This is a genomic window from Viridibacillus arenosi (assembly GCF_001955655.1).
GTDB lineage: Bacteria > Bacillota > Bacilli > Bacillales_A > Planococcaceae > Viridibacillus > Viridibacillus arenosi.
In genome coordinates this window covers 115,344-173,014 of the sequence record NZ_MSPW01000003.1, presented here as the reverse complement: position 1 = coordinate 173,014, position 57,671 = coordinate 115,344, and the positions used below count along the sequence as shown (strand labels likewise).

Below are 57,671 nucleotides of genomic sequence, written 5' to 3'. Positions count from 1 at the left end.
TCCAATAGACTCCTTTTATATCTATTTAGATAAGGTTCTTCATGCGGCTGACCATTAATGTATAATTGATCGCTCTTATACTCAATATGATCTCCAGGTAAGCCAATTACGCGTTTAATATAATCCTTGTCCTCAGTTGCATGAAACACAATGATATCAAAACGATCAGGGTGACCTATTTTATTAACAATCATTCGTTCCCCACTTTCTAGAGTAGGCATCATTGATTCGCCTTCTACTATAATGGGAGTAAATAGAAAGAAGCGAAATATAAACGCTAGTCCAACTGCAATGAATAAGGCTTTTGTCCATTCCCAAAGCGAATTCTTTTCTGCTTTCACATTTGTCATTTATTTCTCTCCTTTAACTATCACAATTAAGTATGTCTATAATGGAGAATTTCATTAGTTTCACTCTTTGCCTTTGTTTAATATATGAATATAAAAAAACTTCATTCAATGATCATGCTATTTATTATTGGAGTTCTCTACTTTTTAATATGAACCATTTCAATCAATGTTTATATACAACAAATATATTTAGAAAATGTTCTAATAATATCGTTCTTTTAAAGTAATATTTCGTTCCATGATTGCTGCCTTTTACAAAACAATTAACATACATGATATGATATTAATGGTATCTTATCCGTTTTCGTTGTAATTAGACAACTTTTTAAAAGATGGAGAATTTTTGTGGAGAGTTACCTTAACAAAAAACAACTTAGAGAGGTTTTTAAATTGAAAAAAACAAACATTCTAGTAGCTAGTACGATGAGTTTTTCTTTATTATTAAGCGGCTTGTCAGCAACTAGCTCAACAACATCAGAAACAACATCAATTACTGCTGGGTCTGAAATGCATAGACATATTACTAAGGTTAGTGCACCTGTTAAGAAGATTCAAACTTTGTACATATCAAACGTTCGTGCAAATGCAGGAACTAAATATAAAGTGATTGCTTCAGCGAAAAAAGGAAAAGTTTTTACTTCGTATGCTACAAAAAAAGTAGGTTCTACAACTTGGCATAAGGTAAAGGTAAATAACAAAATAGGTTGGATTTCAAGTACTGTCGTCAAAAACTATTCTAGTAAAACGTTGAAAGTACCTTTTGTAAGTCAATTATCACCTGTGAATGCTCCATTTGGCTGTGAAGGAGCAAGTTTATTGATGGCTTTAAAATACAAAGGGTATTCAAAAGTCGGCTTACGTACATTTTTAGATGATATGCCAAAAGACAAGGGTGGTAATCCGTATAAAGGTTTTGCTGGTGGCAATCCTTATGCAAACCAAAATGGCGTATTCCAATCCATCTTCCCAAAACCATTAACTACTTATGGTAAAGAATATAACAGTAAAGTTGCAAATGTATCAGGCTACTCTACTTCTCAAATCAAAAAAGAATTAGATAAAGGAAATCCAGTTGTTGTCTACGTAACATTGGATTTTAAAAAGCCAGTTTGGGCCAAATGGAAAATGGGCAGTGCAGGTACAAAGAAAATCGTTGATAATATGCATGTTGTTACTGTCATCGGATACAACAGCAACGGCTCATACTATGTAGCAGATCCAAATAGTAAAAAGGAAAAATATTGGGTAAGCAAGTCAAACTTTGAACGTGCGTACAATGCACTTCAATGGGGCGTTGTAGTTCGATAAAATATTAAACAAAGTACACTATTAGGCTATTTAAATAGTGTACTTTTTTAATGCGCATTAATCATTAGTGAATTAGTGAATATTTTTACTGTTAATTTGGAAGTTTTACCGAGTTTCGTCCCAAATCATTAACTTAAAGGAGATTTTTGCTACTCTCTACTCTTCAAAGAGAGCATTCATAATCTAGTCATTATGATCACCCTTCATAAATTCATGGCTGAATTCATATTAACTTATAGACAGACAATCAGTTAGTCTGAGTGAGGATGATATAGTGAGTTTAATTTATGTTATTGGTTATGTGTACACTGTAGGTGGCTTTAGCGTAGGTGGCATAATTGCGTGGATATTAAAAGGTGTTCAAAAGAAAATTGATATCATTTACGGTATTTGTGCAGGTTTAACTCTCGGTTTACTAAGTTTTGAAATTGCACCTGAAGCGATCTTTCTTGGCAACTGGATCACTTTCATTCTCGGTTTCTTTGCAGGAGTGGTATTGTTTCAATTTGCTCATAAAGTTTTGCATATTCTATTTGGGGCAACCAAAAATCATGTGAAAAAGGGTGCTCTACAAACTGGAATAATGTTAATGCTTAGCATTACATTTCACAATTTACCTATAGGAATTGTGCTAGGAGCAAATCAAAACTCAGCAGTCAAGGAATCGCTGTTACACACTATCCTACTTCATAATATACCTGAGGGCATTATTGTATTTACTCCTTTATTTATAGCTGGTCTTGGAGTATGGACCTTGTTCTTTTTAACTTTGATTATTTCTCTTCCAGTTGGCATTGGCGTTTACATAGGAAATTCAATTGGTATTGGCAATCCAATGATTTGGTCCTTTGCTATTAGTTTAGCCGCGGGCACAATATATATGGTCACTATCAAAGAAGTATTACTTGAGTCTATTAAAGATTCTTCTGGTGTTTTACTATTAGCTGTCATAAGTTTTTTAGTAATTGGTGGATTTCTTTTTCTTATTTAGTTTTTAACGAAAACAAATGCTTGTTTGTGTAGAAGTGATATCCACAAAGTTAATAGTTCTTAGAAAAAAAGCTGGTCAATTTATATGACCAGCTTACTGAAATTATTTAACAATAACCATAATAATTAAAAATACAGGAATAAGAAGTAGCTGTAAAATATTTCTTAACAACACTCCATTTTCTTTATATAAACGCCATCCAAATAATAGATCTATACTAGACAATAATGCAATAAAAGCACCAAAATATAGATAGTTGATCGTCTTACTTTGCTAATGGCTGCGGTAGATTAATAAAGGGTATCCCTTTTTTCTGTCGAATTATAGAACTAGGAAAGTTACATTAGTTTAATTGGGGTCTCGTTTTTACCATCGTAAAATTAGAGAAGTACTATTTGTTCAATTAACTTACTCGATATTAGTACTATCTCACATAATGTAGGGAGGATTTCTTATGATATTTGATAATCTAAATAAAAAAATAACCACTAAAAGGCTTGTACTAAGACTATTCCAAAAATCTGATGCAGTAGCTGTTACTAAACTTTGTAATAATTATAATATTTATAAAAATACATTGTACCTACCTTATCCATATGCTATAAAGGATGCTTTATCGTGGATCGAACACCATCATGATAATTTTAATGCTAATAAATCATATGAATTTGCTATAACAGATAAGAAGACAGGAGAATTATATGGAGCTATTGCACTATCTAACAATCAACAGTTTAATAATGGTGAAATAGCCTATTGGATTGGTGAAGAATTTTGGGGAAATGGATATGCTACAGAAGCGGCGCAAGCTATATTACAATTCGCATTTGATGAAAAACAATACCATAAACTTTTTGCTCGGTACTTCAGTTCAAATCCAGCTTCCGGAAGAGTTTTGCAGAAATTAGGAATGAACCAAGAAGGGATATTAATAGACCATGTGAGGAAAGAAAATCGATATGAAGATCTAATATATTATGGAATTATTAACTCAAGAGGATAATAATCGTATATTACAAATGGCTATTTTATAGATGTAAAAGAAAACTCAATTACATTGACAGATATTATTAAACACTTTCTAATTTGAGGTGTTTTTTTATTTTTCTAATTAGTGCCTACTCTTATGGAATAATAATTCCTATCACCTTTAGATCAGTTAATACTTAGGTGATCTCTTCTTATAAGCTTAGGGTTACTTTTTCACTTTCTTAATCATTTAATAATTGTAATTCTCCAATCTAGACACACCTCCGAATATTTCTTTCCAATCTTTCACATAATAATTTCAAAATTGATCTTGATTATACTTACAGATTTATTTCAAAAATGTTAATTATCGTTGAAATTCTATAAGTAAAAAAGGAAATATTATAACATACGTCGAAACAGCATTAATAAGAAAAGTTTGAGGAGGTAATTTATGCGAAAAAAGATTTGGGTATTATTGGTTTGTGGTTTAATGTTACTTACAGCTTGTTCAAATACAAATGGTTTTGTAGAAGTTCAACACGCTAAAGCTAATACTGATACACCAAAGGAAAATGAAAACAAAGTAGAAAATTCAACTCAAACAATAAAAAAACTAAAAAAAGAGATTAATGTTTATAAGATAGAAAAAGAAAACTTCGCAATTATAAGTAACTTATCTAGAGACTTTGTTCAAGCGCAAAAAACAGGCAATCAAAAGCAACTACAAGCATTATTGGCAAAGGAATTAACGTTAAAAAGTAAAGCTGATGGGTTATATGTCATCATTGATAATGTAGATTGGCTATTATATACACTTGACGGTAAGAACTATTTAGATGATTGGGTAATTCAAGGTTACGATTATAATAATGATAATCAAACATTTAACATTTTCATTAGAGAATTTTATAAAAGTAATAATGTAGAGCTTGTTAGCCCTCCGACATTCCTACATTTAGTGTTTAAAAAGGTTAAGGATGAGTGGAAAATCATTAATTTAGAATTCGACGTATAGATTCGAACCTAGATAATGACATAGGGCTGTCCTAAAAGTTGGTTTTCACCTACTTTTAGGACAGCCCTTTTTATATCTATTAATTTATTTTAATACTTAGCTTTATAAATAAATATTCTGCTAGTAATTACCATGATGACAACGAGCGCAAGGAAATACAATGGCATTATTATTAGAGAACCTGTATGCAGTTGACTCATTCCCCAAATAATCAGTGTAACCAATAAATAATATCCTAAGCTAAATAATGCTCCTGCCGTTCCAACGACATCTTGAAAATTCACAAGTGCCAAACTGAGGCAATTTGGTAGAGCAATTCCTATCCCTAATAAGAGTATGAAAATTGCTACCAGAATTGCTGCTGCGTAGAATACAGTAGGATTCGTTCCAGTCAGTACAATAGCTGATAAGATCATTGCCCCTACTACCATTACTAAACATCCAATATATATAATTTTTTCAGGTATATAAACAGCTAGTAAACGTTTTGATAAGTTGGCTCCTATTATTGAAGACAAGGCTACGACTATCCCTAAAAAACCAAATAAACCTGGCGACATTTTAAAATACTCAATAAAGATAAATGGTGCTTCAGCATAATAGCTGAACAATATGCCATTTGTACCTCCTATGAGCAATCCAAATGCAATTATCTTTGGATCAGTAATAATCCTCTTTAATACAAGAAAAATACTTATTTTATTATTAGTATCAGAAGACGCTTTTGTTTCAGGCAATGCTGTAAATGTATATACAAAAATCCCGATACTCATTACAACCAATGTGAAAAATACTGCCTTAAATCCAAAAGTTTGATCAACCCAACCTCCAACTAATGGTCCTACTGCTGGCGTAAATGCAATGACAGCAGAAATTTGTGCAAACATTACATGACGTTTATGACCATCAACGCTTTCACGAAGAATCGTTTGTGTGACGACTGAACCTGTACTTGCTCCAAATGCTTGAAGAAAGCGGCTTATGAATAATAATTCTATGGAGTTAGCCATAAAACATAAAAGACTACCTACACCATATGTTACAATTCCCCACAGCATAGCAGGACGACGCCCTATTATATCAGACAACCATCCCCAACAAAACACACCTAAAGCAAATCCTGCAAAGTATATACTGAGTGTAAGTTGAGTAGCATTGCTGCTAACGTTTAAAGCTTTAGAAATATCGGGTAACGATGGTGTATAAATTGTTTCACTTATTTGTGGAAATGCCACAAGAATAATCATTAACATTAACGATGGTACTGAGACTTTTTTCATTTCTAATAACCCTCCTATAACTTAGAAAATCTCAGGTATTACAATCTTTTGTAGCTATGGAATAGGAGGAACCATCATTTTAATTCGTTCAAAAAATAACATGAGCTTACACCTCTTTTAATGATTATGAATACGTATACCTATAGGAGGGTATAAACACGTATAGAAATAAGGGTTTTCAGACGTATAATCTATTATATGTGCCTATTTTTAGTATAACAATATTAATAGGTAATTTGTAGGCCAATGAATTTAATCTGATTAATCACTTTCTTTTACCTTCTCGTATGTTATTTAAATGAGTAGATTTAAATCTAATCCGTTTACAAAAAAAAATACCTCAGCATTAAATGCTGAGGTATTTTAATTTACTCATTATTTACGATAAGAATTGATTAAACTTTGCTGCCATGATTGGAATTTATCCTTATAATGAATAGACTTTTCTTTAAAGCCTTGCCATCTACTAGCTGTTTTTTGCTTCATATGAGCAAATCTTAATTTGAAATTAGGTTTGAATTGAGGTTTCTTAAAGAGTTTTAACTTACCTGTTTCAAGTTCATCCTCAAGTATTTCAATCGCACGATCTATATTCGCCTCTTTCATTCCTATTCGTGAATCCAAAAGAAGCAAAGGGATCATGCATAGAATCACGAGCACAAGTAATAATAGAATTACCATTTCTTAATCCCCCTCCATCATAAATTTCTTGATTAACATGTATTTCCCTTTTTTGTATGTCTAAAAACATCATTGGGAAGTTCATCATTATTTATTCGTCGAATTTTAGATTATTAGGGCGATTTAGAGTATGGTTAGTGGATGATGACGATTAACATACAAATCATTAATAAGTAAATAATAATTTGTATACTTAAATACAACTTATATTTTTGTTGTAACTTTATATCATGATGTTCACGAATGAATATCCAATCGAAATAAAATTTGCTCAAAATAGCTAATGTTAGGATGGATAATAGTACTAGTATATTTATTGGATGATAGTAAAGAGCAAGAAATATAATGGTGAATAAGCTAATAATCCAAATGACCAATTGAATTATACGATCTCGATTTTTTCTTTGAAGTTTAGGAATGGCAGGAATATAAGTGTTTCTGATTGCTATATATTGTATTAAAAATACTAATGATGGAATAACGTTCACAATTAGACTCAAATAGAACTCTTTTATATTTTTTTGTACAAAGACTGCATTTAGTAATTTTTCGTCAAAGTTGCCAGTTTCGTCTTTGACTTGAAAATACCTGTTGGTTTGCATGTCTCTTAAAATTGATGACTCACCTGGTATTTTATAAATTTTGATGCGCCATTCTCGTCTGTCTTTTGCTGTCAAAACGAAGTCATTAAAAGGTTCAAGTTCACTCTTATTTATATGCTGAACTTCTTTTAGGTGACTAAAATAATAACTAAATGTTGAAAGTTGTTGTTTATCCTCAATTATATTCATATCCAAGTAAAGTTTTGAAGCTCTTGCTAGAAAGCTGTCAAAACTTATATTATTAGGCCAATCAACATAATATATGCGTTTTAGTTCCACTGTAGAAGTAAAATTGGTTATTGGTTCAGTAGCTGTTGTTAATGATGGCTTTTGTAAAGGGCTATTAAGAGTCGTCAGGAGTACAATGATACAGATAACAACAGTAGATGCAAGTACTACAGGAACTTGCCAATTTATTTTCCTTGTGGGTAGCCTGTCAATCCGATCCGATAGTTTTTCAAACGTATGTAACTTCTCCTGTTGTGAACGCTTTATTGTATTTAATTTCTGTAATTTGTCATCTAAACGCTCCATCATCATGACCCCCTTCTTGTAAAACCTTTTTTAGTGCAGCGATTGCACGAACTGTGTTGTTTTTAACCTTCGCTTCAGTGCATTCGAGGAATTGGGCTGTTTCTTTCACTGATAGGCCTTCAATTTTTCGTAATACAATCGTTTCTCTATGATTTAATTTTAACTTTCTTAATGCCCCATAAAGAACCGCCATTTCCTCAGCTGTTTCAAGTAATTCAACCGGCGTTTGTGTATCGTCTTGATACTCCATCTTAAATGTAAGTGGTAAGAATTGAATTAATCGCTTCTTGCGATAATAATCATAGACAAGGTTTCTTGCAATTCGCTTTAGCCAAGTAATGATTGCAGCTTCGTTCCGGAAGGTTTGAAATTGCTTAAATGCTTTAAAAAACGTTTCTTGCGTCAAATCTTCGGCAAGTTCCTTATTATTAACCATGAAAAATATGTATTTATAAATGCCATCACTATGTAAAATATAGAGTTGTTTAAACGGTTCCTGCATCATCAAATCCCCCCTTTCATTAAAAGACGAACGACATTGCATTCGGAATCAATTAATCATGAAAATGCGATTTTTTTGTTTGAATTAAGGCGTACCACATTATTAAATTCATTTTGAATTAGAATTTTTATTTCATAGCAAATAAAAAGAAACTATTTTGAACAAAAATCGTTCAGAAATGTTTCTTCTACAATGAAATGTTAAATTGGTTTTACAAAAAATTATTTGATAATAATACAATAATGTACTATGTATGCCTTTATTAAATGGATTTAGACATTGATATATTCGTAATTTCATAGCCTAACTTTTCATATAATCCACGAGCAATCTTGTTATGGCCAAATACGTGTAGTCCAATTTTATTAATACCTAGCTTTTTAGCAATAATTTCGGTTTCTTTCATAGCTTGCTTACCATAACCCCGCCCTTGATGTTGCTCATAAATGATAAAGTCGTAAATAAAGCCTTCATTTAGATTTGTAGTTGATGTTTGAGCAATCCAAATCATTCCTACTAACTGTTGGTTGTGAAAGATTGAGAATAAATGATTATGCTCTGATTTCTCATCTTTTGGTAATAGACGAGAAAATTCTTTTTTAGAGAGATCAATTGCTTCATCTTCACTCCAATTGCCTGAAGTCACTTTGTCTTTTGCAAAGTCTTCAATAGCAAAAAACAGATACTGATTAAACTCTTCTTGATTCATCGGTTTTAATGTAATCAATTTAAAGCCCCCTAATATTTTGATAATTATACTTTTTATCATAGCATATTAAAATACTGTAAAAAGTAAACCGTATAAAATTTATTAGAAAGGCAGCTTAAATGAAGGTTGAACAAAAATATACATTGAAATACTTTTCCAAAATAATCTTTGCCCTATGATGAATAAGTTTTACTTTAAGATCAATGGAATCTTTTAGTATGTTACATTTAAAAAAATGAATAATGTCAACTTTCTTGAACTAAGATTCTACTTTTAATAGGTTCATATTCAAATAGCATTCCTTCAAATACCACTTCAAATCCTGGTAAATTTCTAAAATCATTTGGTGTAACTAATGATGTGCGTTTATCCCAATAAATAACACCAGCTCTATTTAAAACTTCTCCCACAAACTGTGAACAAAAAAAGGAATTCCGGGGTTCAATAGGTTCATTAAATGCTACACCAACTATACCTAGTAGATTATAATAATATAATTCTTTATTTTTCTCGAATTTATCTATTATGCTCTTCATTTTTTCTATTTTTTCTTCATCCACTTCAAATTTATATAGAACACATTTTGTTTGTGGGAATGCCCTATATATACCTTCTAATACATCTTCTTTTACAAACCCACTATTTATAGGGTTTCTTGGATTCCTTCTTCCGAAACTGTACATTTCATTTAAATTTAAATCAAAAGCGATAGATGCGTGATTGTAAGGAGCTTTTGTATATTGTTTTATGGTTTTCGAAAAAAGAGTACCCGTATCAGTTAATAGAATATAAATATATTTCTTTTTCAAATTGAATTTCCTCCACTACAAATTTTACCATATTACTCAATAAGAGGTGCTTTTTTGACTTCATTAAGTTTTTACCAAACCTACTTCGAAGGAGGGGTGTTTTTGTTTAATGTTTTGTTGATATGAGAAATGATTCTCCTGTTTTAGATACAATTAACCTAAACAAAAAAAATTAGGTTACTTCTCATTTTTGTAATTTCTTTGTTCTTTTCTTTCATATGAAAAAACTTACTTAATTCCACTATTCATCAATTACAATTAGAGAATAAACTTCTGTATAAGTGCGAGATACCGAAACAAGCATTCAATATTAATTTTAATTCTGTTTATACCCTTTAGTGTATTAGTAACTTTATTATAAATACGAAATCTTAAAAATACCTTAAGTCAAATTAAAGATTTCTTAATTTGAACTTGTAAAATTTTGTTTGAGATATATTCTAATTTATATTTATGTTAGGTAAGTGGGAGAACAAAGAACTGAATTTCTAGAATTTTTCTCTTATAATTTTTAAATTTAGAAATTATCTGTGGCTTGTTGAATTTGTAAGGCTTCAGTTAAGTTATTCCATTATTGAGCCAAATGGAGTAATTTACGTGTAGATTTGATAGGATTTGTTAGAGATTTGAAACTAAATCGTACCGTTTTGAATAAAATTTAACCGTATTTTTAAAGTTGAACTAGAATTATCACTGGTGCTTTGGAATAAATATTGAATAATTTTTCAAACATTAATTTAGCTGCATATGAAAAGAACCTAATTTGAACAAAGATTGCTCAAATTAGGTTCTGATTTTGAGTATTTCTATTTCTAAATCTATTAAAAAACAATATGATCATTTTGATAATCGAAGTATACCCATTATGCTTTCACAATATGAATTGGTCTCCCTATAATTACCTCAGCTGCTTCCATTGTAATCTCACCTAAAGTTGGGTGAGCGTGTATTGTTAATGCGATATCTTCGGCAGTCATACCCGCTTCAATCGCAACAGCCATTTCTGCAATCATATCAGATGCACCAGTACCAACGATTTGAGCTCCAATTAATAAATTATCTTCTTTACGTGCAACAAGTTTCACAAAACCTTCAGTTGCATTTAAAGCTAATGCACGGCCGTTTGCAGCGAATGGGAATTTTGCTGTTTTCACTTCGATATCTTCTGCCTTTGCTTGCTCCTCATTGAAACCAACAGTTGCAAGCTCTGGATCTGTAAAGCATACGGCAGGTATTGCTAAATAATCTACGATCGAATTTTCGCCAGCGATTGCTTCGGCAGCCACTTTACCTTCATAAGATGCTTTATGTGCAAGTTGTAGACCAGATACGATATCTCCAATTGCATAAATGTTAGGTACTGAAGTACGACATTGTTTATCTACTTTTAGTAAACCGCGTTCAGCGAATTCGATACCTGCTGCTTCAAGACCTAATTGATCCGTATTTGGACGTCGACCTACAGTTACTAATACATAGTTAGCCTCAACTGTTTTTTCTTCTCCATCAGCTTCATATGTTACAACTACGCCGTTTTCATTTTCTTCTACGCCTTTAGCTGATGCGCCAACCACAACTTCTACGCCTTTTTTCTTTAAACCTTTTTTCACAACTTGTGTCATTTGCTTTTCGAAACCAGCTAAGATGTCTTTCCCCCCTTCAATGATTGTTACTTGAGAACCTAAATTCGCATAAGCAGAACCTAGTTCAGTACCGATGTAACCCCCACCAATGACAACTAATTTTTCCGGTACTTCTGGTAAAGTAAGAGCATCAGTTGAATTAATTACTCGTTTAGTGAATTTAAATGTTGGAATTTCAACCGGTCGAGAACCTGTTGCAATGATTGCATTTTTGAATGTGTACGTTTGTTCACTGCCACCATCAATTACACGTACTGTATTTGCATTTACGAAGTATGCTTCACCGTTCACGATGTCGATTTTGTTGCCTTTTAATAGACCTTTAACGCCGCCTACTAATTTAGAAACTACGCCGCTTTTGAATTCTTGCACTTTTGCCCAGTTAAGTTTTACTTCTTCTGCAACAACACCCATATCACCAGAATGCTTTGCTTGCTCAAAACGGTGACCTACTGAAATCAGCACTTTTGATGGGATACAACCGACATTCGAACAAACTCCTCCTAAATACTCTCTCTCTACAATAGTAACATTTTGCCCCTTTTGAGTAGCGCGAATGGCTGCCACATATCCTCCTGGACCTGCACCAATTACAAGTGTATCAATATACTTCATCTACTGTATCCCCCTCATGATTTGCTATAAAATGAAAAACGTTATCCCAAAAATTTTTATCTTTTACACAATTGTGATGGCCTTTTGTTGCAACTTTAATTACTTGTTTAAAGTTGCTATCATTTAATAGGACATCCACATTTGAAATCGTTACTTTTTTATCCTGAATAGAGTGTACGGCAAGAGATGGAGCCTGTTGGTTTTTTAATATTCTTTCTAAACACCATTCTCTTCTAGCTTTTAAAAAAACACCTCCCCGTAAAAGAAACCAGCTGACAAATAGCCATCCAAACGGAATATATGGAAGTGATACTTTCTCAGCCATTGAATTGCTAATACTTTTTAATGATGTAGGCATTGAATCTGTAATAAGTGCTTTAATCCTCGAATCTGTAGAATTCACAATACTTGCAGCTACCCCACCCATTGAATGCCCTAAAATATAGATTTTTTTACTATTAATATCTGGCCTCTTCGATAAATAATCAATCGTTGCTGTTATACTTTGGACAAACGATTCAATACTCACTTGTTTTTCTGATGACTCACTTTGCCCATGACCAAGAACATCTACAGTTATCACGTCAAAACCGTTAGCTAATAAGGGATCGACATATCGTAACATGTCTGATTTATTAGAACTCCATCCATGTACCAATAGAAAGCAACCTCTTGCCCGCTCACTTTTAATAAGCCATCCTCGCATTGTTCCAATACTCAGCTCAATTTTAATGTCTTCATAAGTTGAATTCGGGTATTTTTTATCCACCTTTACTTTCGGTGTGAAAATATGCTGTATGATATATCTCCTCAAAAATAAAATAATTACTACGAAAGAAATGAATACTATATATTTCATAATAATCCCCCTTAAAAAAGATACCTTTCAGTCTCTTTTTAGTTATAAAAAAGACGGCTTTATTGCCGCTCAGTCGCAATCATTGAAATATATTGTTTCAAATTATTGCTTATGATCTTTGTTAATTGTTCATCATTCTTTAATCGGTCTAATACGAGCCCACCTTCTAATGTTGAAACAATATATATCGCCGTATCGTATGGCTTTACAGACTGCTTCAACTCCTGATTACTAATACCATCCTCTATAATTTTAACTATCCAATTGATCATCATATCCATTGCTTCATTAATAGATGGCAGTAACGCATTCCCTTCTAAATCATCCATTTCTATGGCTGCGTTAAAAATAGGACACCCACCTACTATCGGTTCTCCTTCACTTAATTCTAAAAAGGCCTCCACAAATGCCATTAATCTGTCCGTTGCATTCTCGTGTTGTAAAACACTCGTCTTTAAATGATTTTGCATTATTTCAGTAGAAAAATGAAAAGATTCTGCCATAAGCTGCTCTTTATCCTTAAAGTGTCGATATATCCCCCCTTTTTGAATATTCGTTTCCTGAATAATGTCATTCATCGATGTTGTCATGTAACCTTTTTTGTTAAAAATTGTAGCAGATTTCCGAATAATATTACGTCTTGTTAATTCACCTTTTCTCATTTGAACCTCCAAAAAAGATACCCTTCAGTCTCTTTCAATATAAAGGAAGTCATATACAATTTCAAGCACTTTTTTACAGAAGTTAAATATAAGTTGTATCTGGAGCGATGATTCTTCTTTACAAACATTATCGAATACTGCATAATGCCTTGATAAAATATGTAATTTATTCACATAAATAAATGTGTATATTAGAATGAAAAGTAGAACGCGTTATGGTATTCCCAAAAAGGAAGATTTCAAGTTATCACCTACCGTTACAAAGGACTTGATTGAATTACATACTAACCATCATAAAAATTTTGACCAATTTAATGATAACCCGGATTCATTGTACATACCTATTCGTTGGATACCGCATTGCACTATAGCGAATAGGTTGTCTCCAGTAAAATTATCTAAAGCATTCGATTACTGTTCACAAAGAAATGCTACTATATCTGGTCAAATAAAAGAAGTTGCTCTTATTGATGTATATTCTAAAAATAAAGCACCAATTATATACTCAAAGATATTTGCGGAATAGTAATATTCTCATTTCACAATAGCCTGAATTTAAAAAGCATCACTTGAAATTCAAGGGATGCTCAGTTCAAGTTAAACACAATTCAATTATTTGAGGTAATGCTAACATGTAATAAAATTGGCAGATTACTCTATAGGTAGTGACCGATGACATTATAGAATTGAAGTTAACAATTAATTCCCGTTCATATTCTGCAGCCTTTGAGGTATTTAATACTCCTGAATAGTATTAGAAACACTCGTTAAATTGAGCAAGCGTCAGGAGAACACTAAGTTGTTTTATTTTAAAGCCGATTGCCTAATATAAATCTTGAGAAAGTCGGACCATATCTATACATTGAATACCATTTTCAAAAATTGGCTCTGAATAATGACGTATAAAGAAGTCTCTATCTACATGTGTGATACGGAATCCACATTTTTGGTAAAGTGCAATTTGTGAAATGCTCGAATTGCCTGTTCCAACTTCTATTGTTTTATATTTTTTTGACTTGGCAGTAGCAATGGAATGCTGAATTAGCATTTTACCTAAGCCTTTTCCTTGTTGGTCTTCGTGAATAGAAACATTCACTAACTCCGCAGTTTCGGGACGTGTAGGGATTAAAACATATACACCAATAATGCTATCTTCATCCTCCATCACAAAGCATTCACCTCTTTGTAAATACTCTAATACAATCTCTTCGGAAGGATCGGCTTGTAACAACAAATCCATTGGTATATTGTCTGTTGCAACTAATCTTCTTATTTTCATAATACTCACCTTCATTTTTAATTTTATCCTGCACTTAACTTTACATTTTAATTGTAACTTATTTCATGAAATTAAAGTGATTAACATTTATATGTTTATTCAAAATCAAGAAATTTTGTATAAGAATAAATTTACTTACTATTTTCCTGAAGATAAAAAATGATGATTTCAATATTTATAAATCAAAACTTGCGTATATATTAAAGTGCCCCTTCACAGTCATGAATCGTAGAAAATGAGATATCCATTAACTAATCAAAAATATCAATATATGTATAAATTTTAAGTTTTGGTATATTATATTAACATGCAAAAGATGAAGAAGGGATTGTTAAACATGAATAAAAATAAAAAATATTCATACCCAGAAAAAATCATAGTCTCTAATATTTATCCAGAAGCAGATAATACTATACGTTATTTTTTGCAACTTAAAACGCCGCTTCAGTCAAAATCAAGCGCGACAATTATAATGATGAATCCTAATAACGCAAGTAGAGAACATTCCGATCCAACGGTAAATAAAGTTTGCTCTTTTTTCAGAGATAGTAGGCAATTTCAATACGGAGTCATCAATATATTAAACTTATTCCCCTACTTCGAACAAAACTCACACTTATTGGATCTCGAAATAGAAAACAATACTCAATCATTCGAAAAAACCATGAAGGGTAATTTCAAAAAAATAAAGGAAATTATTAAATTAAGCGATATCATTGTTCTAGCTTGGGGAAATGTACCGAAGAATAAATTTTCAAAAGAGCTGCACGATAAAGCTGTCTTATCCATATCAAACCTGCTAAAGAAACATAAAAAAGAAGATTGTCTATATATGTTTAAATATAAAAACATAAGTTCCCTTACAATCCAAGGAAATCCAGGACATCCATCACGTAAATCAATAGAAGACCTACTTAAAGTACGTGATATTAAAATTACGACCAAATCAAGATTTATCATATAAAATAATTCCATAAGATATTGAAAGTAAAAGAGAAAGGACTATGTTAATTCCTTTTAATTATTTTATACATAAGCACCCCCCAAGAAAAACCTCCTTAGGGGGTGCTATTTAATAAAAAGTCATGGTTTTACAGGTTCTCCGCTAAATACTTTAAGGGCCATTAGCGCAGCCTTGAAAACTTGAGCTTTTGAATAAAAGCAGTGATATTAGACCCCGTTTTCATAGGAAAGGGCCAAAATTAGTTAAATAATTGACTATGTTCTTCTACTTAATTCATTCTCTTGTTATCCTTACTCCTAATAATAATTTGATATGGAACTGCTTCAACCAATAACTCTACCCTTTTTAGCTTTATAATTTCATTTACATATTCCTCAATCTTCTTTATCTTTTTAGCTGGATTCCACTCACCTTTAGATTTTTCCAAGTCGGTTTTTATAGTGATTTGCAATAGTTTTGGGTGAAATGAATAGGCAAATCCTCTGTATTCCTCAAATTCCTTATCCAGTTCTTCACTTATAGTTGTGAAAATTGGTTGCCATTTCTGATCTCTAATTTCATCTCCACTTTGTCCTTTTAACGTTACTGTAAAATTCATTTTTGTGTTCGAGAAAATAGCCTTTTTAATCTCTTTTTGAAGTTCAACATTATCTTTATTGATTTTTTCATTTGTTTCGTCAATCTGGATCTTAATATATGGATTAGGAGATCTTGGATCGATGGCAGCTTTGTAGACATACCCCTTATTCCTTAATGATTTGGATGCGATTTCTGAAACTTCATTGAAAATTAAATGGACGGATTTATTCATTTTGGAGTTCTTCTTCAAATACAGAAAACACTTTTACTTGAGGTAGATAGTCATTTAGACAGATTTCTCATCATATATCATTATGTATGTTTTTATCCCACGAGTAATCCAAAGAGAGGAGTTTATGAAATCGATAATCCGAACGAAAATATAGAAGAAAATATACCTCAGCCTTTTCGAAGTAACGGCGAAGGAGGATATGATACTGGACCCCGAGATATTATGAGAGATCTTGAAAACCCTGATATGTTAGTTCCACCGAAGACAGATGCTGGTTTACTCCCTAATATGCATTTTTCATTCTCAGACACCTCTATGACGTTAAGTCATGGTGGGTGGTCAAGAGAGATTACTGTTAGAGAATTGCCCATAGCGACTACTCTTGCTGGTGTAAACATGAGCTTGACGGCTGGTGGTGTTCGAGAATTACATTGGCATCAACAAGCAGAATGGTCTTTTATGATATCAGGTCATGCACGAATTACATCCATTGATTCAGAAGGTCGTAACTTTATTGCTGATGTTGGCCCAGGCGATCTTTGGTACTTCCCCCCTGGACTACCACATTCAATCCAAGGGTTGGAACACTGTGAATTCCTACTCGTCTTCGATGACGGCGCTTTTTCCGACTTGAATACTTTATCCATCTCAGATTGGTTTGCTCACACGCCAAAAGATGTATTGTCTGCTAATTTTGGAGTCCCTATTAGTACGTTTGACAATATACCATCAAAGCAGGTGTATATATTTCAAGACAAGGTTCCAGGTCCCCTGCAAAGTGAAAAGGTACAATCCCCTTACGGAACAATTCCTGAAACGTTCAAGCACAAGTTATTAGCGCAAAAACCAATGCAAATACCTGGGGGCACTGTACGTATAGTAGACTCTTCAAACTTTCCTATCTCAAAAAAAATCGCTGCGGCCCTTGTCAAGATTGAGCCGGGAGCAATGAGAGAACTGCATTGGCATCCAAATAACGACGAGTGGCAGTATTACCTGTCTGGACAGGGACGCATGACGGTATTTAGTGGCAACGGTATAGCTCGAACATTTGATTATCGTGCTGGAGATGTCGGTTATGTGCCATTTGCTAATGGACACTACATTCAAAATACCGGTACTGAAAGTTTGTGGTTTTTGGAAATGTTCAAGAGTGATCGGTTTGCTGATGTATCTTTAAACCAATGGATGGCGCTTACCCCTTCTGACCTAGTAGCAGACAATTTGCATGTTGGACCAGAACTATTGAATGCCCTACGAAAAGTAAAATATCCTGTTGTTAAGTTCCCAGGATTTTCTTACTATCCAAGGTAAGAGATCTTTAGCTCTTACTTAGTTTAGAAAATCGAAGAACCATTTCTAATAGTCGCTTTTGTCGTTTTTTAATATTTAAAACTTATAAAAGGATGCCCCACGTTAAAACGTGAGACATCCTTTTTAAATCTAAGAAATTTCCTTAAACTAAATATAACAGTGATTGCTTAAATGCTTGTTTGAAATAAAATTATGGAAACAGGTCAAAAAATCTAATCAGAATTTAATGGTTTCATCCACAATTTAGAGAAATCAACATAGCCAAAATGCTTAATTGTTACATTTTGAATATCAGTTGAGAAAGGAATAATACGTTTTTCATAATATAAAGGAATTAAAATAGACTCATCAATACATTTTCTTTCTATTTGTAAATTTAGATTGGTCCACTCTTCAAATGGTGTTTCAACATATTTTTGAATTAGATCAGTAATTAATGGATGGGCGTGTACTACATCAGAAGCGGCAGAATTATCACTTGTCATAAATTGAAAGAATGAGAGCTGTTGATTTAACTCAAATATCTCTCCATGTATGATAATATCGGCTTTATTTGTTAAACAACGATTATTTAGTTGATCTTGAAATTTCACATAACGCAGTTCTACCGGAATGCCTTCATGTTCTAATAGGTTTTTCAACCACATCGTTAGATCCTTTGTATAATTTACATACTCTATAACTAATGGTTTTTCTACTTTTGGACACTCGACTTCTGCAATTGTATATGGCTTACTGTTACCAATTAGGAAACCATTATGATTTGGAGAATAATTATGATGATATTGATTTAGATCTACAATTTCTTCTCGATGTCTTGCTATTATATGGTGAATAAACTGACGTAACGCTTTATTTTGTATAGCTGATTCGTGACAAATATTTAATATAACAATTCCAAAACCAGAATCACTTTGCACATCTATAGTATCTGTGGATACTGTGGTTTGAGATGATCGGTAAATTTTATCAAAATCCTTTGGAACAGTAACAAATTCAACAGTATCTAACAATGGCCTCTCTTGAAAATATTCTAAAAAGGCTTTTAAGATAGTTATCGAAGGGGAACTTTTTTCTAAAAAGAATGCACCTGTACCATATAATTGATTGTTGGTTTCTTTGAAAATACTTGCACTAATTAATCCTAAAAGCTGTAAACAATAACTACATGTCGTATGCAGTTCAACCACAAGAGGTGCTGGAGAAACAATTGCTTCTACTGGTGCCCATATTTTTTGATAGGTTGGATGATTTCGTAGTTTATTGAGACAATTCACTACGTCTTTTGCAGTTAGTATTGACCCGTCATGAAAATGGATATCTTTTCTTAAATAAAGTCGTAGTCTGCCGTTATCCTGCTCCCAACTATGAGCAATTTCCGACGTTACATCACCGTTAGCATCAACATGAACTAGGCGGTTATATAAGTTTGATACGAGATTTGCACTATAAGCATCGGCTGCTTCTATTGGATTAATTGTAATAAAGGGATGCCTTTTAGGAATGATTAATTTGTCTGTTCCGTCTTGTTCGTAACCGAATCTTGATTGAAAAATCTTTGTAAGTCTTTGTTTTGCTCCTGCAGACCAATCAAAGTTTAAATACTTGGCTGCTTCTTCCACTGATTCATTTTTTAATTTAGCTTGCATTTCACCTTCATAATATTCCTCTATATTACGTAACCAACTCAAAGAAGATTGAACTCCCCTCCCCTTTCCAGGAGTATAGTTAAGCCACCCTTCTTTCTCCCATCTATGTAGTAATCTCGATGTTTGCTTCACACTTAATTCAAGTAATTCTGCTAACTCCTTTTGTTTTACTGTCCCTGATTGAAATGATCGATAGATTTTTAGTAAGGCTGCTTCCATAGTAGTCACCTCTAAAAGTGGACATAATATATAAAATTGTCCCTTTTTTAACTTATTAGTCCAGTTTAATATAAAGTAAATCTAGGAGGTAGACAATATGAAATTGAAAGATTTACCACAAAATATTAAATTGAGATTAATAACATCCTTTTTTAATCGAATTGCTTTTAATGCAGTTATGCCATTTATCGCTTTGTTTTTTGCTCATGAAGTGAATAAAGTATTTGCTGGCTCACTGTTACTTCTATCAGTTGGAATTAATTTTGCTACTAATTTAGTTGGAGGTTATATTGCGGACCGTTTTCGCCGAAAAAAGGTGCTGTTAATAACTTCTTTTACGACATTCGCACTATTATTTTTGATGACGCTTTGTTTAATTCCAAATAAACGTCTAATTTGGTTGTTTACTGCGTTGTATCTTATTTATGTTGTATCTAGTAATCTTGGACGACCAGCCATGCAGGCGATTATATTAGATTCTACAACAGCTGAAAACCGGAAAGCTGTCTTCGCGATTGATTACTGGCTTTTGAATTTATCAATTAGCTTTGGTGCAATTTTAGGTGGACTTCTTTATATGAATCATCAAATTATGTTATTTAGCTTTTTGACAGTAACTACTGTTTTTATCGCAATTGCATATCTTATTTGGCTGCAGGACGATTCTATACCAACAATAGAAAAACAGCATGATAATATCTTGTTAGATTTAATTAGTAATTATAAAACAGCTTTAATGGATCATCGTTTTGTGAAACTGACACTAGGTATGATGTTTATCTTTTCTGCGGAGTTTTCTTTAAGTACCTATATTAGTGTTCGGCTTGCGGAAACCTTTAAATCGGTGAAGATTTTCGGATTTGAAATTGAAGGCGTTCGAATGTTTAGCTTGCTGAGCTTTGAAAACACATTACTTGTAGTTTGTTTCACCTTTTTAGTATCAAGATGGACAAATACAATGAATAATAAGAAATCAATCCTATTAGGGCTTGCAGTGTACGGATTGGGTTATACCTTCTTAACCTCTTCGAATCATTTCTATCTTCTATTACTCTTTGGTGCATTAGCAACTTTAGGCGAGCTTATGTATTCCCCTGTATTTCAAACCGAGCAGGCTAATTGTATACCAGCAGATAAAAGGGGGTCATACCTTGCTCTCTCTGGGCTAGGATTCAATGGGGCGAGTATGATTAGTAGTGGTGCTCTTATATTAGGAGCGTTTTTAGCTCCTTGGGAGATGTCTATCTTCATAGGTATTATCGTTATGTCAGGAATTGCTTTAATATATAGCGCTTTGTTTTATACTGGAAAGATAAGATTGGTCTTTAACAGATGATATGTTTGTACAAATAAATCTATATAAAAAAAGTTTTTTTTATAGCCATCTATTAAAGATCGGTGAGTTCGATTCTGAAGCTGGATACATTTCAATTCTCTGTAGAAGAAGGCATTAAAGAAAAGAAATTTAGATTAATATTCATGCATCCAAATTAAAAATTTCGAAAAACTCGGACCATTTATAAACATTGAGTTCCATTTTCAAAAATAGGCTCTACATAATGACATATTAAGAAATATCTATCTACATGTGTGAAAAGAAAACCCACATTAGGATACCTGGTGTTCATATTGAATGCTTTAATTGAAAGACTATGTTTTAAAAAGGATGTCCCACGTTGAAAAAGGAGACATCCTTCTTTAAGTAGAGGGATAAGTTTAGAAGAAGAAGCAAGAGACACAGATAAATCACTATTTATAGACAAAATCATCCTCTGTATAAATTGAGAATATACTACGATTCCTTCTTCACCTGAATCTAATTCCTTTAATTTCTCATGAACTTTCTCCATTTTATACCCCCACTTTATATCTCTATCAATTTATTCACTACACTTCTAAGTATTTCTTATTAATTATTATTATCTTTATATAATTTAAGTATTTGATAACCATCTGATGGGAGCCCTGCATACGGTTTAACCCAGTTTGGATAGCGAATTGGAATAATCGTACTGATAAACAGAACGAAATTAATAATTGTCATTCCTTTAAAATAGTTTTTAGGTTCAAAATGTGATAATCCAACCATTAAAAAGTAAGAGGCACTAAATAGTATTAAAGAAACGATGGGTCCACCTAAAGACATTATTGTAAATTGAACTTTCGTTAACTTGTTTTTATTTACAGCACAGAACCCAAAATATGCCCAATTGATATGAAAGTGAATTCTTCCAATTCGAAAATTTTCGTTATTGGAGTCATTTTTTGAACCGAGATAAACATGCGCTTCTTCATTTGAGGATATTACGACACCTAGTGCGTGCCCTATTTCGTGCAGCAGTACAGAGAAAGGTATTCCTATTAAATAAAAAAGTATAAAAGAAATCATCATTCTAAATCACCTCTAAATTCTTATATATTGTGCGGGTGTAAAATGCAAGGATAGGTGAGCAAAATAAATTTGCTCTCTTTCCTTTTCTTGTACTTCAAATGATTTCATTTACTACTACAGCAAAATCATTTTTCAAAAAGATTTTAATTCTATCTTTTTAGTAGCTATAGCATTAACAAAATATTCATTATGGTCTACAGCAATCATAGTGGGTTGATATTTCTTTATAGAATCTATCAGCTGATTGATCACGAACATATCTAAATAGTTGGTTACCTCATCCCAAATAAACAACTCATTTTCCCCTAATAACGCATTCGCTAAAAAGACTTTTTTCTGTTCACCAGCGCTCCAATTTTCACTAGATTTATCGGAAAAGCTAGAACGTTCAATTCCTAATTGATACAATAGATGCCAATATTCTTCTTTTGCTTCTTTCGTAGGTAATTGATTGAGCACTGAAAAATAATCTATATCCACTTTGTTTTTTTGACTTAGTATTGATAGAGGATGAGGTAGACTTATTCGATATTCACCTATAGTTTCTAACTGCTCTATTCCAAGTATAAAATTTAATAGAGTAGACTTCCCGACTCCATTTTCCCCCTCAATAAAAAATCGTTCCGTTGGATATACATCTATATTGATTGGTTCAAAAAGAGGTATCCCATTTCTTAAAATCGAAAAATCTCTAAAGAATAAAACCTGCTTTATTGGCTGTTTAACCCTCATTTTAAGTTCAGAAACATTTTCGATATTATGAAGAAGACTTTCCTTTTCTTCAATCATCACTTCTGTTCGTTTTTTAACTGCTTTCGCTCTTTTCATTTGTTTAGCAGCTAGTCGTCTTGCTGAGGCATCTTTTGTACTATTCTCTCTTTTTTGCCCCCAAGTACTCATTTGTTTGGAAACATCATTTAGTCGGTTAATTTCCGTTTTTAGTTTGGCATTCTTTTCCTCAGAAAGCATGTCAGCATTTGCTTTTTCATATTTCCACGTATCCACATTACCTCTAATCATGTCAATCGATTCTTTATTGATGGCTAAAACATGATCCACGAATTGATTTAAAAAAGACTCATCATGGCTAATAACTATAAATCCCTTTTTCTTCTCTAAATACTGACTGACGATTTTTCTGCCATGCAAATCTAAATTATTTGTCGGTTCATCAATTAAAGGAAATGAATTTTCATTCAAAAATAACTCAATTAGCAAGAGTTTTGTTTGTTCACCACCACTTAATACATTAAAACTTTTATCTAAAATGTCATGCGATATATCCATATAGGTTAATTCACGTTCAATTTGCCAAATATCGATATGTGGGTTTTGTTTCAGTAACACTTCTAAAGCGGTTAAATTTTTATGAGTATCTGGAAATGACGGGAAGTATTTAAAATCTAATATTGATTGTATAGAACCTTTATACTCAAGCTGGTTTAAAAGTATTTTTAAAAAGGTTGTTTTTCCTCGCCCATTCCTGCCAACAAGCCCTAATTTCCAATTTTCGTTGATGTTTAAATTCACATTTTTAAAAATCGGTTTTAGCATCGATAAGTATTTAAATGTCATATTTTTTATAAGAATATTCTCTGTCATTCAAATCACCTCTAAGATGAGAGGAAACAAAAAATCCCCCCATTAATTTGGAAGGATTAGTCGATTCAATATATTTATTCATGACAAATAAACCTATTTTTTCGTATTAGGTTCTTCGAAATATGATAAATGAGCAGACTAATCCAATTTTACAAGTACATGTATATACTCTTTTGTAAAAAATAGAATTAGTTTAACATTGTCCACTCATCTTCCCTTCAAAGTTATTACACGAAATATAGCATAAAGTAAATTCCTATGTCAATCAAATTTTAACTATATATGAAAATATTGGATATAACAGAATCGGTTTTGATTTCATGTACATTTCTTCACTATCTCCAAATTTACTTTAACATAAATATACAATAAAAAATCACCTCTAATAAAAACGAAAGAGGTGATTTTTATCGAACTTTAATAGACTATCAGAGTTAGTTTAGCCTTATCTTTTAATCATTAATTTCTCTAACTCATTTATAACTGCAGGTAAATCCGCGTTCATTTCAAATAGTGCTGCTGTACAATAGACACCTTCAATAAACGAGACATCCATAATCTCAATTTCTTTCTCTGAGAGTTCCGCAGCCATTTCTAGATTCATTTTGGCACTACCTAAATCATAAAAAGCGAACAGTTGATTACTTGTATTTTCTTCAATTGCTTGTTGAACTGTTTCAAAGCTGGTGCCAATATCACCATCCACTGTTCCACCTACAAATGTGATAGACACATTAGGTGCAACTTGGTGTATTAAGTCATACAAACCTTTTACGATATCCTTACTATGTGACACCATGACTATGCCGATATTAGTCGTCATTTAAATCACCTGCTTCTAATAGTGCTTCAAAAAACAGTTTAGAGGAAGCGGCACCTGGATCTACTTCGTTTATAGACCTCTCCCCTAAGAAGGATGCCCTGCCTTTAGTTGCCTTTAACTCGGTAACCTTTGTTAGAGTTGTTTCTAATATCTCTGTTGTTAGCTGTTTTTCTTCTAAGGATTCAATAGCTGGCGCCCATACATCTAGCATTGTTTTCTGGCCGATATCTGATTTTCCTCGTTTTTTTATCCCATCAAATCCAGCTTTGATTACATTTATTAATTCATCATGCTGTAACTCTTCTTTCGTGCCAATGGCTTTTGCCATTTCAAGAAACGCTGTACCATATAAGGGCCCTGATGCTCCACCTACCCCGCTAATCCATTTCATCGCAGCATGCTTGAATACATCTGCTAAATGAGGAGGTACAGACTCTTGCCATGAAGAGAGTAATTGTTGCGCTCCCCTTGCCATGTTCATGCCGTGGTCTCCATCACCTATAATACGATCGTATTCACTTAATTGTTCTTTATCTTGAATTACTTTTTCTGCAAATACGGTGAACCATTTTTGTGCCAAATCTTTTGTGATGATCATTAGAAACTCCCCCTTACCAAGCAGGCGCTAGTGTACTTTCAGTTAAATATTCAAGCCATTTCGGATCTTCTAATTGTAATAATGTTAAAGAGACACCTGCCATATCAATAGCAGTCATGTAATTCCCAACTTTTTTAAATTGTACTTTGTAGCCTTTTTCTTGCAATATATTTAAACAATCATGTGCGAAAATATATTGCTCCATAAGTGGCGTAGCACCCATACCGTTAATAAGTACAGCAAGAGTTTGATCCGTCGTCCATTTGGTTTCCATTTCAATTTTATGAATTAATTCTTCTGCAATTTCACGAGAAGTTTTGATTTTTTCACGGCTATAACCGGGTTCTCCGTGTATCCCAATACCAAATTCCATTTCATCCTCATCTAAGTCAAAACCAGGCTTACCAACCTCAGGAACAATGGCAGGTTTTATAGCAACGCCAACAGTGGCAAGATGTGCTACGACACTTTCTGCTAGCGTCTTAATGTCTTCAAGTGAAGCCCCTTTTTCTGCGGCTGCACCGATAATTTTATGCACTAGAATTGTGCCGGCAACTCCTCGACGCCCCTCTGTATAGCTACTATCGAATACAGCCACATCATCATTGACTATAACGTAGTCTACTGCAATACCTTCTAACTCTGCTAGATCCTTTGCCATTTCAAAATTCATGCAATCCCCACTATAATTCTTAATGACAAGGAAAACACCAGAACCTTGATCTGCAGCTTTTATAGCACTAAATACTTGATCGGGTGTAGGAGAGGTAAAAACATGTCCACATACAGCCGCATCTAGCATCCCTAGACCAACAAAACCCGCATGTGCAGGCTCATGCCCACTTCCGCCACCACTAATGATGCCGACTTTATTAGATGTAAATTGAGCGCGTGTAATGACATGAGTATCTTCTAAATACGTCACGTCATCGTGCACTAGCTTGTATCCAGCTAACATATCAACTAGCACTTGTTCAGGTTGATTAATAATCTTCTTCATCCTTCATACCCCCTATGAAAACTACATAATCTTAAATTGTTGCACAAAAAATATCTTTCATTCTACTATTTGTCTGCTATCACCAATCTATGCAGTTAACTGGGAAAATAGGAGAACTCTAATACAATTCGCAGTAATAAATTTGTGAAAAAACCAATTGTCTTCTTTACATAGAAATATGCGATTTCAAAAATTAAATTATAAAGAACGAGATAATTATTTTAATAATAATCTATACTATAGAAAACGTTTTAATAATTGATAGACTATAGAATCATTAGAGAGAAGATGAATACCATCGAAACTTTCCCAGAAATGTATGAACTGATTGATGTATTTGAATCCATACCAGATATATTAGACAAAGACTTGGATTGGTATTATAACGAAAGCACATTGTATTGAGACGAGATAACGAAATACTTGAAGTAATTATTGAACCTGCGATAAATCGACTAAGATTAATTTGGAGAGACGGAAAAAGGATACGAATGGAATTGAATTTAGAAGAAGTAGAAGTTTTAGTCATTACTAAAAATAATGGCGAGGAATCTATTCAAGTATCATTCAATGATTCTTTAATGAAAGATTTGATTGTTAATACGAAACCACATATTTCTGTAGTATGGGGTACACTCCGAGATATTTAAAGGTTGATAAAAGAGCTTGTTGATTTTATAGAATCACAAGCTTTTTTACTACTATTGTAGAAATCTGATCAATGAAGTGTTGTATCACATTCGGTAGGAGAATTTTTATCATTTGATGATGAGTTCGAAAAATGCATTTTGATTTTTCCAAATAAAATTAGGGGGATTCCAAAAAAATATTGGATCCCCCATTAAAATTAAGCTCAATATAAAGAACATTTAAGCATTGAAATATTCAATGATTTCATAACCTACATAATCTGTTTTGGCTGGATATTTACTTCGATAATTACAATTCCAATAACTGATTACTCTACTTTCAATTGTATTATAAAATGTTGCATTTTCTGCAATAAACTCTTTTATGATACTCTTATCAATACTATCTAAATTATCTTTGATCACTTGTAAAATTTCGATTACATACTCCCCTGTAAGTTGAATTATATAGGGAATTATCCAATTGTAGTCATTGCATTGCTTAATTATCTTTTTTAAATTTTCTTCTCTAATAAAACCATCATGGTGCCTTGTAAATACACAATTTAATACTACTTGTTGTCTATCTGTTAATGAACTGTATTGTAATAAGGAAGGTTCATTAATATATATGCGTTCAGGAATATTCAACTTACTTCCCCTATAATTAACCTCAAAACCATATGAAAAGTCTAACTTGTTTGAATGGTTAACTATACTTAAAACTTTAATCACATCTTCCTTTAATTCCATTGGAAATGCTTTTAATAATTTATTTATTTTTCTGGACATATTTTCACCAACTCTAATTAACTGCTAACTTGGCATCTTTTTTGTAAAAATTGTAGAACTCCAACAATTCCAAAATTCAACTAATCGCGGTAATACCACATTAATGAATAATCCGATATTGATTAATCGGTCTACCAACGCCACCGTATTGAATATCGATGACGACTTTTTGCTGTTTTTCTAAATAATCAAGGTAACGACGCGCTGTAACTCGTGCAAGGCCGACACCATTGGCAACTTCTTCAGCAGAAATGGCTGCTTCTTGTTTTTCAATATAAGAAACAATTTTCTCTAAAGTAGAACCGTTTAGACCTTTTGGTAAGTTATTGGGCTCTTTTCTAGTATTTTGTTGATGATGTAATAATTCATCTAGCTCACGCTGAGTCAATTCGTTTTTCTCGGATACTTTTTCTTTAAAGTGCATGTAATTTTCAAGAGTGTGTTTAATGCGTTCGTATGTAAATGGTTTCATAATGTAATCAAATACTCCGAGTTGTAACACATGTTGAATTGTTTTCATATCGTTAGCAGCTGTCACTGTGATGACATCCACCTTTGTATCACTTTCACGAAGCTTTTGCAGCGTTTTAATACCGTCTTGTTCTGGCATGAAAATGTCCATGACGACTAGATCTGGCTTCAACTGCTTAATCTGTTTCATCCCTTCGATACCGTTCCCTGCAGTACCGACTATGCGAAACCCTTTTACACGCTCTATAAATTGGCGATTTACTTGACGCACCATCGGGTCATCTTCTACTAATAACACAGAAATGGGAAGCATACTCAAGCCCTCCTTTACAAATAAAAAGTGATGAAAAAGCTTGTACCTTCACCAGGTGTACTGGATACATCGATAGTACCGTTTCCTTTTTTCACAATTCCATCAATTAAGTATAACCCTATACCGTGATTTTTTTGAGCTTTTGTTGTAAAACCATTTTGAAAAATTTGCTCCAGTTTATCATTTGGAATACCTGCCCCATTATCCTCCACTAAAATGGATAAGGTATGTTCATCTTGATCGATACTTATTAAAACATGCTTTTCTTCTCGTTCTACATTTAATAGTGCATCAAATGCATTTTCAATTAGATTGCCTAGAAGGATTACAAAATCATTGAATGCTAGTGTTTCGGGTAAATAGGACAGCTGGCTATTCATATCAATTTCAACTTCAATGCCTAGTTCTTTACCGTGATTAATTTTACTTAATAATAGGCCGGAAATATTCTGATTTTTAATCCGTTCATCTAAGAAGTTCGTAATATCATCTTGTTGTTCTTTAACTTTTACAATATAAGCTAGTGCTTGATCGTAATGTCCAAGCTGTAATAGGCCTGCTATAGTATGCATTTTGTTTTTGTGTTCATGATTTTGAATACGAAGTGCTTGTACAAACTCTTGAACCCCTGTTAATTCTTCTGCAAGCTTATTCACTTCTGTACGATCTTGGAAAATAGCAATGGCCCCGACCGTTTCATTATTCACTTCAATTGGCACGCGATTACTCATAATACTGTGCTGATTAATGAAGAGCTCTTTGTTATAAACAGGTTCGTTATAGTCTAGAATTTCGGGTAAACGTGTATCAGGTAAAATATGATAGATTTTCTTGCCGATAAAGTCATCACCCTCTACACCTAGAATTTGACGAGCCTTCTTGTTGAAAATGGTTACTGTGTTTTCTTTATCAATCGCAATAATACCCTCATGCATTGCATTAAATGTTTCTGTCCGTTCCACATAAAGACGTGCAATTTCATGAGGCTCTAAGCCAAACATCTGCTTCTTCATATGACGGCCTAATACCCATGCCCCCCATGCTCCAAAAAAAAGACTCAGCATTGTCGCTATAATAATTTCATTTTGAATGCTTTTAATAATCTCGAATACAGTTGGTAAGCTATAACCAACGATTACAACTCCTACTTGTTTGTGCTCTTCGCTCATAACAGGAACGAATGCACGCACTACACTACCAATTTCACCTTTTGCTTTGGAAATATAATAATGTTCAACAAAAGCTGCATTTTCATCAACGGTATTAGATGTTTGCCCTATCATGCTTTTGACAGGATGGGATAACCTTCTATGCTCCATATCTAGAACGACAATATAATCCGCTTTATTTATGACACGGATACCTTCTACGGTTTGATTGATAGTAGCAGACTTCTTCTCAAAGGATCTATTTGAAGCAAGCTGCTCCCTTATTTCCGGTAGCTTTCCGACCGTTCTAGCTATTAACATTGCTTCAGTACCTAGCTCTTTTTCTTTAGTTTTCATTATGTTACCAAGTACGAAAATACCTGCAACTAATAATGAAAAAACGATGAGGAAAAAGGTGAGCGACATTATTTTGCTATTCATCGATATTTGCTTTGTTTTCATGGCGCCCCCTAGAATGTTTTATAGAATGCCTTCATTGTAACATTAGAAACTATGTTAGAATGTAAAGAAAAAAGTCTAAATGTTATGGAGTACATAAATGCGTTTATATATTACTACAGCTTTCATCACTTTAATAGTACTTATTGGTATCATCGGCTATCAACAACAATTCGGATTAGACTCCTCATTACCAATCGATGAAGAACAAGGTGGTTTAAATGACCAAATCGTTATCAATTTTAGTCATATTGTGGCGGAAAATACACCTAAGGGTCAAACTGCTATAAAATTCGCTGAATTATTAGAGCAAAAAACAGATGGTCGTATCCGCGTTGTGATCTATCCAAACGGTTTGCTCTATAATGATAATAATGAATTGGAAGCATTGGAAAATGGAGAAGTAGAAATGATTGCTCCATCCTTTTCAAAAATGACAAAAACGTTGCCTACATGGTCAGTGCTTGATTTACCTTATTTATTTCATACAGAAGATGATGTGAAGCGAGTTTTAACAGGGCCTTTCGGAGAGCAGTTACTGAATCAACTAGGACGCTATAATATTAAAGGATTGGCTTTTTGGAATAATGGTTTTAAGCAAATACTAACATCTGGCAAACCGATACTTACCTCTGAAGATTTTAAGGGACTTAAGGTGCGTGCCATGCCAAGTAAGGTTTTACAACAACAGTTTACTATATTTCAAGCAACCCCCGTTGCAACATCGTTTGATGAATTATATACAGAGCTTGAAAAAAAAGAATTGAATGCACAAGAAAACACTATTTCCAACATTTACTCTAAGGGCTTTTATAAACTACAAAAGAACTTAACGATTACAAATCACGGTGTACTTGGATACGCTGTTATGATGAATGAGGATTTTTATAATAGTTTGTCAACCGATTTGCAGGAAAAAGTAGTAGAGGCTATTAATGAGGCTACTTCTTGGAATTTTGAACATTCAAAGCACATGAATGATAAGGATTTGGAGAGTTTACAACAATTATCCGATGTTCAGATCAGAACTTTATCATATGATGAACAACAAAAATGGCAAAAGCTCTTCAAACCAATTTACGAAAACTATCGTAAACAAGTAAGTAAAACATTTTTACAGGAAATTGAAAAAGAAATTAACAATAAATAACAACAATTACACAACTGTACTAGTACAAAAGGATTTTTTAAAATTGTGTATTAAGTTTTTTTAAGTCTTGGATTACTCCAAGGCTTTTTCTTATCCCTTGATATGACTGCATTTTGGAGCGAATCTAAATTTTAACACAATTCGAGACCAATATGATCAAAAAGAGTTTTAAAACCATAACATTAAAAACATTTACAACAGCGTTATGATGGAATCGTTGTAAGCGATACCAAATAAAATTACAAAGAAGGCCAGTCATATGAAAATTAACTTTAAAAACTTAACAGTTCAAGTCATCTGTGCAATCATTCTTGGTATTATAGTAGGCGCATTGTTCCCTACTTTCGGGTCACAATTAAAAGTGCTTGCTGATATTTTCATTAAGCTAATCAAAATGTTAATTGCTCCAATTATCTTCCTTACAGTCGTAATTGGCATTGGAGGTATGGGAAACCTGAAAAAGGTTGGTTCAATTGGTGGAAAAGCTTTAATCTATTTTGAAATCGTATCTTCTATTGCTCTAGCAATAGGATTAATCGTAGTACATATTATCCAACCAGGGAAAGGTTTAGATACTTCTTCTGCAACTGCAGGTGATGTAGCACAATTTACAAAACAAGCTGCTGAATCTGAACATGGCATTACAAGTTTTATCATGGGTATAATTCCGGAGAATTTCTTTGGTTCTCTTGCAGCTGGAGAATTACTTCCTGTATTATTCTGTGCTGTGTTGTTTGGTGTTGCTACAGCTTCAATCGGTGCCCCTGCAAAACCGATTGTTAAATTATTCGAACAAGTAGCAGATATCTTCTTTAAAATTATTAGTATGATTATGAAATTGTCCCCAATTGGCGCATTTGGTGCCATGGCTTATACAATCGGTAACTTTGGTCTTGAATCATTGTGGTCATTAGGTAAACTGATGTTATCAGTCTATATTACGATGTTCTTGTTCGTCATTATCGTATTAGGCTCCATAGCAAAATATTACGGCTTTAATATTTTCAAATTTATAAATTATATTAAAGATGAACTGTTTATTGTACTTGGAACTTCTTCATCTGAATCAGCCTTACCGCTTATTATGCGTAAGTTAGAGAACTTCGGTTGTTCTAAGCAAGTAGTCGGTTTAGTTGTACCGACTGGCTATTCTTTTAACCTTGATGGTACGTCTATATACTTATCAATGGCTGCGATGTTCATCGCTCAAGCGTATGACGTGCCACTATCTTTCTGGCAACAAATCACTTTGCTTGGTATATTAATGCTGACATCTAAAGGGGCCGCTGGTGTTACAGGGTCTGGATTCATAACTTTAGCCGCAACCTTAGCTGCCTTTCCTATGATTCCTGTCGAAGGGATTGCCCTTTTAATCGGCGTAGACAGATTTATGAGTGAAGCACGTGCGATTACGAATATTATCGGTAACTCTGTTGCAACAGTAGTTGTTGCGAAAATGGAAAATGAATTCGATCCAACAAACGGTTATAAAAAGGAATTGGATTCTGAAAATACTGCACATTAACTAGTATACAAATGTCCTATATAGCACTCGATCTGCTAGACAAGACTTTCGTATATAGCCACTTGGGTTTATCTCAGGTGGCTTTTTTGTACGGAGAAACAAATCACTGTACTAGTACATAAAGATTTTTATTATCTGTACTATAAAAATAAAATAATAGCCTTCGATTAAAATATATCCTGTAAACCCTTGCCATATATACATTTGGGAGATTTTTTAATAGTCGAAAAATAAAAAGACCAAAACGACCGAAAAGAACATTATCACCAAAATATATGAAAACGTTTTCTTTACAATTATGATAATAGCAATGAAAGCGATATCAAAACACATTATAGAAAGAAGGTACACATTTGAAAATCAATTTTAAAAACCTAACTGTACAAGTAATTATCGCCATTCTACTTGGTGTTGTCGTAGGAGCAGTGTTCCCCGAGTTTGGCGCTAAGTTAAAAGTTTTAGCAGATATTTTCATCAAAATGATTAAAATGTTAATTGCACCAATTATCTTCCTTACGGTTGTCATCGGCATAGGGAATATGGGTGATTTGAAAAAGGTTGGTAAAATCGGAGGGAAAGCACTACTTTACTTCGAGGTAGTATCAACGATCGCATTAGCTATTGGATTGCTAGTCGTTCACCTTGTACAACCTGGTAAAGGTTTAGATACTTCTGCAGCAAATGGCAGCGATGTATCAGCATATACAACTGCAGCTGCTGAAAGTGAAGGCTTAATTGGTTTTATCATGAGTATCATTCCGGATAACTTCTTCGGCTCTCTAGCAGCTGGACAATTACTACCAGTTCTATTCTGTGCTATTTTGTTTGGTGTCGCTTCGGCTTCACTTGGAGAGGCTTCAAAACCAGTTATTAAATTATTTGAACAAACATCAGAAATTTTCTTTAAAATTATCGGTATGGTGATGAAGCTCTCTCCTATCGGTGCATTCGGTGCAATGGCTTATACTATTGGAAACTTCGGTGTTAAATCACTATTTAATTTAGGTCTGCTTATGGTATCTGTTTATATTACAATGTTCTTATTCATCGTTCTCATCTTAGGTGCGATTGCAAAATACTTTGGTTTTAATATTTTCAAATTTATCGCCTATATTAAAGATGAAATTTTCCTAGTAATAGGTACTTCATCTTCTGAATCAGCACTACCGTCAATGATGAAGAAACTTGAAAACTACGGATGTTCGAAGCAAGTAGTTGGATTAGTTGTACCAACTGGCTATTCCTTTAACCTTGATGGTACGTCCATTTACTTATCAATGGCTGCTATGTTTATCGCACAAGCTTATGACGTTCCTCTATCAATCTGGCAACAAGTGATGTTACTAGGGGTATTAATGTTAACGTCTAAAGGAGCTGCAGGTGTAACAGGCTCAGGCTTTATCACTCTAGCTGCAACTTTAGCTGCCTTCCCGATGATTCCAGTAGAAGGTATTGCATTATTAATCGGAGTTGACCGCTTCATGTCTGAAGCTCGTGCTGTAACAAACTTAATCGGTAACGGTGTTGCAACTGTTATCGTAGCAAAATCAGAAAATGAATTCGATCCAACTGGCGCTCAAAATAAAGTAAGTACAGAAACATCCGTACAAAATGTTCCTGTACTATCAAAATTGAATACTCAATAAACAAAAAATGTACATTACTATAACTCTTAGTAATGTACATTTTTAATTTGCAATACTTCTGCTAAGTGTACTGTAAACTTTAAATTTGATTCACATTTTATTTATAAAAGTTCACGCGCCAATAAGCTATATACTTCTAAACGCTTCTCTTGCGAATTTGGAATACTACAGATCATCGCTTCATCAAAACCATACTTAGCTTGTTCTTCTTCCAAAAAGGTTGCGATTTCTTTTACAGAACCGACCTGATGACGTCTTCGATTATCTTGAATTTGCATTTTCTCCATTTCAGTCAACTGATAATTTTGTGCTTCTTCTGGCGTCATCATTGGTATAATCTGACCACGCATAAAGAATAAACTAAACAGATCATAGGGACCAGCTTCAAATTCAGCTTCTTCACGAGTTTCAGCAGTTGTCACCATATAACAAACATTTATTTCGGATTTTTCCATATAGACAGATGGTTTAAAACTTTTTCTATAAGTGTCAAAAATTTCTTTAGACATTTTGCCGTTAAAAAATTGTGCAAAGGAATAACCTACACCTAAAGAGCCAGCTTTTAAGGCGCTATTACCACTAGAGCCTAAAAGCCATGCCTCGGGTAATACGATACTTGATGGTGCTGCAATTGTTTGCTTATACAAATCTTCTGTAGGTACTTCATCATTAATTAATTGAAGGGTCGTTTCAAATTTCTCGTACATATTGTGATACATCGGCTGACGCCCTTCAGATAAGGCTAATATCGAAAGTTGATCGCCTCCCGGTGCGCGCCCTGCCCCAAAATCAATACGTCCAGGTGTTAGTGCACTAAGTGTTTTAAATACTTCAGCCATTTTTAGCGGTGAGTAATGCATCATCATAGTCCCACCTGTACCGACTCTAAGATTCTTAGTTCGCGAAGCAATATGGCTAACGATAATTTCAGGTGCTGCACTGACAAAAGTCCTTGAGCTATGATGCTCAGCCATCCACATACGATGATATCCTAGTTCATCTGCAAGGACTGCCAGTTCTACCGCCTTTGTAACGGCGTCTCTCTCTTCATTTCCCCCAGTAACAGGTGCTTGGTCTAATACGCTTAATTTCATAGTGAGAACTCCCTTTTATTCGTTGGATTCAATTTTTCTTTCAGAACGTAATTTTTGAGGAGTTACATCGTTTCCTAGTGGATCCATTACCTTCAAACCTGAGAAAGTTTCAAGTACTTGTCCACGAATTTCACGTAAGTAATCTTCTCTTAATACTTGTTGCTCTACCTTTTCAGTAGCTGTCAATTCACTCTCACGTTGCTTTTTAGCCAATTCATTAATACGCTTTAAACTTGGTATCATTTTTTTCATCTCTTTTCTCTTTTTTTAAAATCCGACTGACTATATTTTTAATTAAATACATAGTGCTCTAATTTCGATAAAACGTTAGAATTTCATTGAAACAATATAAGCCATTGAAACTGAGATTCTACTTAATAGCCGGGAACTTTGGAACAACAAATTCCCCTAGCTCCTGAATGACTTCCTCAGCAGGACGCTGACTATATTTCATTCCAAACATAATGTGATTAACACCTGCTGCCTCGTATGCAGAAAGGTAATCTATGATAAAATTCCGCCCTGCTCGGAAGCCACCTGCAATTGGTTTTGGTGCTTCATTGGGATTAGCAGACAAATCAATCGTGATTGGCTGGATAAATGGCTTAAATGTGTCATTAGCAAGCCGCCATTTTTGAATTAGCGTGCGCTGACTTGTTACATCTTGTGCATAGAAGAGCCAGCCATCTGTATTTTTTGCTAGCCATTCTAACGTCTGTCCTGAATAACCTGTCCCAAATACAGGAATATCCTGTAAAGCAGGCTTTGGTACTACATCTCCATGTGTCAATGCAACGTGGTCAGTTTGAATTTGTGGAAATGTCTCGTTCCATACGGTCTTCATAACGGAAATACTCTCTTGATAAAGGGCTGATCGATTCTCTGACTCTATTTTAAAGGCTGGAAACTCAATTGGGCGATCACCTGTCGCCGTCCCAAACAAGAAACGTTGATTTGACAATTGATCTAATGTTGCAGTTGATTTTGCTAAATGCAGTGGATTTCGCAAAGGTGTCACAATACTTGCCGTTCCAAGTGCAATAGTTTTTGTATTCGCTGCGACATATGTTAAGAACATTAGAGGATCATATAGGAAGCCGACGTCACCAAAGTTTGGATCATAAATCGGGGCGTCTCTCACAAATAGTGCGGCAAATCCATAATCTTCTGCTAGTTTGGCTAGCTTTATTTGATCATCGATATCCATTTGAGGAGTGCTTCCTGTATATGCCTCTAAAGGAAATGCTAAACCGAGTGTTAATCGGTTTTCCTTAAAAGAATGCGAAAATCCTTGATGTGACTGAAAATGATTCATACTTAATTCCTCCAAAAAGGGTGTCTAGGTCTTATAAAACCATCTTTTCTTTTACCCATTGTTGTAACATCTCAACTTCTTTTGCAAAACGTTCTTGTTGTAATTCTTCTGATAACTTCGCAATGGTTTTGTTCTTCAAAACTGACTGCCATGCAGTTTCAGCTTCATCCATGATTTCAGTAATCAAACGACAACTATCATTCTTCTTTAAATTCAATACATCATCAAGTACATCACTTGGTGCAAAATGCGATTGCTGACCCTCGATCGCAAGGTATATATCATAGATTCGAATGTCTTCTGGCCTTTTATTTAAACGAAAGCCACCCTTTACACCAGGAACGGACATGATTAAATCAGCGCAAACTAGTTTTCTTAGTAATTTCCGAAAATAAGTCACGGAAGTTCCTAACTGTTCACTAATGGCTTCTCCTGGTAACACTGCTTTATCGGGCAGTAGATTGAGTATAAGAATAGCCGATATAGACTGTTCCACTCCTTTTTTCATTTGCATAATATCACCTCTTTTTTCTATTTTTCAATATACATGAATAGATTTATTTACTTAGGAAATTATCAATACAATCTAACTTGGATAATGTTTGTCGCAATTAGATAATAATAATTGAAGTCTTTAATAAAGTAAACTAATTGGCTCTAACCTTTAGGAATTTAATTCATATTTCATAACTCCATACACTATATCCTATTTTCTGATAAGAGATAGTTCATCGATTTCTTTTCAATTAAAATGCGTTGTTAGGTGCTTTATGTATTGCTTCTATCCCTCTCTTCATGTATGCTAAAGGCAATTCAAAGAAGGAGTGATATCATTTGGCTATCTCAAAAGCAAAACGTCATAGACAGCATGTATTACGCAATTTAGGCAAGGATGTAACAACACAGCGTGGAGAAGTTGCTTTTAGTACACATACAAGAACTACTAAAACGAAAAAAGACAAATTACAAGTGCAATTCCATAAACACAAAAAGCATTTCCAGGGAGATCATTATTCCGATGGAGATGCTTTTTTAGTTGTTCCATTTTAATTTTTTTAAGTTAAGTTATTGAGCTTTCGAATAAAGTCTGTTCAAAATGACATAAAACTTTCTAACTATGAATGTGTTTTTCATAATAAATTTCTAAGAATAACCCTTTAAAACACTTCAGGATTGACTCATATCAACCTCCAGCCGTTAAACTGTCTACCTTACTCTAAAAGTTTGAATATATCTTCTTCTAATATTGGGTTATTTAGTGAATAATAAGTACCATTGATGTCAATTTCATCATCTAAAAAGGTTACATTAAAATCTTTTTTTCCTGAATATAGAACAGCGCAATATATATATCCCTTTACTTTTTCATGATTTTTCATTTCTTTATATTCTCTTTCACTTAGAAGCTGATAAAACTGTTCTATATTTTCATCTTCAGTAGTACTATGTCTTTCCCCAGTTCGTCCATCAATAACTTCAATTTTAGATACCGATATATCACCAATTATTTCCATAAAACCTTTACTTTCTTTTGAACTTGTTTGAGAGCAACCACAAATCAATAATAAGCCAATAGATACAATAATATAGTTCTTCACTTTGATTCTCCTTGATTTATAATGTACGTACTTTGTTTAAATAGTCTAAATATGAATATCATATATAATTAGTAATCTATTTCAACTTAAAGTAATATAAAATTCTTCATACCCTACACCTATATCTACTTAGTAAGCATCTACAATTATTTTATAACATGTTATGTAAGCCTTTCTTTGAAACAGATTACTCTTCTTCACCTCTTCATTGCTCTTGCTAATACTATATTTAACTCTTCTTTTACTAAACTTCCACTATAAACATTCATGTATCAACGGTTTACAACACTTTAAATATCAATAAGATTTATTTATCTATTAGTGATTTATCATTTAGTGGATAAAACCTAGATATTCTACAGCTTTCCAATTCTTCCAACTGCAAATTATCCACAATTTCCTTCGCAACCAATCGACTAATAACAGGAGATAATGTGATTGCAGAATGCATAACTGCTAAATAAAGTCCCTTTATCTGATCATGAAAACCGACAATGGGGTAACCGTCTTTAGGCATAGGCCTCATTCCTACTTTGATACTTTCTAACTCTAAATGTTCCCCTTCTTCCAAATCGGAGCGAAGGGTTTCAAATGCTCTTTTTCCAATCGCCTCTGGTCCGTTTTCTCCATACTCATCCAAATAATCTTCAGCGGCAATAAGTGTATAATCGGATAGTTGTCTTGCCTCAAATCTTGAATTAGAAATTAAGGTGTGAATGAGCTTTTTTGGAGATTTCATACGAATAATAATTGATGGTGAAGACTCAATAGGAATATCAAGACCAAGAGGTTTACACAGCTCAGGTAACGCTGTACCAGTTGCTAATACAATTACATCTGATTCTATATAACCTTTTGAAGTATGTATGCCAACAACTTTGGTACCCTCTTTTTTTATTTGTGTCACTTTTGTATCGAATAATATATTTACCCCGTTTTCTTCCGCTATCTTTACCAAAAGATTCGTTAGGACATTAGGGTCTACCGCGCCTTCTTTATAAGCATAAAGAGCTTCCTCAGGATATTCTTTCAAATGAGGTTCTAGCTCCGATATTTGCTGACGAGTTATTTTTTTCACATGAGATTTATTGATGCTTGTGAGATTTCCCCATGTAAGTGCACCGTTCCAATCTACCTTCAATTCTGGTATCTCTTTTTCCAATACATGATATTCTGCAAGTGACTCGTCATACAAATGTTGAAAGTTATTTGGAACACGCCCTGATGGATTAATCCAAGCAAAAGATTTCTCTGTTACCCCATATCCTGCTTTTGAGTGACACTCAACTAAAGTGACATTCTGATTTTCCTTTGATAGATTATAAGCTATAGACGCACCAACAATCCCTGCACCAACAATTGTAATCTTTTGCTTTTTAGTCATAACTATTCCTCCCTCTATAAATGTTGATATATCAATGATTTGACCCGTAAAAAACCTTTGGTATAACTAGCCATTTGCGATTTTAGATATGTATTTTTTGGAATATCTGTTTGTACATAAAGAAAGACACCTCTTTTTTTTCACATGTTTATAATCCGTATTTCAACATCCTTTCTAATATATACGTTTAGATATAAAGAGAGTTTCAAATATTACCATATATTCATAAAATATATAATATTTAATTTTTTCATTCTCTTCCTTTTTCTCAAACCAAATTTTCATTTACTTATCGAGCTTTTATAACTAAAATTGATTAGTGTTAATTAACTAGAAATAAACGGAGGAACAAAATGAAGGACAAGGATACTATAAAAGTAATAATATTGTTGCTTATACTTGTGTGTCTATATTTGTTTATGCTTGTTTTAGAATGTATAGTAGGTTCAATTTGGAACCTCTTATTATTCCTTGCAGTCATTCTCACAACAATATGGTGCTACTATAAAAAGAAAAGAAAAAAAACATATACCAAAGGAGTTATTTTACTAATTATTTTATTATTAATATTAATTTGGTCTATTGGCCCCTGTGTTTACGAAAAACATATAGCTGAACTAGAGAAAAGTGAATTAGAAGAAAAACAAAGAAAAATTGAAGCCGCAAATTATGTAAAAGAGATGGAAGAAGATATGAAGAAATCTCAAGAAGAGGCAAAGAAAGAATATGATAAAAGAAAAGTAGAAAAAGAAGAATCTAAAAAGGATGAAAAAGTCAAAACATCTTCTACTACAATTTACAATTTTAAAATAGATAAGGATTGTTCAGATTTTAGCAACGCTTCTGAAGCAACTAAATTTATGAACGAGTCAAAGGCAGCTGGCTTTGGAGACCATCGGTTGGATCGAAATAAAGACGGAATTGCTTGCAACTAAAAAAATAAACAAACAAAATCGAAGGTCATTACGTTTAATAGTAATACCTTCTTTTCTTTTTTGACTGTACACCTATCGAATATAATCATAGTCAACACTAGTAACAAGAGTATCTATTACTAGACTTTATTAAACAATATTGTTCATATTTTATTGTTTACTTATTGAAGTAAAGCACCGTTAGTTTAAGTACATTATTTCACAAACTTTGTTGATTTTACATAATTCATTTTATTCATTACAGGAATGCTACCCGACAGGCTGCATAATAAAAAAGACTGCTTATTAGCAGTCTTTTTCAGCTCTTGTATCTGGTAGTTAGCATGGTATGTTCCGGCTACTCATAACAACATCTTTATCCCAAACTTGTCAACAAAACCATAATCCCATTAGTTAAACCGTGAATAATAACTGATGGCCAGATCGAATTAGTTCGTTCATACGCTAAAGCAAAAATGATACCACTAAAGAAATTTACTGGCATTACATTATATGTTGGAATATGAACAATTGTAAAGATTGTTGAGCTAAGTAAAATTGCTCCAATAAATCCTATACGTGTACGTAACCAACGATATAAAAAACCGCGATAAAAAATTTCTTCGTATATTGGTGAGATAACCGCCGCAGAAATAAAGGCAATTAGAACCGTAACGAAAGTTACATTTTGCTGTATTGCCTCGGTTTTGCTGTTCTCCCACGAATTCCCTATAAAACTAGTAAGCACTACAATTATCACGGCACCAACCATTAAGATAACAGAAAATATAACAATGATTTTCCAATCCTTAACAGCGAACCTTTTTATCCCTACTTCACTCCAAGAAAGTTTTTTCGGACGGAGAGCAATAAAATAAACACCTAAAATTAGAATAATTGCTATTGTCAATCCCATTAATGTTCCAGCATATAGAACATTATCAAGCCAGTGAGAATAAATTGGGTGAACAACGAATTTAATACACCCAATTACAAATACAAATTCAAGTAACATTAAAAATATAAATTCTTTCAAACCCCAACGGTCTTCTTCCTTCCAGTTCATTTCATTTGTTTTCATCCGCCATCACTCTTCCTTTATATGGTATAATCCAACTATATTAGATGACGTTACGTCACCTGCAAGCTTTATTTTTAGGAGGGAATAAAATGAAACGATGGACTACTGGACAGGTATCAAAGCAGCGAAATGTCTCCGTTCGCACACTTCGTTATTACGATCAGATTAATCTCCTCACACCAAGTTTTAAAGATGATAATGGACGACGATATTATTCAGAAGAGGATATGTTTAAATTAGAAAAAATCATCATTCTAAAATCACTTTCACTTCCACTCGAAAATATTCGCGATTTATTAGATAGACTATCCTATAAACAAATTCTAATTTCGCATCACAATTATCTACAAGATGAACTTTCCAAACTTCAAACAAGCATTTCTAATACAAAATCTTTAATTAATATGATCGACTTGGAAGAATCTTTGTCTTGGGAACGTGTCTCTCAACTTATTCAAATTTCACAAAATAGCTCTAAAAAATGGATTGACTATTTTGAAGTTGATGAAAAGGTAATCTTGCAAGAGACAATTCCAAATCTCGGCAACAATGATTCGACAACACATCAGTATATTTCTTTGCTACGACGAATTGAGTGGTGTATAAAACACAATATTAAACCTGAATCAGAGGCAGGTCACCAAATTGCTTGCGAGTTAATAGAAATATCAAACGATACTTTTCAAGGAGATACGACATTGATGGATAAGTTCTGGGAAGTCAGAAAACTGCCCTCTGAGGAAACGGGCCTATACCCGATTTCGAAAGAAGTACTGGAGTATGTAGAGCGTTGTATTGCTAATGTTACATGTTAGGAATAAGTATATGAATGGTCGGGGTAATTAGCATAATATAATAAATACAAATGGCTTATTCAACTAACCTGGCCCTTTAGTTGAATAAGTCGCCTAATTTAAGGTCATTATACTTTTTATTATTCATATTATTTACTCCTCATTCACTCCAACAATTCAAACTAGATAGTTTTTTACATAATGTTTCGTCTATATAGAATTCTTTCCTTGAAGCAACAAAAAACCTCGACTGGTAGCAGTCGAGGTTTTTGTATTAAAAAATTTATAATTTTAAATGTAAGTTTTTTCACATTTTATCACTCGCAAAATTTTAGCGTTTTTATTTTATACCAAGAAGAATTTTATCTATCAATGTATGTATATGGATTTACGAACAGATATATGTTGTGTTATTCATTATTATCAAATAATGAAAACTTAAGATAATCGTTTAAGTTTTTTCAAATTCTTGGATACTAGTCATAAGTAATGGATTACCTTATTTATTAATTCCCTATTGTCCTGCCCCTCCTATCCTTTGATGAATAGAATAATGAAGAAAGAGGATATTTTTATGGGATACTCCGGAAATATGTGCAATTTTAACAGTAACTGTGGAGACAATAAATATGGAGATAATTCAACATTCCTTCTATTTGTTGTTCTATTCATTATTCTAATTTGTCGGACTACTTTCATGTATTAATCAATTCAACACACCCAATATTTATGTGTGAAAAATTATGCTTTAGCTTCTATTCAGATTATCTAATAATGGATAAAAGTCTTCAACATTGTCAATGATTTTTCTAAAATCAAATAGTCTCCAAAACCGCTTTAGATAGCTATCACTCAATGTAATAGTAGTGTAAAGCTAATTTATCCTCAAATCTCCTGGTTTGTTGTCTTCGGTGACCTTTTTCTGCAAAGTGTTCAGTAATCTTTTTTATATAGATTCATAAATTTCTACTTCAAATGGATTTCATGCAGCTCCACATCAACCAAAATCTTTCACAAACTAGGTAACACGTTTATTTATTTTTTTCAAATGAATGATTGATTAGATGAATACCTTATATCCTTTATTTAACTAAACATATTCTAGATTATAGAAAGGAGGGAATTTATTATGGGAAATCAAAACTATAATGACTATGGTAGACGTAACAATTCTTCATTCGCTTTAATCGTTGTCCTATTCATTCTTCTAATTATTGTTGGCGTTAGCTTCATACATTAACTCAAAGCCTCCTTTACTAGCTAACCCATGATAGTAATTGTAAAGTTAAGGTAATTTCGCCTTACACATCCCTTTTTTCTGACATCGAGGGTCACTTGCCAACGAGTGACCCTTTTAATCGTTTCTTTCCACATATACATATTAGTTCACAATTTACTGAGCATTTCATTTCAGATATTCATTCAATATAGTGTTGAAATTTAAAATTCCACTATGGTAAATCTATTTAAAATAGTCTTCTACTCCTTCTTCTTTAACTAACCTGTCCCTTTTGTTAAGTAAGAAAAAAGAACTGTCTGAACGCTCAAAGATCTTCTACTAAAGCACCCGTACATTCTTTCACAAAGTTTATTGATTTAGCAAAATTAAACAGTTCATATATTACAAAAATGCTACCCCGTTAGTACATCTTTCATTTTGGAAATATGAAAGAATAATCCATACAATAAAAGAAAATCCCCCTGATCAAAGATATTTAATCCAATATGAAATTGGCCAAAACCTATTCCTTCTATTTCCCCGAAGGAATAGGTTTAAGTATTTTTAACCAAACTAGAAAAAATCGGTGTGCCAAGGCTAATAGTTAAAATAATGTCTAACGGCTAAATCTTTTCCCAACAATTGAAACCGATATGACTAACAATATGTATATTAAGAATTTATCTTTCATAAATTTCATCCCTTTTGAATCCTAAAGCACCCTTCTCTCTAATCGTTTACAACGGATATCCTACAATTTCATTCATGAAAAACTAAAAGTTCTATTCATGGCTATTATTAATAAAATGTCTATTTGTGAATCATTCGACAAAGAATGTAAACAAGGTTTACATATCAAAAACTTATCGTAATAAAATGACCATTCGTAATTGGAGGAAACTGATATGTTCTGGATACAATTTTCGATTTTGTTAATCTGCATCTTTATAGGTGCTAGGATAGGTGGACTTGGTCTTGGAGTAATGGGTGGTGTTGGATTAGCAATCTTTGTATTTCTTTTCGGCCTAGAACCTACTTCCGCACCTATTGATGTTATGCTGATGATTTTATCAGTAATTACTGCTGCAGGAGCTCTTCAAGCCGCAGGTGGTATGGAATATCTCGTTCATATTGCGGAGAAAGCATTAAGAAAAAATCCTAAATGGATTACATTCATCGCTCCTATCGTTACTTACGTTTTTACTTTTTGTGCAGGAACTGGACACGTTGCATACTCCGTTTTACCTGTTATTGCCGAAGTAGCCCGAGAATCAGGTGTTCGTCCTGAAAGACCAATGTCAATCGCAGTAATAGCATCACAGCAAGCAATTACAGCCAGTCCTATTTCAGCAGCGACTGTAGCATTATTAGCTTTATTAGCTGATTTCGAAATTACTTTACTAGATATTTTAATGATCTCTATACCTTCTACTTTTATCGGTTGTATGATAGCTGCTTTTGTTGTTAGTAGAAAAGGTAAAGAGCTACCAGAAGATCCGATTTATTTGAAACGCTTAGAAGAAGGCTTAGCTCCAATTAAACAAGATAAAAAAGCATTCTTTCCAACTAATGCTTCAAAACTTTCTGTTGTATTATTCTTACTTGCCGCAGTATTAATCGTTGCTCTAGGTTCATTTGAAAAATTACGTCCAGGTTGGGATATTGACGGCGTATTTACACCTATGTCTATGCCTGTTACCATTGAAATCGTTATGCTGACAATTGCTGCTTTAATCATTATTTGTTGTAAAGCAAATGTTGACGAAATTGTTTCTGGTAGTGTGTTTAAAGCCGGAGCTTCAGCAGTAGTAGCTATTTTCGGTATCGCTTGGATGGGTGACACATTCTTCAATGGTAATGCTGAACTTATTAACAGTTCGATTTCTGGCCTAGTCACAGCAGCTCCATGGTTATTTGCTATTGCATTATTTGTACTTTCTATTTTACTATACAGCCAAGCAGCAACGGTTCGAACACTAATACCTCTTGGTGTAACGCTTGGTATTAATCCAGCATTATTAATTGCCATTTTCCCAGCTGTTAATGGTTACTTCTTCATTCCAAACTATCCGACAGTAGTTGCAGCCATAAACTTTGACCGTACCGGAACAACTCGAATCGGAAAATATATTCTAAACCATAGCTTTATGCTCCCTGGTTTAGTTTCAACAATCTCTGCCGTTGTAATTGGTATATTACTAAGTTCTGTTTTACTCTAGATACTTTATTTAAAATGTAGCTTTTTATTCTTTGAGCGATTCAAGAAGGACTATTTCATTTTTCTTTTAAGAATATGTGCTAATGAATTACTCGGAGTTACATCAACTTCGAGTAATTCTTTATATAAGTATATCTATTCAGCAATTTGCCCAATTAATAGAATAAGAATTTGAATAAACTCTATATTGGTTAAAACAAATTAATTAAGCTAGAACAAGTTTTTTTATTTCCCCTTAAAGAGTGATAGGGTTTTGTTTTTAGAATTAAGGGGAATAAATCAACAGGAGATGAAAAAAAATAATGAACAAAACGATTATTACTTTAATTGCTGTTGCAATCATGTTAACGGCTTGTAACAGTAAAGGAGAAGATAAAAACAATAACGAGGTTACAGAAAAAAATGAGCAACTCTCGCAAACTGAGGGAGGACAAGAAGTTCGACAAGAAAATGATCAAAATCAATCTAATGAAAGTTCAAATCATGAGGAATCGACTTCATTACCTGAATATAATAATATTATTGAGCAAATTGATAATAAAGAATTTAACTTTCAAACTATAACAGATAACGAAGGTAAACGCGTTCTTCTTCTTATAGATAAAAACGGTGTAGAACAATACAAATCCATATATATCAAATACACCAATCGACTTAAAATAATTAAAATAAATGGAGAAGGACTAATTTTTAATGAAATTATAGAAGGAAAATAGATAATCCCCAAATAAACACCTAAATTTTCAACCCCGTCCTAATTTAGAACGGGGTTAATCTTGTTAGAACTATTAAGTTTTATCACTACATACTACGTGTTTTAAAATAAGGCTTAATATATTTTTTTATCAATATGATAATGAAGCCAAATAATATGGTTATTCAATAAACAAGATGCCTAAAAAGACTAGTGGGGAATCCAAAAGCAAATACCACATCCTATTGAACAACAGGGGCATATTCGTTTGATATATCAGGCTTGTAGAATTTTGTTTTAATGTATCCCCATCCAAAGGTACTGATGAAAAATAGGATATGTATTAACAGTGAACAATAAAATGCCTATAAGAATTCCGTATATATTTTAAAATGGAAATTAAAGGTTTATATGAATCAGAAGAGAATATAATTATCAAATGAGGGAGGTGGAATATTAGTGCTAAAAAAGAGTTTGATTATAACCTTTGTTATATTCACTATCTTATCAATTATTGGCTGTAATAAGAAGGACGTTTGGAAAGAAAGTTCTTTATTTGAATCTGGTGGATATACGATGATTGGTGAAAAAGGAAAACTTGGCTTTATATACGATGATAGTGAAGTAGTTAAGTTTTATCCAGATAAAACTCAAAAGTATATGTGGCATTTTTGGGGAACGAAAGAAGAGCTAGAACGTCCATTAAAAGTATTAGCTACCCATGAAGATGGTGGTGATCCAATTGTATTAATTGGGGGCAAAAATACTGTAAAACCACATAACGGTGCTGATATGAGTATGCCATCGAATATGTCGCTACCGGAAAGTGGTATGTGGAAAATGGATGTTTATTTTGATGACAACTTGTTTGGTACTGTCTATGTAAAGGTGCACGAAAAGAAATAAATGATTAAAACTATATTATTGAACGTAATTTGAATATAAAAAAGCATTTCAACAGAAATGCTTTTTTTAATACCCTCATTCAAACTTACATTATTATTCAGTCATTACAGTGTTTCTATTAATAGATAAACCATTTAATTGTTCAACGGGTACACCAGTTTCAGTGTAGCTTCTAACATGTTTCCAACCATTGTTTTTAAAGCGGAAAGTTTCAAAAAACAGATTAGCTGGTAGAGGACTTTGACCTTCAAGTAGAATCGTTGCAGATAGTATGGCCATGCATTCATCTCTACCTAAAGGAACTATGCCTATTTCTCTAACGTCCCATTTTGCTTCCTTACTTTTCACAAAATTAAACCCTTGAGCCCAACCTTCTAATGATTCACCATATCCATAATCGACTATCCCATTTTGCGTAACCTCTCGTGCTTGATAGTCTTTGGAAATGAGTGCTTTCATCTCTTCAAATGAGCATGTTCTCCAAATCTCTAAATAGCTATCTAAAAACTGTCTAAATGTTTGGCTCAAAGTAATCCTCCTTACAGATTGTAGTCTTCTTCAAGAATTCTATGAATAAAGAAAAAATCCTTTTTAATAAAGAGAATTAATTTATATTTTAGTTATATTTGCTCCGCTTCAATCTGAACCCCAACACGTTTCATCTGTAACCAATAATAAGTCGTTACCAGTACGCTGATAGCGCCAAATACCAGCACCATGAATTGTAGGCCAATAAAATCTAGTAAAGCACCTGTGGACAATAAGACTATTTGAAACATAATTCGATCTAGCATATTTCTGAAAGAAAAGAAGCGTCCATGGTATTCTTTCGGTACTTGTTTTTGAAATATCGTCATTACTGTTGGGAAGAAACAACCTAAAGAGAATCCGAAGAGCGCAAATGTTATTAATGTCAGGAACGAACTTCCTGCAAAATACAACAGCATTTCCCCACTTCCAATGACAATGAGACAAACAAATAAGATTCGCTCTATCCTCCATTTCTCCCCAATATATTTGATAGCAAAGGAACCAACCATAAAGGAAATGCCCTCTACAGTATAAATCATCCCTTTAATCATCGCAGAATCTTGAAATTCACTTATCTTAATGACTAATAAATTAAATGAACCTAAAAATAAGAGAGGTATAAACGATAAAATAAACGTCATTTTCACACCCAGATTTGCTTGAAGCATTGGGAATACTTCTTTAAAGCCACTTCCCTTTTTAGTACTTTCCTCGGGTTGAGCGGTGCTTTGAGGTTTCTCTTCTGGGATTTTTAACATAAAAGTAAACAAGAGCAATGCAATATACGCGACGAATGAGAGCAAATAAAGTGTACCTATAGCCGAATATACTAATATCAAACCGGCTAAGGCGGTCCCTGCAACACGAGCAACTGTAGAAACATTCATATCCCAACCATTTAATTGCAATAAATCCTTTTCACCTACAATTAAAGGCAAAGTAGCTTGAAGTGCTGGAAAATAAAAAGATGCAGAAATTTGTAAAAGTACTAAGAAAACAACCATCCACCAAATAGATCCTGTCGCTAATGCTATAAACATAAAGACAACACTTACAACACGCCCAACACTAGAGTAAATTAACACAGTTTTTTTACGGGATTGATCGATTATACGTCCAGCTAATGGCCCCATCATCACTCCAGCTAGTAAACCACTTGATAGAATAAGTGACTTAACAAAGTCAGAAGGCACCTTTTCTTGCATGAACTCTAGATTACCGATTATGCTCGCCCATAATCCAAGTCCTGCAATTAATTCACCAATTAAAACAATCCAAACATTCCGATTTTTCCACATATTCTTCTCCTTAAAAAGAAAGGAGCTACTATGAGCTCCTTTCTTCCTGTAATGTTACATATATTATTTTGTAGGCTTCATTTTCACAACTCTTGTAAGTTCACCGTCAGTATCAATATCAACTACAAATGAACCATTTGAGTAACGGTCTGCATTACGATAATTATCTTCATGTACTTGCTCTTGAACACCTTTTTCAGTTTCTAAAAGTAACACATCACCTTTATGAACATAAATGACTGTAAAGACACGGTGAGGATTCTTTTTCAACTCACGAACTGTTACGACTCCGCGTTTTGGACGACCGCTCACTTCTATTTCAGAGACATCCATTTTCTTCACTGCACCACGATGTGTAACAAGCATTAAATCACCTTTATCATTTTCAGGGATTATATTTGCAGCTACAATGTAATCTTCTTCTTTTAAGTTAATGGCTTTAACACCAGCTGTTTTAACACCTGTAACGGGTACATCTTCCATTGGGAATCGAACGGAATAACTGAAATGAGTAGTCAAGATGACTTCATCCGTAATCGTTACGAGATCCGCATAAATTACTTCGTCACCTTTTTTCACGTTCATTGTTTTAATTGGTTTTGAATAACGCTGAACTACATATTCATTCAGTGGTGAGCGTTTAATTTGGCCACCTTTAGTGATTGTCATAACAAATACATCCTGGTCAAATGTTTCTACCCCGCGTGCATTGATGATTACTTCATCCGAATCAATTGGCACAATACTTGAGATGTGCTGACCTAAGTCTTTCCAACGAATATCCGGTAGCTCATGTACAGGTTGATAAATATAATGTCCTTTGCTAGTAAATAGCAATAGATGCTGTTGCGTATTAATTTGGGATTCGTACAATAGATGATCGGAATCCTTCATCGCAAAGTCTTTACCATTCGAAGCATTGTAAGAACGTTGACTAGTACGTTTAACATAACCATCTTTAGTAACTGTCACCACAACATCTTCACTTGGAATTAAAACTTCTAAATTCAGTTTTATTTCTTCAATTTCAGCTTCAATAATTGAGCGACGTGGTTCAGCAAAACGTTTACGCACATCTTGTAATTCTTTCCTAATTACACTAATTAGTTTTGCTTCGCTTTCTAAAATACTTTGTAATTCAGCAATTTTCGCTTTAAGTTCTTCTTCTTCTTCACGTAATTCCGTAATATCGGTATTAGTTAAACGATATAGCTGTAATGAAACAATTGCTTCAGCTTGAATTTCAGTGAATTCGAATTTTAACATCAAGTTGTTTTTAGCATCTCTTTTATCTTTTGACTGACGGATTGTATGAATAACTTCATCCAAAATCGATAATGCCTTCATCAATCCTTCTACGATATGTAGGCGATCTTTCGCTTTTTTCAAGTCAAATTGAGAACGTCTTGTTACTACTTCTTTCTGATGATCGATATATGCATCTAATAGTAATGGCAATGTCATCATCGTTGGACGACGTTTATAAATCGCAATCATATTAAAGTTGTAAGTAATTTGAAGGTCTGTGTTTTTATATAAATATTGCAGAATTGGTTTTCCGGGTACTTCTTTTTTTAGTTCAATGACCATCCGTAAACCTGTACGGTCTGATTCATCACGTACTTCTGCAATTCCTTCAAGTCTTTTATCTAAACGCATTTCATCAATTTTCTTGACTAAGTTTGCTTTATTAACGTCATATGGTATTTCAGTAACAACGATTTGCTCCTTGCCGCCTTTAAGCTCTTCAATTTCCGCTTTTGCACGAACAATAATTTTCCCTCTACCTGTTTCATATGCTTTTTTGATACCTTCCACACCTTGGATAATACCGCCGGTTGGAAAATCTGGACCTTTGATAACGGTCATAAGCTCATCTACAGTCGCAATTGGGTTTTTCAATCGCATTAAAACAGCGTCTAATACTTCGTGTAATGCATGTGGAGGAATATCCGTTGCGTAACCTGCGGAAATACCAGTAGAGCCGTTAACAAGTAGATTTGGGAATCTAGCAGGTAATACAGTAGGCTCCATATCTTGGTCATCAAAGTTTGGTACAAGATCCACTGTCTCTTTCTGAATATCACGAAGCATTTCAGCTGCAATAGCAGATAGACGCGCTTCTGTATAACGCATTGCTGCCGCTGAATCTCCGTCGACTGAACCGTTATTACCATGCATTTCAATTAGCATATGACGCGCTTTCCAGTCTTGACTCATACGTACCATAGCTTCATAAACTGAACTATCACCATGTGGGTGGTAGTTACCAATTACGTTACCGACTGTTTTTGCTGATTTACGGAAGGGTTTATCATGTGTATTACCTCCCATAAACATTGCATATAATATACGGCGTTGTACGGGTTTTAAACCGTCACGAGCATCTGGTAAGGCACGATCTTGAATAATGTACTTACTGTATCGACCAAACCGATCGCCGATGACTTCTTCTAGTGGTAAATCTTGATAACTTTCGGTCTGTGTCATACTAAGTCCTCCTCATTTTGAATGAATTCATTATCAAGAATATTGGAGTCGTCTTCTAGACCAAAATCAACGTTAGATTCTATCCATTTACGACGTGGCTCTACTTTATCGCCCATAAGTGTTGTAACACGGCGTTCAGCTCGCGCACCATCGTCGATTTTAACACGGATTAATGTTCTTGTTTCTGGATTCATTGTTGTATCCCATAATTGGTCGGCATTCATCTCACCGAGACCTTTATAGCGTTGTAAAATATAGCCTTTGCCAATTTTATCAATCGCTTGTTGTAAATCTTTTTCAGTCCAAGCATATTCCAATACTTCTTTTTTACCTACCCCTTTTGAAACTTTATAAAGTGGAGGTAGTGCAATATATACTTTACCCGCTTCAATTAACGGTTTCATATAGCGATAAAAGAATGTCAATAATAGGACTTGGATATGTGCTCCATCTGTATCGGCATCGGTCATGATGATGACTTTATCGTATGCAGCATCATCAATAGTGAAGTCAGCTCCTACTCCTGCACCAACTGCATGAATAATCGTAGCGATTTCTTCATTTTTTAAGATATCTTGTAATTTTGCTTTTTCGGTGTTGATGACTTTACCACGCAGTGGCAAAATCGCTTGGAATGTACGGTCACGGCCTTGTTTTGCTGAACCGCCCGCAGAATCACCTTCGACAAGATATAATTCGTTTTTAGCAGCGTTACGAGATTGTGCTGGAGTTAGCTTTCCAGACAATAATGCACTAGATTTTTTGTTTTTCTTACCGTTACGTGCGTCTTCACGTGCTTTACGCGCTGCTTCACGTACCTGTTGCGCACGTATTGCTTTACGTACAAGGGAAGCACTTAGTTCAGCGTTTTCCTCTAACACATAAAGTAATTTCTCAGACACAACTGAATCGACGACACTTCTCGCTTCGCTAGTACCTAGCTTCCCTTTCGTTTGTCCTTCAAACTGTAGTAAGTTTTCAGGGATACGAACGGAAATAATAGCCGCTAAGCCTTCGCGAATATCTGAGCCGTCTAAGTTTTTGTCTTTTTCTTTTAGTAAGCCAATTTTACGTGCATATTCATTGAATACACGTGTCATAGCTGCCTTGGCACCGGTTTCATGTGTGCCCCCGTCACGAGTACGAACGTTGTTAACGAAAGATAAAATTGTTTCTGAATAGCCATCGTTGAATTGGAACGCAAATTCGACTGCAATTTCGTCTTGTGATCCTTCAACATACTTGACTGGGTGTAGAACGTCTTTTTCTTCGTTTAAGTATGCAACGAATGCCTCGATACCGTTTTCGTAATGATACGTTTCATGATTGCCTGTTTGTTCTTCAATTAGCTCGATTTTTAAGCCTTTTAATAAAAAGGCAGATTCTCGTAACCGTTCAGCAAGGGTGTCAAAATTATACTTTGTCGCTGAAAATATAGTGTCATCTGGTAGGAAATGTATACATGTTCCCGATTCTTTTGTTGTACCGATTTTCTCTAATGTAGTGGCGGGTTTACCACCATTTTCAAAGCGCATTCTATATTTTGTGCCGTCACGGTGAATAGTGACTTCAAGCCATGAGGATAGTGCATTTACTACGGAAGCACCTACACCGTGCAATCCTCCACTTGTTTTGTAGCCACCTTGTCCAAATTTACCACCTGCATGCAGAATGGTAAAAATAACTTCCGGTGTTGGTTTACCTGTTTTGTGCGTACCTGTTGGCATGCCTCGACCGTAGTCACGTACACTTATACTTTGATCCTCGTGAATTTTCACAATGATATGTGAACCAAAGCCAGCTAATGCTTCATCGACTGCATTGTCGACAATTTCATAAACAAGATGATGTAATCCTCGGCTATCAGTTGAACCGATATACATACCCGGACGTTTACGAACAGCTTCTAATCCTTCCAGTACTTGTATCGCATCATCATTGTAAGACATGACTGTTTGTTTATCTGTCAAAAAAATTCCCCCTAAATACAAACACCCGTTCCACTTAAAATTATATTACGCACTTTCTCTTTTACTGTCAACAAGCGGTAATTTAATTTCATATAGAGTTTATTGTACCAATACGTTGAATCTAAAGCAAAATAAGAATAAGATAATAATCTAAGAAGATGAGTATATTGTGTACCAACATACTATTATGATAAACTATTAGTACCAACTACTAAAAAAGAAGGAGTTTTTTATGAATATGATTCTATTAATCATTTTGACATACTTGATAGGTTCAATTCCTTCAGGTTTATGGATCGGTAAATTATTTTATAAAACCGATATCCGCGAACATGGCAGCGGAAACCTTGGTGCAACGAATACCTTCCGAATTCTCGGTAAAAAAGCAGGTATTGTTGTAACACTTATGGATATCTTAAAAGGAACGATAGCTACGGTATTACCTACACTTGCTTACTTTGCAGATAGTGGCATTCATCCACTGATTGCTGGAGCAATAGCAGTTGTTGGTCATATGTTCCCTGTATTCGCAAAATTCCGTGGTGGTAAAGCGGTAGCCACATCAGCTGGTGTAGTACTAGGTTACCATTGGCCAATTTTCATCATCTTATTTATTGCATTCATACTTTGCTTAAAAGTATCCAAAATGGTCAGCTTTTCTTCTATGTTTGCTTCTGTAGTAGCTTTTGTTTATGCTATTATATATACGTTCTTTGAGCAAGACTATTTTTTATTAATCATCATTACAATCTTAGCAGCCTTTATTTTTTACAGACATCGTTCGAATATTGTGCGTATTAAAGCAGGCACTGAGCCTAAGGTAAAATGGTTGTAAACTACAAGGAGTGTACATCGCATGAAAATTATCGTATCAGATGAAGCACTAGAATGGTTTGAAAAAGAAATGGATTTAGATGACGGGGACCAAATTCGATTTTATGCTCGCTATGGTGGTTCTAGCCCTTTTCATGAAGGTTTTTCACTTGGTATGAATCGTGAACAGTCTACGAATCCTGCAGTTGAAGTTGAAAAGAATAAAATACTTTTCTACATCGAAGAAGATGATTTGTGGTTTTTCGACAATCACGATCTACATATCTTGGTGGATGAAACACTTAATGAGATTAAATATGATTATACAAAAGAAGCTTAATAAAACAAACGAAAAGCATGGCGCTAAGTGCGCCATGCTTTTGTTATGCATAAAAGCGATTGTACAGCTGTAATTGCCCTTCATTTAACAAAATCCGGCGTTCAAAGTCGCCAAAAAGGTCGAAATGCGGGTAATGCTTATAATCGATCCACTCAGGTTTTAAACCATAGTTTGCTCCCCATTTGATGAGTTTTTCGACGTCAGCACAACCTGCTTTTGTCACAGTTTTACAACCTGGGAAACGCTCGTCCTTCCAATAATGAGTAAGAAAAGCGATTTCACCAGCTGTCACGCGCTCTTTCCATAATTCCAGCTCAGCTCTAGTGACACCTAATGCCATTAAGCTTCTTTTCTTTCAATTTCTTTATATTTTTCATCCCATATAGGGTCTACTCTACCTAAAGAAACAGGTCTAAAATTATCTTTTTTCACTAAAATGTGTTCTGATTTTGCAGTTACCGCTACAGTGCCATCTTCATGAAGAACCTCATAGCCATATACTGTACGTAACTTTCCGTGGGATTCAATCCAAGTTCGAACTGTCGCAACTTGGCCATATCTCATCGAAGCTTTGTATTGAATGGAAATATCCATCACTGGTGATACATAACCATCTGCCTCAAGTTGTGTCACTGAAAATCCTAAGTCATGGATTAACTGTGTACGTCCCAATTCAAGCCAAATGATATAATTCGAGTGATATACTACACCCATTTGGTCTGTTTCCGCATAACGGATTTCTATCTCTTTATTACTAACAAACATTTAATTCACCTCATAACTCTATTATACAGAAGTCTAGCTAAAATTACTCACAAAAGCCTTATATATAGCGTAATTCGACATCAAACTATTGAATTTATACTTCTCTATTACAAAAAGGCGAAGCCATTAGCTTCGCCTTTCATTATCGTTTACTTGCTTCTTTTGATGCTAACAAACCAATTGATTTGTTTTTCTTCCATACATTATTCCAATGTCGGTGAGATACTGGACCTTCACCTGCATACGGTGCAATTTCAACTGTAATACCAGGCTTTTTCTGTGACATGATAAACCAATCAGCAGATGATCCACTTCCTCTCGCATACAGAGGTGGGATGATTGAATACCCAGTTACCCGGCTAATTTGACGTGTTAACGCTAAATCACGCTTATAGTTAGCGCTATTTTGGAAGTTAAACCAATATAGAATTTGACCAGATGAGTGATATGAAATGTCAGACTTGAATTTATGACGTTCGACAAAAGCTTTGAGTGCTTGCGCTTCGGGTTCTGAGAATACACGAGGACCTTTGTAACCTTTATAGGTTTTAGGTTTAAAAGGTACATATTTCCATTCACCATCGAAATTTCGATTTAAATCGACACCTCGAGCATTAGCTTTCCAACGTTTGTAATTTGAGCTTTTATTGATCTTCTTGATTAAGTTCTTATTTGCCATACTATTTATACCATTTTGCACTAATGTCACCCCATCAGGGTTAATCATTGGAACAAACCAAATACTTGTAGTATCAAGGGTTTGACGCACATTATAGCCTGCAAAGCTTGTCTTTTTGTTGTAGCTATAAGAGTAGTTATCTATCATTTCCATCACTACATTTGTAGTCATATGTTCACGAGCATGAATGGCTGCATCAACTAAGATCTCTTTCTTACCGTTCCCAACTCTTAACGCATAGATTGCTCTTCCTTCTACAGATTCACCAATTTTCTCTAGAGATGTAAATTCAGGATATAGTTTAGCGAAAACTTTTACATAGTATGAATATGCCTTATAAGTGACGTTTTTTGTCGGATTAACAATGTTTTTATGATAATAATTTGTTAAATCGACATACCCAGATTGGCCTAAATATTCAATAATACCATGACCTTTAGATATACCTTTTAAGTGCACAGTTTGTCCTTTGTTTAATGAACCGATTTTGATACCATTTTGATCGTACACAGCTGAGGCTTTTTCTGCATACAAAGTGATTGGATAAGTTGCTGATTTCAGCGTGGATAAAGAGCTTGCCTTCTTTGTAGGCATTGTGCCAGCAATCGGAACGGCATATTGTTTACCACTCTTCTTAATGTAATGGTACTTACTCGTTGTTTTTGTCGGTTTAAAAATAGCACCTTTTTTTAATGTACCGATTTTTTTGAATTTACTATTTGTAACTGTATATAGTGTCACTGATTTATTCGCAATTTCGACCTTATCTGTTGATTTAAATGATAATTCGACATCTTTAAATGCGATATAACCAGTTTGATTTCCTATGTTTACTACAAAGTAGTTGTCGACAATATTGATTGTTTTTAACTTTGTTGCTTGGGTTCCTGCTGCCAAAACTGTCGAATTTGTGCTTGGCTCGTTAAAAATTTTGAAGGATTTTTTAGTTGTAAAACTAACTGTCTTTTTCACTTCAGGTTTTACAACTTCTATGTTTGCTTCACTTAGGTTTTCACGTGCAATCCAATATGTACTATGACCAATTGATAATTCATACCAATTTACGTTATCTGTACGATTCACGTGGTAAATGGTTGATGAATCATTTAATTGTAATAGAGCTTTTGTAGTGTTATTTGGTTCGAATAATAAACTATCTTCATTCACTGTTACATATGTATAAATAACCTCTGGTGATTCTACAATCGTTTCTTCTTCCGTTGTTTCAGGGTTTTCTGGCGTTTCTACAGAG

56 protein-coding genes and 1 pseudogene (2 of these 57 cut by a window edge) are annotated in these 57,671 nt (G+C 33.8%); 21 read left to right on the top strand and 36 right to left on the bottom strand.

Annotated elements, in window-relative coordinates:
- Nucleotides 1-350 carry the 5' portion of a signal peptidase I gene (gene lepB / locus BK137_RS07455; RefSeq protein WP_038181785.1) on the bottom strand. The gene continues 211 nt to the left of window position 1, outside the view, so the window shows 350 of its 561 coding nt (coding positions 1-350); its start codon is at nucleotides 348-350; the stop codon falls past the left edge of the window.
- A gap of 390 nt (nucleotides 351-740) precedes the next feature.
- On the opposite strand from lepB, the gene BK137_RS07450 reads away from it, so the two are divergent.
- The 4 genes from BK137_RS07450 (at nucleotide 741) to BK137_RS07435 (ending at nucleotide 4,636) form a co-directional block, all read left to right on the top strand.
- Nucleotides 741-1,658, top strand: coding sequence for a C39 family peptidase (locus BK137_RS07450; RefSeq protein ID WP_051448626.1), 918 nt, complete (start codon nucleotides 741-743; stop codon nucleotides 1,656-1,658).
- Between the two features lie 274 nt (nucleotides 1,659-1,932).
- Nucleotides 1,933-2,649, top strand: coding sequence for a ZIP family metal transporter (locus BK137_RS07445; RefSeq protein WP_051448627.1), 717 nt, complete (start codon nucleotides 1,933-1,935; stop codon nucleotides 2,647-2,649).
- Nucleotides 2,650-3,103: 454 nt separating this feature from the next.
- Entirely contained in the window at nucleotides 3,104-3,652 is a 549-nt protein-coding gene (locus BK137_RS07440) for a GNAT family N-acetyltransferase (RefSeq protein ID WP_038181788.1), read from the top strand.
- A gap of 420 nt (nucleotides 3,653-4,072) precedes the next feature.
- Nucleotides 4,073-4,636, top strand: a complete 564-nt coding sequence (locus BK137_RS07435) for a hypothetical protein (RefSeq protein ID WP_038181791.1) — start codon at nucleotides 4,073-4,075, stop codon at nucleotides 4,634-4,636.
- Between the two features lie 89 nt (nucleotides 4,637-4,725).
- Here the strand turns inward: BK137_RS07435 and BK137_RS07430 are convergent, their stop codons facing one another.
- The 9 genes from BK137_RS07430 to BK137_RS07390 all read right to left on the bottom strand — a co-directional run bounded on the left by BK137_RS07430 (nucleotide 4,726) and on the right by BK137_RS07390 (nucleotide 13,532).
- A complete protein-coding gene (locus tag BK137_RS07430) occupies nucleotides 4,726-5,916 on the bottom strand; it encodes a multidrug effflux MFS transporter (RefSeq protein WP_038181794.1) in 1,191 nt (396 codons plus the stop codon).
- Nucleotides 5,917-6,291: 375 nt separating this feature from the next.
- Nucleotides 6,292-6,597 carry a hypothetical protein gene (locus BK137_RS07425; protein WP_038181799.1) on the bottom strand — a complete coding sequence of 102 codons (306 nt, stop codon included), beginning with the start codon at nucleotides 6,595-6,597 and terminating at the stop codon, nucleotides 6,292-6,294.
- A 134-nt stretch (nucleotides 6,598-6,731) separates the two neighbouring features.
- Complete coding sequence (locus BK137_RS07420) at nucleotides 6,732-7,733, bottom strand: hypothetical protein (RefSeq protein WP_038181801.1); 1,002 nt, start codon at nucleotides 7,731-7,733, stop codon at nucleotides 6,732-6,734.
- Complete coding sequence (locus BK137_RS07415; RefSeq protein WP_051448628.1) at nucleotides 7,717-8,238, bottom strand: RNA polymerase sigma factor; 522 nt, start codon at nucleotides 8,236-8,238, stop codon at nucleotides 7,717-7,719. Before BK137_RS07415 ends, BK137_RS07420 begins: the two co-directional genes overlap by 17 nt.
- Before the next feature lie 259 nt (nucleotides 8,239-8,497).
- Nucleotides 8,498-8,962: a GNAT family N-acetyltransferase gene (locus tag BK137_RS07410; protein ID WP_038181804.1), complete on the bottom strand. Its 465-nt coding sequence runs from the start codon at nucleotides 8,960-8,962 to the stop codon at nucleotides 8,498-8,500.
- Between the two features lie 227 nt (nucleotides 8,963-9,189).
- A complete protein-coding gene (locus BK137_RS07405) occupies nucleotides 9,190-9,753 on the bottom strand; it encodes a hypothetical protein (protein ID WP_038181807.1) in 564 nt (187 codons plus the stop codon).
- An 863-nt stretch (nucleotides 9,754-10,616) separates the two neighbouring features.
- Nucleotides 10,617-12,011 (bottom strand): dihydrolipoyl dehydrogenase, encoded by a 1,395-nt coding sequence (gene lpdA / locus BK137_RS07400; protein WP_038181812.1) that lies wholly within the window; start codon nucleotides 12,009-12,011, stop codon nucleotides 10,617-10,619.
- Nucleotides 11,998-12,870 carry an alpha/beta hydrolase gene (locus tag BK137_RS07395; RefSeq protein WP_038181815.1) on the bottom strand — a complete coding sequence of 291 codons (873 nt, stop codon included), beginning with the start codon at nucleotides 12,868-12,870 and terminating at the stop codon, nucleotides 11,998-12,000. The genes lpdA and BK137_RS07395 overlap by 14 nt, the downstream gene beginning before the upstream one ends.
- 59 nt (nucleotides 12,871-12,929) lie before the next feature.
- On the bottom strand, nucleotides 12,930-13,532 hold the full coding sequence (locus BK137_RS07390; protein ID WP_038181818.1) for a TetR/AcrR family transcriptional regulator: 603 nt from the start codon (nucleotides 13,530-13,532) through the stop codon (nucleotides 12,930-12,932).
- A gap of 196 nt (nucleotides 13,533-13,728) precedes the next feature.
- Here BK137_RS07390 and BK137_RS07385 point away from each other — a divergent pair, with 196 nt between their 5' ends.
- Nucleotides 13,729-14,058, top strand: coding sequence for a 2'-5' RNA ligase family protein (locus BK137_RS07385; protein ID WP_051448629.1), 330 nt, complete (start codon nucleotides 13,729-13,731; stop codon nucleotides 14,056-14,058).
- A 297-nt stretch (nucleotides 14,059-14,355) separates the two neighbouring features.
- On the opposite strand, the gene BK137_RS07380 is transcribed toward BK137_RS07385, so the two are convergent.
- Nucleotides 14,356-14,811 (bottom strand): GNAT family N-acetyltransferase, encoded by a 456-nt coding sequence (locus tag BK137_RS07380; protein WP_038181821.1) that lies wholly within the window; start codon nucleotides 14,809-14,811, stop codon nucleotides 14,356-14,358.
- 337 nt (nucleotides 14,812-15,148) lie between these two features.
- On the opposite strand from BK137_RS07380, the gene BK137_RS07375 reads away from it, so the two are divergent.
- A complete protein-coding gene (locus BK137_RS07375; RefSeq protein ID WP_038181823.1) occupies nucleotides 15,149-15,775 on the top strand; it encodes a DUF1643 domain-containing protein in 627 nt (208 codons plus the stop codon).
- Nucleotides 15,776-16,043: 268 nt separating this feature from the next.
- Here BK137_RS07375 and BK137_RS22605 read toward each other — a convergent pair whose 3' ends face one another.
- Nucleotides 16,044-16,604: a hypothetical protein gene (locus BK137_RS22605; protein ID WP_244898239.1), complete on the bottom strand. Its 561-nt coding sequence runs from the start codon at nucleotides 16,602-16,604 to the stop codon at nucleotides 16,044-16,046.
- A gap of 111 nt (nucleotides 16,605-16,715) precedes the next feature.
- On the opposite strand from BK137_RS22605, the gene BK137_RS07365 reads away from it, so the two are divergent.
- A complete protein-coding gene (locus tag BK137_RS07365; protein ID WP_038183061.1) occupies nucleotides 16,716-17,900 on the top strand; it encodes an oxalate decarboxylase family bicupin in 1,185 nt (394 codons plus the stop codon).
- Between the two features lie 212 nt (nucleotides 17,901-18,112).
- Here BK137_RS07365 and BK137_RS07360 read toward each other — a convergent pair whose 3' ends face one another.
- A complete protein-coding gene (locus BK137_RS07360) occupies nucleotides 18,113-19,768 on the bottom strand; it encodes an ABC transporter substrate-binding protein (RefSeq protein WP_038181826.1) in 1,656 nt (551 codons plus the stop codon).
- Nucleotides 19,769-19,865: 97 nt separating this feature from the next.
- On the opposite strand from BK137_RS07360, the gene BK137_RS07355 reads away from it, so the two are divergent.
- A complete protein-coding gene (locus tag BK137_RS07355) occupies nucleotides 19,866-21,104 on the top strand; it encodes an MDR family MFS transporter (RefSeq protein WP_038181829.1) in 1,239 nt (412 codons plus the stop codon).
- Nucleotides 21,105-21,285: 181 nt separating this feature from the next.
- On the opposite strand, the gene BK137_RS07350 is transcribed toward BK137_RS07355, so the two are convergent.
- From BK137_RS07350 to dhaK, 6 genes are all read right to left on the bottom strand, one after another.
- Nucleotides 21,286-21,618, bottom strand: a complete 333-nt coding sequence (locus BK137_RS07350) for a hypothetical protein (protein WP_038181832.1) — start codon at nucleotides 21,616-21,618, stop codon at nucleotides 21,286-21,288.
- Nucleotides 21,619-21,677: 59 nt separating this feature from the next.
- The gene (locus BK137_RS07345) at nucleotides 21,678-22,160 is read right to left on the bottom strand and encodes a hypothetical protein (RefSeq protein ID WP_051448630.1); all 483 of its coding nucleotides are present in this window, start codon (nucleotides 22,158-22,160) and stop codon (nucleotides 21,678-21,680) included.
- A gap of 132 nt (nucleotides 22,161-22,292) precedes the next feature.
- Nucleotides 22,293-23,762, bottom strand: a complete 1,470-nt coding sequence (locus tag BK137_RS07340) for an ATP-binding cassette domain-containing protein (protein ID WP_038181836.1) — start codon at nucleotides 23,760-23,762, stop codon at nucleotides 22,293-22,295.
- Between the two features lie 445 nt (nucleotides 23,763-24,207).
- Nucleotides 24,208-24,585, bottom strand: a complete 378-nt coding sequence (dhaM, locus tag BK137_RS07335; protein ID WP_038181839.1) for a dihydroxyacetone kinase phosphoryl donor subunit DhaM — start codon at nucleotides 24,583-24,585, stop codon at nucleotides 24,208-24,210.
- Nucleotides 24,575-25,183, bottom strand: a complete 609-nt coding sequence (gene dhaL, locus BK137_RS07330) for a dihydroxyacetone kinase subunit DhaL (RefSeq protein ID WP_038181842.1) — start codon at nucleotides 25,181-25,183, stop codon at nucleotides 24,575-24,577. Before dhaL ends, dhaM begins: the two co-directional genes overlap by 11 nt.
- 13 nt (nucleotides 25,184-25,196) lie before the next feature.
- Nucleotides 25,197-26,183, bottom strand: coding sequence for a dihydroxyacetone kinase subunit DhaK (gene dhaK, locus BK137_RS07325; RefSeq protein ID WP_038181845.1), 987 nt, complete (start codon nucleotides 26,181-26,183; stop codon nucleotides 25,197-25,199).
- 491 nt (nucleotides 26,184-26,674) lie between these two features.
- Here dhaK and BK137_RS22245 point away from each other — a divergent pair, with 491 nt between their 5' ends.
- The gene (locus BK137_RS22245) at nucleotides 26,675-26,833 is read left to right on the top strand and encodes a hypothetical protein (RefSeq protein ID WP_155981166.1); all 159 of its coding nucleotides are present in this window, start codon (nucleotides 26,675-26,677) and stop codon (nucleotides 26,831-26,833) included.
- A 219-nt stretch (nucleotides 26,834-27,052) separates the two neighbouring features.
- Here BK137_RS22245 and BK137_RS07320 read toward each other — a convergent pair whose 3' ends face one another.
- From BK137_RS07320 to BK137_RS07310, 3 genes are all read right to left on the bottom strand, one after another.
- Nucleotides 27,053-27,604 carry a hypothetical protein gene (locus BK137_RS07320; protein WP_038181847.1) on the bottom strand — a complete coding sequence of 184 codons (552 nt, stop codon included), beginning with the start codon at nucleotides 27,602-27,604 and terminating at the stop codon, nucleotides 27,053-27,055.
- A 100-nt stretch (nucleotides 27,605-27,704) separates the two neighbouring features.
- Nucleotides 27,705-28,388 (bottom strand): response regulator, encoded by a 684-nt coding sequence (locus BK137_RS07315; RefSeq protein ID WP_038181849.1) that lies wholly within the window; start codon nucleotides 28,386-28,388, stop codon nucleotides 27,705-27,707.
- 14 nt (nucleotides 28,389-28,402) lie between these two features.
- Nucleotides 28,403-29,998 carry an ATP-binding protein gene (locus BK137_RS07310; RefSeq protein ID WP_038181853.1) on the bottom strand — a complete coding sequence of 532 codons (1,596 nt, stop codon included), beginning with the start codon at nucleotides 29,996-29,998 and terminating at the stop codon, nucleotides 28,403-28,405.
- A gap of 97 nt (nucleotides 29,999-30,095) precedes the next feature.
- Between BK137_RS07310 and BK137_RS07305 the strand changes: the two genes are divergently transcribed.
- From BK137_RS07305 to BK137_RS07295, 3 genes are all read left to right on the top strand, one after another.
- Complete coding sequence (locus BK137_RS07305; protein WP_038181855.1) at nucleotides 30,096-31,145, top strand: DctP family TRAP transporter solute-binding subunit; 1,050 nt, start codon at nucleotides 30,096-30,098, stop codon at nucleotides 31,143-31,145.
- Between the two features lie 259 nt (nucleotides 31,146-31,404).
- Entirely contained in the window at nucleotides 31,405-32,670 is a 1,266-nt protein-coding gene (locus BK137_RS07300; RefSeq protein WP_038181857.1) for a dicarboxylate/amino acid:cation symporter, read from the top strand.
- A 353-nt stretch (nucleotides 32,671-33,023) separates the two neighbouring features.
- On the top strand, nucleotides 33,024-34,316 hold the full coding sequence (locus BK137_RS07295; RefSeq protein ID WP_038181859.1) for a dicarboxylate/amino acid:cation symporter: 1,293 nt from the start codon (nucleotides 33,024-33,026) through the stop codon (nucleotides 34,314-34,316).
- Between the two features lie 101 nt (nucleotides 34,317-34,417).
- On the opposite strand, the gene BK137_RS07290 is transcribed toward BK137_RS07295, so the two are convergent.
- From BK137_RS07290 to BK137_RS07275, 4 genes are all read right to left on the bottom strand, one after another.
- On the bottom strand, nucleotides 34,418-35,410 hold the full coding sequence (locus tag BK137_RS07290) for an LLM class flavin-dependent oxidoreductase (protein WP_038181862.1): 993 nt from the start codon (nucleotides 35,408-35,410) through the stop codon (nucleotides 34,418-34,420).
- 15 nt (nucleotides 35,411-35,425) lie between these two features.
- Nucleotides 35,426-35,653 (bottom strand): DUF896 domain-containing protein, encoded by a 228-nt coding sequence (locus tag BK137_RS07285; protein WP_038183069.1) that lies wholly within the window; start codon nucleotides 35,651-35,653, stop codon nucleotides 35,426-35,428.
- 127 nt (nucleotides 35,654-35,780) lie between these two features.
- Nucleotides 35,781-36,725 carry an LLM class oxidoreductase gene (locus BK137_RS07280; RefSeq protein WP_038181865.1) on the bottom strand — a complete coding sequence of 315 codons (945 nt, stop codon included), beginning with the start codon at nucleotides 36,723-36,725 and terminating at the stop codon, nucleotides 35,781-35,783.
- A gap of 31 nt (nucleotides 36,726-36,756) precedes the next feature.
- Nucleotides 36,757-37,239, bottom strand: coding sequence for an RrF2 family transcriptional regulator (locus tag BK137_RS07275; protein WP_038181868.1), 483 nt, complete (start codon nucleotides 37,237-37,239; stop codon nucleotides 36,757-36,759).
- 320 nt (nucleotides 37,240-37,559) lie between these two features.
- Here BK137_RS07275 and BK137_RS07270 point away from each other — a divergent pair, with 320 nt between their 5' ends.
- On the top strand, nucleotides 37,560-37,775 hold the full coding sequence (locus BK137_RS07270; protein WP_038181871.1) for a hypothetical protein: 216 nt from the start codon (nucleotides 37,560-37,562) through the stop codon (nucleotides 37,773-37,775).
- A gap of 161 nt (nucleotides 37,776-37,936) precedes the next feature.
- On the opposite strand, the gene BK137_RS07265 is transcribed toward BK137_RS07270, so the two are convergent.
- Nucleotides 37,937-38,323: a hypothetical protein gene (locus tag BK137_RS07265; protein WP_038181875.1), complete on the bottom strand. Its 387-nt coding sequence runs from the start codon at nucleotides 38,321-38,323 to the stop codon at nucleotides 37,937-37,939.
- A gap of 307 nt (nucleotides 38,324-38,630) precedes the next feature.
- Nucleotides 38,631-39,707 carry an NAD(P)/FAD-dependent oxidoreductase gene (locus tag BK137_RS07260; RefSeq protein ID WP_038181877.1) on the bottom strand — a complete coding sequence of 359 codons (1,077 nt, stop codon included), beginning with the start codon at nucleotides 39,705-39,707 and terminating at the stop codon, nucleotides 38,631-38,633.
- Between the two features lie 353 nt (nucleotides 39,708-40,060).
- Between BK137_RS07260 and BK137_RS22600 the strand changes: the two genes are divergently transcribed.
- A complete protein-coding gene (locus tag BK137_RS22600; RefSeq protein WP_235175693.1) occupies nucleotides 40,061-40,642 on the top strand; it encodes an excalibur calcium-binding domain-containing protein in 582 nt (193 codons plus the stop codon).
- Nucleotides 40,643-40,997: 355 nt separating this feature from the next.
- Here BK137_RS22600 and BK137_RS07250 read toward each other — a convergent pair whose 3' ends face one another.
- On the bottom strand, nucleotides 40,998-41,702 hold the full coding sequence (locus tag BK137_RS07250) for a CPBP family intramembrane glutamic endopeptidase (protein WP_038181880.1): 705 nt from the start codon (nucleotides 41,700-41,702) through the stop codon (nucleotides 40,998-41,000).
- 89 nt (nucleotides 41,703-41,791) lie between these two features.
- Between BK137_RS07250 and BK137_RS07245 the strand changes: the two genes are divergently transcribed.
- The 5 genes and pseudogenes from BK137_RS07245 (at nucleotide 41,792) to BK137_RS07225 (ending at nucleotide 47,533) form a co-directional block, all read left to right on the top strand.
- Nucleotides 41,792-42,517 (top strand): MerR family transcriptional regulator, encoded by a 726-nt coding sequence (locus BK137_RS07245; protein ID WP_038181882.1) that lies wholly within the window; start codon nucleotides 41,792-41,794, stop codon nucleotides 42,515-42,517.
- A gap of 1,147 nt (nucleotides 42,518-43,664) precedes the next feature.
- Nucleotides 43,665-43,736: pseudogene (locus tag BK137_RS22960) on the top strand (YjcZ family sporulation protein); the annotation flags it as partial.
- Nucleotides 43,737-44,620: 884 nt separating this feature from the next.
- Nucleotides 44,621-45,934, top strand: a complete 1,314-nt coding sequence (locus BK137_RS07235; protein ID WP_038181884.1) for an anaerobic C4-dicarboxylate transporter family protein — start codon at nucleotides 44,621-44,623, stop codon at nucleotides 45,932-45,934.
- 301 nt (nucleotides 45,935-46,235) lie between these two features.
- Nucleotides 46,236-46,649 carry a hypothetical protein gene (locus BK137_RS07230; protein ID WP_038181887.1) on the top strand — a complete coding sequence of 138 codons (414 nt, stop codon included), beginning with the start codon at nucleotides 46,236-46,238 and terminating at the stop codon, nucleotides 46,647-46,649.
- Between the two features lie 437 nt (nucleotides 46,650-47,086).
- Nucleotides 47,087-47,533, top strand: a complete 447-nt coding sequence (locus BK137_RS07225) for a hypothetical protein (protein WP_038181890.1) — start codon at nucleotides 47,087-47,089, stop codon at nucleotides 47,531-47,533.
- 93 nt (nucleotides 47,534-47,626) lie between these two features.
- On the opposite strand, the gene BK137_RS07220 is transcribed toward BK137_RS07225, so the two are convergent.
- The 4 genes from BK137_RS07220 to parE form a co-directional block, all read right to left on the bottom strand.
- Nucleotides 47,627-48,061 carry a hypothetical protein gene (locus BK137_RS07220; protein ID WP_038181892.1) on the bottom strand — a complete coding sequence of 145 codons (435 nt, stop codon included), beginning with the start codon at nucleotides 48,059-48,061 and terminating at the stop codon, nucleotides 47,627-47,629.
- Between the two features lie 92 nt (nucleotides 48,062-48,153).
- Complete coding sequence (locus BK137_RS07215) at nucleotides 48,154-49,362, bottom strand: MFS transporter (protein WP_038181895.1); 1,209 nt, start codon at nucleotides 49,360-49,362, stop codon at nucleotides 48,154-48,156.
- 63 nt (nucleotides 49,363-49,425) lie between these two features.
- Nucleotides 49,426-51,852, bottom strand: coding sequence for a DNA topoisomerase IV subunit A (gene parC / locus BK137_RS07210; RefSeq protein ID WP_038181897.1), 2,427 nt, complete (start codon nucleotides 51,850-51,852; stop codon nucleotides 49,426-49,428).
- The gene (gene parE, locus BK137_RS07205) at nucleotides 51,849-53,801 is read right to left on the bottom strand and encodes a DNA topoisomerase IV subunit B (protein WP_038183076.1); all 1,953 of its coding nucleotides are present in this window, start codon (nucleotides 53,799-53,801) and stop codon (nucleotides 51,849-51,851) included. The genes parC and parE overlap by 4 nt, the downstream gene beginning before the upstream one ends.
- 253 nt (nucleotides 53,802-54,054) lie before the next feature.
- On the opposite strand from parE, the gene plsY reads away from it, so the two are divergent.
- Nucleotides 54,055-54,657 (top strand): glycerol-3-phosphate 1-O-acyltransferase PlsY, encoded by a 603-nt coding sequence (gene plsY, locus BK137_RS07200; protein ID WP_038181900.1) that lies wholly within the window; start codon nucleotides 54,055-54,057, stop codon nucleotides 54,655-54,657.
- A 21-nt stretch (nucleotides 54,658-54,678) separates the two neighbouring features.
- Nucleotides 54,679-54,975 (top strand): HesB/YadR/YfhF family protein, encoded by a 297-nt coding sequence (locus BK137_RS07195; RefSeq protein ID WP_038181904.1) that lies wholly within the window; start codon nucleotides 54,679-54,681, stop codon nucleotides 54,973-54,975.
- Between the two features lie 43 nt (nucleotides 54,976-55,018).
- Here the strand turns inward: BK137_RS07195 and BK137_RS07190 are convergent, their stop codons facing one another.
- The 3 genes from BK137_RS07190 to BK137_RS07180 form a co-directional block, all read right to left on the bottom strand.
- Complete coding sequence (locus BK137_RS07190) at nucleotides 55,019-55,315, bottom strand: hypothetical protein (RefSeq protein ID WP_038181907.1); 297 nt, start codon at nucleotides 55,313-55,315, stop codon at nucleotides 55,019-55,021.
- A complete protein-coding gene (locus BK137_RS07185) occupies nucleotides 55,315-55,740 on the bottom strand; it encodes an acyl-CoA thioesterase (protein WP_038181910.1) in 426 nt (141 codons plus the stop codon). The genes BK137_RS07190 and BK137_RS07185 overlap by 1 nt, the downstream gene beginning before the upstream one ends.
- A 142-nt stretch (nucleotides 55,741-55,882) precedes the next feature.
- Nucleotides 55,883-57,671, bottom strand: partial view of a M14 family zinc carboxypeptidase gene (locus BK137_RS07180; protein ID WP_143691018.1) — the 3' portion only. Its footprint extends 221 nt past the window's final position; the window shows 1,789 of its 2,010 coding nt (coding positions 222-2,010); its start codon lies off the right edge, out of view — the gene reads right to left on this strand; the stop codon is at nucleotides 55,883-55,885.

Bases quoted from the DNA above. Each gene is read 5' to 3' on its own strand.
- BK137_RS07305 (WP_038181855.1), top strand. From the start codon at position 30,096: ATGCGTTTATATATTACTACAGCTTTCATCACTTTAATAGTACTTATT.
- BK137_RS07430 (WP_038181794.1), bottom strand. From the start codon at position 5,916: ATGAAAAAAGTCTCAGTACCATCGTTAATGTTAATGATTATTCTTGTG.
- BK137_RS07395 (WP_038181815.1), bottom strand. From the start codon at position 12,870: ATGAAATATATAGTATTCATTTCTTTCGTAGTAATTATTTTATTTTTG.
- BK137_RS22600 (WP_235175693.1), top strand. From the start codon at position 40,061: ATGAAGGACAAGGATACTATAAAAGTAATAATATTGTTGCTTATACTT.
- BK137_RS07415 (WP_051448628.1), bottom strand. From the start codon at position 8,238: ATGATGCAGGAACCGTTTAAACAACTCTATATTTTACATAGTGATGGC.
- BK137_RS07275 (WP_038181868.1), bottom strand. From the start codon at position 37,239: ATGCAAATGAAAAAAGGAGTGGAACAGTCTATATCGGCTATTCTTATA.
- dhaK (WP_038181845.1), bottom strand. From the start codon at position 26,183: ATGAAGAAGATTATTAATCAACCTGAACAAGTGCTAGTTGATATGTTA.
- lpdA (WP_038181812.1), bottom strand. From the start codon at position 12,011: ATGAAGTATATTGATACACTTGTAATTGGTGCAGGTCCAGGAGGATAT.
- BK137_RS07285 (WP_038183069.1), bottom strand. From the start codon at position 35,653: ATGATACCAAGTTTAAAGCGTATTAATGAATTGGCTAAAAAGCAACGT.
- BK137_RS07260 (WP_038181877.1), bottom strand. From the start codon at position 39,707: ATGACTAAAAAGCAAAAGATTACAATTGTTGGTGCAGGGATTGTTGGT.
- BK137_RS07315 (WP_038181849.1), bottom strand. From the start codon at position 28,388: ATGCTTCCCATTTCTGTGTTATTAGTAGAAGATGACCCGATGGTGCGT.
- BK137_RS07290 (WP_038181862.1), bottom strand. From the start codon at position 35,410: ATGAAATTAAGCGTATTAGACCAAGCACCTGTTACTGGGGGAAATGAA.
- BK137_RS07320 (WP_038181847.1), bottom strand. From the start codon at position 27,604: ATGTCCAGAAAAATAAATAAATTATTAAAAGCATTTCCAATGGAATTA.
- BK137_RS07375 (WP_038181823.1), top strand. From the start codon at position 15,149: ATGAATAAAAATAAAAAATATTCATACCCAGAAAAAATCATAGTCTCT.
- BK137_RS07195 (WP_038181904.1), top strand. From the start codon at position 54,679: ATGAAAATTATCGTATCAGATGAAGCACTAGAATGGTTTGAAAAAGAA.
- parC (WP_038181897.1), bottom strand. From the start codon at position 51,852: ATGACACAGACCGAAAGTTATCAAGATTTACCACTAGAAGAAGTCATC.
- BK137_RS07435 (WP_038181791.1), top strand. From the start codon at position 4,073: ATGCGAAAAAAGATTTGGGTATTATTGGTTTGTGGTTTAATGTTACTT.
- BK137_RS07340 (WP_038181836.1), bottom strand. From the start codon at position 23,762: ATGACAGAGAATATTCTTATAAAAAATATGACATTTAAATACTTATCG.
- BK137_RS07350 (WP_038181832.1), bottom strand. From the start codon at position 21,618: ATGGAGAAAGTTCATGAGAAATTAAAGGAATTAGATTCAGGTGAAGAA.
- BK137_RS07300 (WP_038181857.1), top strand. From the start codon at position 31,405: ATGAAAATTAACTTTAAAAACTTAACAGTTCAAGTCATCTGTGCAATC.
- dhaL (WP_038181842.1), bottom strand. From the start codon at position 25,183: ATGATCATCACAAAAGATTTGGCACAAAAATGGTTCACCGTATTTGCA.
- BK137_RS07440 (WP_038181788.1), top strand. From the start codon at position 3,104: ATGATATTTGATAATCTAAATAAAAAAATAACCACTAAAAGGCTTGTA.
- BK137_RS07390 (WP_038181818.1), bottom strand. From the start codon at position 13,532: ATGAGAAAAGGTGAATTAACAAGACGTAATATTATTCGGAAATCTGCT.
- BK137_RS07230 (WP_038181887.1), top strand. From the start codon at position 46,236: ATGAACAAAACGATTATTACTTTAATTGCTGTTGCAATCATGTTAACG.
- BK137_RS07425 (WP_038181799.1), bottom strand. From the start codon at position 6,597: ATGGTAATTCTATTATTACTTGTGCTCGTGATTCTATGCATGATCCCT.
- BK137_RS22245 (WP_155981166.1), top strand. From the start codon at position 26,675: ATGGAATTGAATTTAGAAGAAGTAGAAGTTTTAGTCATTACTAAAAAT.
- BK137_RS07345 (WP_051448630.1), bottom strand. From the start codon at position 22,160: ATGATGATTTCTTTTATACTTTTTTATTTAATAGGAATACCTTTCTCT.
- BK137_RS07250 (WP_038181880.1), bottom strand. From the start codon at position 41,702: ATGAAAACAAATGAAATGAACTGGAAGGAAGAAGACCGTTGGGGTTTG.
- BK137_RS07185 (WP_038181910.1), bottom strand. From the start codon at position 55,740: ATGTTTGTTAGTAATAAAGAGATAGAAATCCGTTATGCGGAAACAGAC.
- BK137_RS07355 (WP_038181829.1), top strand. From the start codon at position 19,866: ATGAAATTGAAAGATTTACCACAAAATATTAAATTGAGATTAATAACA.
- BK137_RS07360 (WP_038181826.1), bottom strand. From the start codon at position 19,768: ATGGAAGCAGCCTTACTAAAAATCTATCGATCATTTCAATCAGGGACA.
- BK137_RS07235 (WP_038181884.1), top strand. From the start codon at position 44,621: ATGTTCTGGATACAATTTTCGATTTTGTTAATCTGCATCTTTATAGGT.
- BK137_RS07380 (WP_038181821.1), bottom strand. From the start codon at position 14,811: ATGAAAATAAGAAGATTAGTTGCAACAGACAATATACCAATGGATTTG.
- BK137_RS07310 (WP_038181853.1), bottom strand. From the start codon at position 29,998: ATGAAAACAAAGCAAATATCGATGAATAGCAAAATAATGTCGCTCACC.
- BK137_RS07385 (WP_051448629.1), top strand. From the start codon at position 13,729: ATGAAAAGTAGAACGCGTTATGGTATTCCCAAAAAGGAAGATTTCAAG.
- BK137_RS07215 (WP_038181895.1), bottom strand. From the start codon at position 49,362: ATGTGGAAAAATCGGAATGTTTGGATTGTTTTAATTGGTGAATTAATT.
- BK137_RS07190 (WP_038181907.1), bottom strand. From the start codon at position 55,315: ATGGCATTAGGTGTCACTAGAGCTGAGCTGGAATTATGGAAAGAGCGC.
- dhaM (WP_038181839.1), bottom strand. From the start codon at position 24,585: ATGACGACTAATATCGGCATAGTCATGGTGTCACATAGTAAGGATATC.
- plsY (WP_038181900.1), top strand. From the start codon at position 54,055: ATGAATATGATTCTATTAATCATTTTGACATACTTGATAGGTTCAATT.
- BK137_RS07420 (WP_038181801.1), bottom strand. From the start codon at position 7,733: ATGGAGCGTTTAGATGACAAATTACAGAAATTAAATACAATAAAGCGT.
- BK137_RS07245 (WP_038181882.1), top strand. From the start codon at position 41,792: ATGAAACGATGGACTACTGGACAGGTATCAAAGCAGCGAAATGTCTCC.
- BK137_RS07280 (WP_038181865.1), bottom strand. From the start codon at position 36,725: ATGAATCATTTTCAGTCACATCAAGGATTTTCGCATTCTTTTAAGGAA.
- parE (WP_038183076.1), bottom strand. From the start codon at position 53,801: ATGTCTTACAATGATGATGCGATACAAGTACTGGAAGGATTAGAAGCT.